This window comes from Nocardia sp. NPDC057227 (assembly GCF_042669725.1).
GTDB classification, from domain to species: domain Bacteria; phylum Actinomycetota; class Actinomycetes; order Mycobacteriales; family Mycobacteriaceae; genus Nocardia; species Nocardia asteroides_A.
Genome location: NZ_JBHUXA010000038.1, coordinates 1 through 57,496, shown reverse-complemented (window position 1 = coordinate 57,496; position 57,496 = coordinate 1). Strand labels below are relative to the sequence as shown.

Annotated in this window: 45 protein-coding genes, 1 tRNA gene and 3 pseudogenes (1 of these 49 cut by a window edge); 15 read left to right on the top strand and 34 right to left on the bottom strand. The window is 69.7% G+C overall.

The window, feature by feature from the left end; all coding sequences use genetic code 11:
* The 16 genes from ACFUJ1_RS32895 to ACFUJ1_RS32820 form a co-directional block, all read right to left on the bottom strand.
* Positions 1-1,802: the 5' portion of a hypothetical protein gene (locus ACFUJ1_RS32895; protein ID WP_378651215.1), read on the bottom strand. 1,375 nt of this gene lie to the left of the window's left edge; 1,802 of the gene's 3,177 nt are visible here — the first part of the coding sequence; its start codon is at positions 1,800-1,802; its stop codon lies beyond the left edge, outside the window.
* Positions 1,799-2,218 (bottom strand): hypothetical protein, encoded by a 420-nt coding sequence (locus ACFUJ1_RS32890; protein ID WP_378651214.1) that lies wholly within the window; start codon positions 2,216-2,218, stop codon positions 1,799-1,801. Before ACFUJ1_RS32890 ends, ACFUJ1_RS32895 begins: the two co-directional genes overlap by 4 nt.
* Before the next feature lie 255 nt (positions 2,219-2,473).
* The gene (gene ssb, locus ACFUJ1_RS32885) at positions 2,474-2,896 is read right to left on the bottom strand and encodes a single-stranded DNA-binding protein (RefSeq protein ID WP_378651213.1); all 423 of its coding nucleotides are present in this window, start codon (positions 2,894-2,896) and stop codon (positions 2,474-2,476) included.
* A gap of 34 nt (positions 2,897-2,930) precedes the next feature.
* The gene (locus ACFUJ1_RS32880) at positions 2,931-5,207 is read right to left on the bottom strand and encodes a tyrosine-type recombinase/integrase (RefSeq protein ID WP_378651212.1); all 2,277 of its coding nucleotides are present in this window, start codon (positions 5,205-5,207) and stop codon (positions 2,931-2,933) included.
* A complete protein-coding gene (locus ACFUJ1_RS32875; protein ID WP_378651211.1) occupies positions 5,204-6,433 on the bottom strand; it encodes a tyrosine-type recombinase/integrase in 1,230 nt (409 codons plus the stop codon). The genes ACFUJ1_RS32880 and ACFUJ1_RS32875 overlap by 4 nt, the downstream gene beginning before the upstream one ends.
* A gap of 229 nt (positions 6,434-6,662) precedes the next feature.
* Positions 6,663-7,295, bottom strand: coding sequence for a hypothetical protein (locus ACFUJ1_RS32870; RefSeq protein WP_378651210.1), 633 nt, complete (start codon positions 7,293-7,295; stop codon positions 6,663-6,665).
* A 4-nt stretch (positions 7,296-7,299) separates the two neighbouring features.
* Entirely contained in the window at positions 7,300-8,460 is a 1,161-nt protein-coding gene (locus tag ACFUJ1_RS32865) for a DUF4192 domain-containing protein (RefSeq protein ID WP_378651209.1), read from the bottom strand.
* Between the two features lie 25 nt (positions 8,461-8,485).
* Positions 8,486-8,743, bottom strand: a complete 258-nt coding sequence (locus tag ACFUJ1_RS32860) for a hypothetical protein (RefSeq protein ID WP_378651208.1) — start codon at positions 8,741-8,743, stop codon at positions 8,486-8,488.
* A 149-nt stretch (positions 8,744-8,892) separates the two neighbouring features.
* The gene (locus ACFUJ1_RS32855; RefSeq protein ID WP_378651207.1) at positions 8,893-10,569 is read right to left on the bottom strand and encodes a ParB/RepB/Spo0J family partition protein; all 1,677 of its coding nucleotides are present in this window, start codon (positions 10,567-10,569) and stop codon (positions 8,893-8,895) included.
* Between the two features lie 113 nt (positions 10,570-10,682).
* Complete coding sequence (locus tag ACFUJ1_RS32850; protein WP_378651206.1) at positions 10,683-10,928, bottom strand: hypothetical protein; 246 nt, start codon at positions 10,926-10,928, stop codon at positions 10,683-10,685.
* 129 nt (positions 10,929-11,057) lie between these two features.
* Entirely contained in the window at positions 11,058-11,696 is a 639-nt protein-coding gene (locus ACFUJ1_RS32845; RefSeq protein WP_378651205.1) for a hypothetical protein, read from the bottom strand.
* A 69-nt stretch (positions 11,697-11,765) separates the two neighbouring features.
* Positions 11,766-12,149, bottom strand: coding sequence for a hypothetical protein (locus ACFUJ1_RS32840; protein WP_378651204.1), 384 nt, complete (start codon positions 12,147-12,149; stop codon positions 11,766-11,768).
* A 49-nt stretch (positions 12,150-12,198) separates the two neighbouring features.
* Positions 12,199-12,966 (bottom strand): hypothetical protein, encoded by a 768-nt coding sequence (locus ACFUJ1_RS32835; RefSeq protein ID WP_378651203.1) that lies wholly within the window; start codon positions 12,964-12,966, stop codon positions 12,199-12,201.
* Positions 12,954-14,189: a hypothetical protein gene (locus ACFUJ1_RS32830; RefSeq protein WP_378651202.1), complete on the bottom strand. Its 1,236-nt coding sequence runs from the start codon at positions 14,187-14,189 to the stop codon at positions 12,954-12,956. Before ACFUJ1_RS32830 ends, ACFUJ1_RS32835 begins: the two co-directional genes overlap by 13 nt.
* A gap of 86 nt (positions 14,190-14,275) precedes the next feature.
* Complete coding sequence (locus tag ACFUJ1_RS32825; protein WP_378651201.1) at positions 14,276-15,064, bottom strand: class II glutamine amidotransferase; 789 nt, start codon at positions 15,062-15,064, stop codon at positions 14,276-14,278.
* Positions 15,052-16,224 (bottom strand): hypothetical protein, encoded by a 1,173-nt coding sequence (locus tag ACFUJ1_RS32820; RefSeq protein ID WP_378651200.1) that lies wholly within the window; start codon positions 16,222-16,224, stop codon positions 15,052-15,054. Before ACFUJ1_RS32820 ends, ACFUJ1_RS32825 begins: the two co-directional genes overlap by 13 nt.
* Positions 16,225-16,837: 613 nt before the next feature.
* On the opposite strand from ACFUJ1_RS32820, the gene ACFUJ1_RS32815 reads away from it, so the two are divergent.
* The 4 genes from ACFUJ1_RS32815 (at position 16,838) to ACFUJ1_RS32800 (ending at position 24,636) form a co-directional block, all read left to right on the top strand.
* On the top strand, positions 16,838-17,071 hold the full coding sequence (locus ACFUJ1_RS32815; RefSeq protein ID WP_378651199.1) for a DUF2188 domain-containing protein: 234 nt from the start codon (positions 16,838-16,840) through the stop codon (positions 17,069-17,071).
* A gap of 103 nt (positions 17,072-17,174) precedes the next feature.
* A complete protein-coding gene (locus ACFUJ1_RS32810) occupies positions 17,175-19,058 on the top strand; it encodes a hypothetical protein (protein ID WP_378651198.1) in 1,884 nt (627 codons plus the stop codon).
* Positions 19,059-19,231: 173 nt separating this feature from the next.
* The gene (locus ACFUJ1_RS32805) at positions 19,232-23,407 is read left to right on the top strand and encodes an NACHT domain-containing protein (RefSeq protein ID WP_378651197.1); all 4,176 of its coding nucleotides are present in this window, start codon (positions 19,232-19,234) and stop codon (positions 23,405-23,407) included.
* A 110-nt stretch (positions 23,408-23,517) separates the two neighbouring features.
* Entirely contained in the window at positions 23,518-24,636 is a 1,119-nt protein-coding gene (locus ACFUJ1_RS32800; RefSeq protein ID WP_378651196.1) for a DUF4238 domain-containing protein, read from the top strand.
* Positions 24,637-24,802: 166 nt separating this feature from the next.
* Here the strand turns inward: ACFUJ1_RS32800 and ACFUJ1_RS32795 are convergent, their stop codons facing one another.
* Entirely contained in the window at positions 24,803-26,920 is a 2,118-nt protein-coding gene (locus tag ACFUJ1_RS32795) for a P-loop NTPase fold protein (protein ID WP_378651195.1), read from the bottom strand.
* 120 nt (positions 26,921-27,040) lie between these two features.
* On the opposite strand from ACFUJ1_RS32795, the pseudogene ACFUJ1_RS32790 reads away from it, so the two are divergent.
* Positions 27,041-27,747: pseudogene (locus ACFUJ1_RS32790) on the top strand (transposase); the annotation flags it as partial.
* A gap of 390 nt (positions 27,748-28,137) precedes the next feature.
* On the opposite strand, the pseudogene ACFUJ1_RS32785 reads toward ACFUJ1_RS32790, so the two are convergent.
* Together ACFUJ1_RS32785 and ACFUJ1_RS32780 are read right to left on the bottom strand one after the other, a co-directional pair.
* A pseudogene (locus ACFUJ1_RS32785) lies at positions 28,138-28,746 on the bottom strand (LLM class flavin-dependent oxidoreductase); the annotation flags it as partial.
* A gap of 76 nt (positions 28,747-28,822) precedes the next feature.
* A complete protein-coding gene (locus tag ACFUJ1_RS32780) occupies positions 28,823-29,164 on the bottom strand; it encodes an Lsr2 family protein (RefSeq protein ID WP_378651194.1) in 342 nt (113 codons plus the stop codon).
* A gap of 943 nt (positions 29,165-30,107) precedes the next feature.
* Here ACFUJ1_RS32780 and ACFUJ1_RS32775 point away from each other — a divergent pair.
* Positions 30,108-31,841, top strand: coding sequence for a recombinase family protein (locus tag ACFUJ1_RS32775; protein WP_378651193.1), 1,734 nt, complete (start codon positions 30,108-30,110; stop codon positions 31,839-31,841).
* Here the strand turns inward: ACFUJ1_RS32775 and ACFUJ1_RS32770 are convergent.
* A tRNA-Leu gene (locus ACFUJ1_RS32770) sits at positions 31,823-31,906 on the bottom strand. The genes ACFUJ1_RS32775 and ACFUJ1_RS32770 overlap by 19 nt on opposite strands.
* A 72-nt stretch (positions 31,907-31,978) precedes the next feature.
* Between ACFUJ1_RS32770 and ACFUJ1_RS32765 the strand changes: the two genes are divergently transcribed.
* The gene (locus ACFUJ1_RS32765; protein WP_378651192.1) at positions 31,979-33,040 is read left to right on the top strand and encodes an ADP-ribosylglycohydrolase family protein; all 1,062 of its coding nucleotides are present in this window, start codon (positions 31,979-31,981) and stop codon (positions 33,038-33,040) included.
* A 115-nt stretch (positions 33,041-33,155) separates the two neighbouring features.
* A complete protein-coding gene (locus tag ACFUJ1_RS32760; RefSeq protein ID WP_233017091.1) occupies positions 33,156-33,731 on the top strand; it encodes a TerD family protein in 576 nt (191 codons plus the stop codon).
* On the opposite strand, the gene ACFUJ1_RS32755 is transcribed toward ACFUJ1_RS32760, so the two are convergent.
* Both ACFUJ1_RS32755 and ACFUJ1_RS32750 read right to left on the bottom strand, forming a co-directional pair.
* Positions 33,721-34,938 (bottom strand): APC family permease, encoded by a 1,218-nt coding sequence (locus ACFUJ1_RS32755; RefSeq protein WP_378651219.1) that lies wholly within the window; start codon positions 34,936-34,938, stop codon positions 33,721-33,723. The genes ACFUJ1_RS32760 and ACFUJ1_RS32755 overlap by 11 nt on opposite strands.
* Position 34,939: 1 nt before the next feature.
* On the bottom strand, positions 34,940-35,746 hold the full coding sequence (locus ACFUJ1_RS32750) for an SAM-dependent methyltransferase (RefSeq protein WP_378651191.1): 807 nt from the start codon (positions 35,744-35,746) through the stop codon (positions 34,940-34,942).
* Positions 35,747-35,910: 164 nt separating this feature from the next.
* Between ACFUJ1_RS32750 and ACFUJ1_RS32745 the strand changes: the two genes are divergently transcribed.
* Complete coding sequence (locus tag ACFUJ1_RS32745) at positions 35,911-36,546, top strand: hemerythrin domain-containing protein (RefSeq protein ID WP_378651190.1); 636 nt, start codon at positions 35,911-35,913, stop codon at positions 36,544-36,546.
* Here ACFUJ1_RS32745 and ACFUJ1_RS32740 read toward each other — a convergent pair.
* Positions 36,485-39,625 carry a BTAD domain-containing putative transcriptional regulator gene (locus ACFUJ1_RS32740; RefSeq protein WP_378651189.1) on the bottom strand — a complete coding sequence of 1,047 codons (3,141 nt, stop codon included), beginning with the start codon at positions 39,623-39,625 and terminating at the stop codon, positions 36,485-36,487. The two genes, ACFUJ1_RS32745 and ACFUJ1_RS32740, sit on opposite strands and share 62 nt — an antisense overlap.
* 138 nt (positions 39,626-39,763) lie before the next feature.
* Here ACFUJ1_RS32740 and ACFUJ1_RS32735 point away from each other — a divergent pair, with 138 nt between their 5' ends.
* Positions 39,764-40,363 carry a TetR/AcrR family transcriptional regulator gene (locus ACFUJ1_RS32735; protein ID WP_378651188.1) on the top strand — a complete coding sequence of 200 codons (600 nt, stop codon included), beginning with the start codon at positions 39,764-39,766 and terminating at the stop codon, positions 40,361-40,363.
* A gap of 38 nt (positions 40,364-40,401) precedes the next feature.
* Here ACFUJ1_RS32735 and ACFUJ1_RS32730 read toward each other — a convergent pair whose 3' ends face one another.
* Entirely contained in the window at positions 40,402-41,643 is a 1,242-nt protein-coding gene (locus tag ACFUJ1_RS32730; RefSeq protein ID WP_378651218.1) for a Glu/Leu/Phe/Val dehydrogenase dimerization domain-containing protein, read from the bottom strand.
* Positions 41,644-41,854: 211 nt separating this feature from the next.
* Here ACFUJ1_RS32730 and ACFUJ1_RS32725 point away from each other — a divergent pair, with 211 nt between their 5' ends.
* On the top strand, positions 41,855-42,826 hold the full coding sequence (locus tag ACFUJ1_RS32725; RefSeq protein WP_378651187.1) for a LysR substrate-binding domain-containing protein: 972 nt from the start codon (positions 41,855-41,857) through the stop codon (positions 42,824-42,826).
* A 30-nt stretch (positions 42,827-42,856) separates the two neighbouring features.
* On the opposite strand, the gene ACFUJ1_RS32720 is transcribed toward ACFUJ1_RS32725, so the two are convergent.
* Positions 42,857-44,302 carry an FAD-dependent monooxygenase gene (locus ACFUJ1_RS32720; protein ID WP_378651186.1) on the bottom strand — a complete coding sequence of 482 codons (1,446 nt, stop codon included), beginning with the start codon at positions 44,300-44,302 and terminating at the stop codon, positions 42,857-42,859.
* A gap of 83 nt (positions 44,303-44,385) precedes the next feature.
* On the opposite strand from ACFUJ1_RS32720, the gene ACFUJ1_RS32715 reads away from it, so the two are divergent.
* Together ACFUJ1_RS32715 and ACFUJ1_RS32710 are read left to right on the top strand one after the other, a co-directional pair.
* Positions 44,386-44,988, top strand: a complete 603-nt coding sequence (locus ACFUJ1_RS32715) for a TetR/AcrR family transcriptional regulator (protein ID WP_378651185.1) — start codon at positions 44,386-44,388, stop codon at positions 44,986-44,988.
* 194 nt (positions 44,989-45,182) lie between these two features.
* Entirely contained in the window at positions 45,183-46,775 is a 1,593-nt protein-coding gene (locus tag ACFUJ1_RS32710) for an ABC-F family ATP-binding cassette domain-containing protein (RefSeq protein WP_378651184.1), read from the top strand.
* Here ACFUJ1_RS32710 and ACFUJ1_RS32705 read toward each other — a convergent pair whose 3' ends face one another.
* The 3 genes from ACFUJ1_RS32705 to ACFUJ1_RS32695 form a co-directional block, all read right to left on the bottom strand.
* A complete protein-coding gene (locus tag ACFUJ1_RS32705; RefSeq protein WP_378651183.1) occupies positions 46,776-49,370 on the bottom strand; it encodes a LuxR C-terminal-related transcriptional regulator in 2,595 nt (864 codons plus the stop codon).
* Between the two features lie 102 nt (positions 49,371-49,472).
* Positions 49,473-50,585, bottom strand: coding sequence for a catalase family protein (locus ACFUJ1_RS32700; protein ID WP_378651182.1), 1,113 nt, complete (start codon positions 50,583-50,585; stop codon positions 49,473-49,475).
* Positions 50,582-52,381: a peroxidase family protein gene (locus ACFUJ1_RS32695; RefSeq protein ID WP_378651181.1), complete on the bottom strand. Its 1,800-nt coding sequence runs from the start codon at positions 52,379-52,381 to the stop codon at positions 50,582-50,584. The genes ACFUJ1_RS32700 and ACFUJ1_RS32695 overlap by 4 nt, the downstream gene beginning before the upstream one ends.
* 255 nt (positions 52,382-52,636) lie before the next feature.
* Between ACFUJ1_RS32695 and ACFUJ1_RS32690 the strand changes: the two genes are divergently transcribed.
* Positions 52,637-53,386 carry a hypothetical protein gene (locus ACFUJ1_RS32690; protein ID WP_378651180.1) on the top strand — a complete coding sequence of 250 codons (750 nt, stop codon included), beginning with the start codon at positions 52,637-52,639 and terminating at the stop codon, positions 53,384-53,386.
* A 41-nt stretch (positions 53,387-53,427) separates the two neighbouring features.
* Here ACFUJ1_RS32690 and ACFUJ1_RS32685 read toward each other — a convergent pair whose 3' ends face one another.
* Positions 53,428-54,552 (bottom strand): epoxide hydrolase family protein, encoded by a 1,125-nt coding sequence (locus ACFUJ1_RS32685; protein WP_378651179.1) that lies wholly within the window; start codon positions 54,550-54,552, stop codon positions 53,428-53,430.
* Positions 54,553-54,728: 176 nt separating this feature from the next.
* Between ACFUJ1_RS32685 and ACFUJ1_RS32680 the strand changes: the two genes are divergently transcribed.
* Positions 54,729-55,268 carry a hypothetical protein gene (locus ACFUJ1_RS32680; RefSeq protein ID WP_378651178.1) on the top strand — a complete coding sequence of 180 codons (540 nt, stop codon included), beginning with the start codon at positions 54,729-54,731 and terminating at the stop codon, positions 55,266-55,268.
* A 7-nt stretch (positions 55,269-55,275) separates the two neighbouring features.
* Here ACFUJ1_RS32680 and ACFUJ1_RS32675 read toward each other — a convergent pair whose 3' ends face one another.
* The 5 genes and pseudogenes from ACFUJ1_RS32675 to ACFUJ1_RS32655 form a co-directional block, all read right to left on the bottom strand.
* On the bottom strand, positions 55,276-55,875 hold the full coding sequence (locus ACFUJ1_RS32675) for a hypothetical protein (RefSeq protein WP_378651177.1): 600 nt from the start codon (positions 55,873-55,875) through the stop codon (positions 55,276-55,278).
* Positions 55,872-56,213 (bottom strand): PEP-utilizing enzyme, encoded by a 342-nt coding sequence (locus ACFUJ1_RS32670; protein ID WP_378651176.1) that lies wholly within the window; start codon positions 56,211-56,213, stop codon positions 55,872-55,874. Before ACFUJ1_RS32670 ends, ACFUJ1_RS32675 begins: the two co-directional genes overlap by 4 nt.
* A gap of 31 nt (positions 56,214-56,244) precedes the next feature.
* Entirely contained in the window at positions 56,245-56,577 is a 333-nt protein-coding gene (locus ACFUJ1_RS32665; RefSeq protein WP_378651175.1) for a hypothetical protein, read from the bottom strand.
* 106 nt (positions 56,578-56,683) lie between these two features.
* On the bottom strand, positions 56,684-57,268 hold the full coding sequence (locus tag ACFUJ1_RS32660) for a TerD family protein (RefSeq protein ID WP_378651174.1): 585 nt from the start codon (positions 57,266-57,268) through the stop codon (positions 56,684-56,686).
* 42 nt (positions 57,269-57,310) lie between these two features.
* A pseudogene (locus ACFUJ1_RS32655) lies at positions 57,311-57,496 on the bottom strand (ferredoxin); the annotation flags it as partial.

The following is a 57,496-nucleotide window of genomic DNA, read 5'->3' as shown; positions in this document are numbered from 1 at the left end:
TGGCGGTAGATATGGACCGATTCGGTGGCGGGCGCGATCGCCTGCTGCTGACGCCCAGCAAGTCCGAGTTGGCGGGCTAGGGTGTCCAGCGCGTCGGCGAGGTCGGAGTGGTGGGTGTGCTCATGGATGGTGAGTTCGCGGTAGCACGTAACAGCGTGTTCGGCTGCCAGATAGGCGTGTTGATGGCGTCCTGCACGGCGCAGGCGTCGGCAGTAGGTGAGGTAGAGCTCGGCTCGCTGGAGCGGGTCGGTGGTGGTGTTGATGCGGATCGGGAGGAGCGCGAGCTCGAGCGCGTCGAGCACGGCTTCGCGATTGGATTCCGCAGACAAGTAGTGGTAGAGAGCCTGCAGGGTGGCATGCGAGATATCCGGAAGCTGGGAGAGGCGCGCGAGGGTGACCAGGTCGGCATGTGTGGTAAGAGCCGGGTCGCGTTCGAGCACCGGGTATAGGACCGCGACGGCGAGATGTGGCCACCGGCTTGCGGCATCGATGAGGGTGGACAGGATCGCTCGCGTCCACGTAGGTGGTGCTTCACCCGGCGGATGGTCGAGCGCACGGAAGGTAGCTTCGATCACCCAGTCGTCGGACCTGGCCGATGGTGTGGCGGCGGCTGGCCCGGGTGTCAAGTGGGCGAGGAAGTCTTCGCCGAGCATGTCCGGGCGCAAGGGGTTCAGGACGGTTTCGGTCGCTGGGTAGAGGCGGGCGTGGTCGTCGATGAGTGTGGTGGCGGTGACGTGGTCGGCGGCCAGGCCGGTGGTGATGAGCAGTTGGCGTGCGTGTGCTCGGGGTAGTCCGCGAGTGAGGGTGGCGAGGTAGACCAGTCGCTGCATGGTTCGGGGCTCGGTGGCGACATCGCTGGCATCGAAGCGTCTGGTCCATTCGGTGTGTTCGTTATCGAGCAGGTAGGTCGAGACGCTGCCGGGGTCGGCCCTTTCGGGCAGGGCGTGGACGATGGCCAGCGCGGTCATGTGCAGCGCGAGCACGGACGCGAAGCGAGGCTGGTCCAGATTCAGCGCGACCCGGTAGTAGGAGGGGTCGGGAGGCCGTAGCTGAGGCGGGGGTGGTGGGCGCAGAGCGGCGCGGAACGCGGTGATCGCTGTATCGAAGACGGAGTTGCGGCCGAGGCTGATGTTCAGCGAGGTCAGCGGCATCACCGATTCGGGGACTCCCCAGTCCCGAAGGGTGGTGGCCAGCACCGGCCACCAGGGTTCGGTCGTGCGAGCCAGCAGCAGCAGCCGGACCCGGACGCCGGGGGTGCGCTCGGTGAAGGCATGGAGATTGACCGCCAGGCTATCCAAGGTCGCGCGGGACCAGCGGTGGGCGTCATCGGCGATCAGGAGCAAACCGCGACCGTTGGGCAGGGTGATGGTGGCCGATCTGTCGACATCGCCGACTGTGGGGACTGCGCGTTGGGCGATCCATTCGGTCGCGTGCACGGTTCGGCGCAGTTGTTCGGCTACCCGGGTCTTGCCGTAGCCGCCTTCGGCGTGGACGAGTCTGACCGACAACGGGGTCGGGGTGTCGAGCCATTGCTGTAGGTCGGTGAGTTCGGTGTCGCGGCCCACCAGTGGCACGACGGCGTAGCGGGGATGCAGTGCCAGCGCCGGCTGGGCGGCGGCGTCCTGGCGCGTGAGCTGTTGCGATGGCGGGAACGGGCGCAGCCAATATGGGTAGTGGCGGTCGTCGAGGCCGATCCGCACGTCACCGGCCACGTCGCTGATCGCCAGCGCGTGTCCACCGATGGTGCTGGAGGTGATGGTCTGGTCGGCCGAGCCAGGGCGGCGCTTGCCGAAGAACTTCACTCGTTGATATCGACGTTGCCGGTGACGCCATCGACGATGCGTGCCGAGCCGCCGATTCCGGAGCCGGTGATCGTTTGCTCGGCCGCGACCGGAGCCGTCGTGGAAGTCGTGCCGGGGACCGGCGCCGCGGCGGTGGACGGTGCGCGGCGCAGCGTGTAGTTGCCGCCGACGTTACGCACGACTTCGGCGTTACCGCTGATGCTGGATCCGGTGATCGCCTGCACTGCTGATGGTTTGCGTGCCAGGACGAGGCCGGCTATCGAGGCTGCCAGCCCCGCGATGCCGACGAACAAGCTGAGTATGCTGGCGAGCTGGTCGCCTTTGCTCAGTCCCAGCCACACAAAAAGCCCCGTGCCCGCACCGACAGTTACTACTCCGAGGGCGAAAAGCGCCCAACCCCACGCCTTGCCTGACATGGCGCCATTATCGCATCGAATCTCGTCCGGCACGTGTCGGTCGAACAGCTGACAGTTGGCGCTGTCGTCGGTTTCGCCTGACCCTGTCAGGCGTTGGCAGGCTGCAGATGCGCCTCCGCTGCGGGAAGCCGTTGCTATCTGCCCTCCCGTGGTGCAACCGGAGCTGGGGCGGCGGCGCGGGTCACATTAGCGCGTGGCGCCAGGAGCTGGAGAGGTTGGTGAGTGCGGCGGGCGGTTGGCTGGTATTCGGTGTACTCAGTCTGCCTGGTGATCGGCGCCGACGCTGGTGGGGCCGCCAGGGCCGGTAGTGCGGCCACTGGTGCGGGTGAGGGTGGCGGTGGCCATCAGCAGGGATGAGCCGATGTCGTCGAGGTCGAGTTCAACGGTGGTGCGGTTGTCGCCGTCACGGGTTTGGTAGTTGCGTTGGGTGAGTCGTCCGGTGACGATGACGCGGGAGCCGCGATCGAGGCTTTCGGCGGCGTTTACGGCGAGGGCGCGCCAGGCGTGGCATCGCAGGAACAGGGCATTGCCGTCTTTCCATTCCCTGGTGGTGCGGTCGTAGTAGCGGGGGGTGGAAGCGACGGTCATGGTCGCGAAAGCGGTGCCTTCAGCAGTGAAGCGCAGTTCGGGCGGGGCGGTGAGGTTTCCGTGGACGGTGATCGAGGGGCCGGTAGCCATGGTCGTCTCCTGTTCGGGGCGAGCAGATGTCGTTTCAGGTGGTCGGTGCGGGCAGGGTGAGGGCCGGCCCGGGATGAGCGAGCAGGGTCAGCAGTTGGTCGCGTTTGGCGTCGAGATGGGTCAGCGTGGTGCTGAGCTGATCGATGTCGCCGAGCCATTGCCGGGTCCGGGCGGTGTCGATACGGACGGTGATGTCGGCGCGGATTTGTTCCAGGCGCGGGAGCTGGTCGGGGTCGATCTGCTGAAACGGGCAGCGTAGGCAGGCATGTTCGTGGACGCAGGGGGTGGAGTAGGGGCGCACGCAGTTGCCGAGCTCGATTCGTCGGGCGCCGAAGTGGGAGGCGAAGCCGGCCAGTTCGGCTGTGGTGGGGGTGCGGTATTCCTCGGTGGGGCGTTCGGCGCGGCGGCGGGTGAGGAATTGCTGGTAGCGGGTGAAGACCTCGTCGGGGTAGATGGCGGTGTAGCCCATGGTGGTGTCGAGGTTGTGGTGGCCGAGTAGCTGGGCGGCGATGTGGACGGGTAGCCCGCCGTTGACGGCGTCGGTGGCGAACAGTCGCCGGAAGTCGTGCGGGGTGAGCCGGGCCCGGAAGCCGGCTCGGGTGAGGGCGGTGGCGAGGTATTCGCGCAGGGTGGTGGAGTTGAATGCCCGCGCCCGCCAGGCCAGGCGGTACTGGAACAGGTACGGCATCGGCTCGCTCCAGCACCGTTCGTGCTCGTCGTGGCGGATCACGATCGGGATCGCGCCATCGGTGGTGGTGATGCGGGCGATGATCTGTGCGAGCACCGAGGCCAGTTCGGGGCCGGCGGGGATGACGCGCTCGGCGTCGGTCTTGGACGGTGCGATCTGCAGCAACGGGACGATCGTGCCGCCGGGTTGGCGGTAGGGCTGGATCGAGTGGTGGGTCAGCTCGAGCAGCTCCTCGATTCGGATCCCTGTGTGGCGCAGTACCTCCACCATCGCCCAGCACCAGAACGCCTGATGCTCGAGGCTGTGCGGGGCCAGCAGCGATTCGTCTTCGGCGCGTAGCGCCGGTCGCCGGGCCGAACCGGGCCGCTCGGTCGGGCGGGAGTAGAGGTGGTCGTCGAGGGTGAAGCTCGCGCCGGGTTCGGTGGCGCGGGCCAGGCGGAGCAGTTCGGTGCAGTGGTCGAGGTGGCGGCGGGTGGAGGCGATCAGCTTCGGGAGCTGGGGTGCGAGCTCGCGGGTGCGGGCGTGGATCCGCGCGGTTTCGCGGCGGCGCTCGCGGGGGTTGACCCGGGCGTCCTGGCGGGTGACCGGGCTCGGTGCCGCCCACTGGGCCCAGCGGTGCGGGGCGTCGTTGGCCCAGTGGTTGAGGTCGAGGTAGAAGCAGCGCACCGCCAGCAGGATTTCGCCGGGGCGCTTGCGTAGTGCTCCGTCGGGCAGAGTCATCAGCCGTTGCTTCCACGCCTCGATCACCGCGCGGTCCAGGCGGTGGTCGGCGATGTCGGGGTGGTGGGCTTCGATGTCGCACCAGAACAGCTGACACAGCCGGTGGGCGAGCTGGCTGAAGGAGACGTAGTCCATGTCCGGGCGCCGCTCGGTCAGATACTCGCGCAGCAGGATCCGCATCGCGGGGTTGGTGATCGGATACTGGTTCACGATCTCGGCGGGGCTGCGCTGGGTGGCGGTCAGCACCGCGGTGAACTCCGCGGGCCCGTCGGTGAAGAGCCCGGCCGCGCGGCCGCAGTGGTAGGCGCTCGCGCACGAGATCGAGTTGTTCGGGCCCTTCACCTCGATCACCGCGGCCCGGTAGTCGAGTAGATCCTCGACGGTCAACGCCGCCAGCGGTTTGCCGGTGCGGATGCAGATCCGGACGAAGTCGAGCAGCGTCGCACCCACCGCCCAGTGTGAACGCGCGAGCTCTTCGGCGTGGCGGGCCAGCTCGGCGAACACTGTGGTCTCGTGTTCCTCGCGCCAGGTGGCCCACAGCCGCTTGCTGCGCAGGGTGAGCAGGAACCGGTAACCGGGCCGGATCGCCCCGCAGACGATCATGGCCTCCAGCGCGCGGGCGAAGCGGTCGCGCTCGTGGTGGTTGGCTGAGCGCGCGTCGAGCCAGGTCGCCGCGTCGGTGTCGGCGCCGCTGGCGATCCAGCGGGCCTGATAGGTCGCGCCCGGGATCGTGTCGATCCAGTCGAACCAATCCTGCAGCGCCCGGGTGTAGCGGGTCACTGGATCCAGCCGGCTCAGGCTCGGCGGCAGCCGCGCCGAGAGCAGCTCCAATGCCTGGTTCCACAGCTCGGCGCGGTGCGCGGAGGTGATCGGGTGCTCGTAGAACGAAAGCGGGCCGGTCACTGCATGCCCGGGAACAGCACCGCCATGGCCGCGGGGTCGTAGCCGGGATCCGGCGACGGTGCGGCGGGAGCGGGGCGGGCGTAGTGCTCGCGCATCTTGGCCACGAGATCATCGATACGAGCGCGAGCGTAGATCTGGGTCGAGGTCAGCGACCGGTGACGCATCAGCCGCTGGACGTCGGTGATCAGCAGGTTCGGATCATCGAGCAGCCGCATCGCGTAGGTATGGCGCAGATCGTGGAAGGTCACGTTCGCGCCCAGGTGCGCATTGGCGCGACCCAGGACCTGGCGCAGCGCCCAGTACGTCAACGGTCGCTGCCGCCCCCGCACCGTCCACCACACCAGCGATTCAGGCGCGAGGTCGATGTCGCCGAGCTCGGCCAGATACGCCGCAAGCCACAAGAACGCATCCGGCGGCGCCGGAATCCATTCTCGCTCGCCGTGACCTTTGCCGACCAGCGCGACCAAGCCCCGCCCGACGTCGAGATCGGCGATCCGCATCCCCAGCAGCTCACTGGCGCGCGGCCCGGCACCAGCTCCCAGCGCGACGATCGCGCGATCCCGGTTGCTCGGCAGGACCGCGAAGAACTCGTTGAACACCGCATCGGGCAATGCCCGCGGGGCCTTGACCTGCGCCCGCTGCCGATACGGTGCCCGCCCACCCGCCGACGGCGGTTCCATCGGGCTGCGATGCGACCCCGGACGGTCGGCACCGACCCGGGCACGCTGCTGGGGGACCGGGTTCACCACCGGACCTGCCCCGGTGAGCAGGTGGTAGTCGTAGAACATCCGCACAGCCGACAGCGAATGGTTGATCGTCGCGCTGGCATACCCCAGCGACAGACTTGCCTTCCCGGTCACCGGATTCACCGACCCCGCGATACTGCCATCGACACGCTGTGTCCGCCGCTGCGGATTCGGCGCCGAGCGGAGCCACAACACGAAATCGCGCACATCGTGGCGAGCGGCCTGATCCCAGCCGACCTCGACCGCGGACAGGAACCGCAGCCATCGCAGCAGGCTCAGCAGATAGGACCGCACCGTCGCCGGGCTGTAGTCACACGCCACCAGATGCCGCACGAACTGCGCCACGTGCTCATCGGTGGCACCGGCGGCATCCACTAGGCGCGCTGGCTCGCCACGATCACCGTTCGCCAACACCGAACCAATCTGCGGCACAACCAGACCCGACACATCACGACCCTCGGGCAGAGTCCAACGCTCCATAGACACGAGCGAAGAACCTGCCACAGCCGCTTGGCGCCCGAAACAGCAGGTACTGCAACAATATTCGATCAGATCGATGAGTTAGTGCAGTCAACATGACCTATCGCCGTCAGGGAGGTGTCACCGGGCATATCGGGCTCCTTTCACAGGTGTGGAGAAGGCTGGGGATAAACCTCTGGTTGAGGGTTGGGTGGTCCGGCGCGCGATCGAGTCCTTGCGGTCCGTGGCGTCAGCCGGCGGTGGCGAGGGAGAAGAGGGCAGGCTGGTGCTCGATCTCGGCGAGCCAGCTCAGCAGCCGGTGCAGGTTGACGTCGGGGGCGTAGGTGAGGCAGGTGCCGTCCACGGAGTCGACACCGAGGGCGTGGGCGTAGCGCAGCCGCCGACGGGTGTTCACCCGGCCCATGTGCACCCAGCGGTCACGGCGCTGGGCTTCGGCGATGAGGTCGGCGGCCGCCGGGCCGAGTTTCCAGCTGGTGGTGCCGCCGATGAACAGCACGTCGAAGTCGCGCCATGGGATGTCGAGGTGTTCGAGCCCGTCCTGGGCGACGAGGGCGGTGAGGTAGCCGAGGTCGCGAATGCGCGCGAGCCAGTGCGACGACCGGGTGATGGTCGCGGCCGCGTCGGCGAGGATGTCGGGTGCGGTAGCGAACAGACAGCGTGGTGCATGCGCTGCGCGGCGTTCCAGCCACCCGAACCAGCGGTCGATGTCGAATTCGGTCCCGGCGGCGAAGCATCCGTTGTCTGCCGCCCACGTGACCGTGTCGGGTAGCTGGCTCTGGCGCGGGGTGTCCAGACATCCGAGCGACCCGGCCGTCATCGCCGCGCGTGCTGCCTCGCTGTTGGGATTGGCGAGGTACAGCACCCGGCTAGTGAGGGTCTGCCGGGCCGGGTCCTGTTGCTGGGTGTTCCTGGTCGTCGAGGTCCAGGCCGAGGTCGGTGGCGGATTCGTGACCGGTTCGGATCAGGCGGCGCAGCTGGGTGGGACGCGTGCCGGAGCGCAGCGCGGTCTCGAGCAGGACCGCCATTGGGTGCCCGGGCAGGGCGTCGATCGCGGCATCGAAAGCGATCCCGGCGAATGGGCCATCTCCGCGCAGGTAGGCGGTGAACCCGAGCAGAGTCGCCGCGTCCGCGCGCTCGGCGCCGGTGGTGGCGCGGGTGAGCAGGGTCCAGAGCCGTTCGGCGGTGTGCGCGCGGATTGCGGCGGGGAGGGCGAACATGACATCGCGCACCGCACGGTCGCGCAGCGCCACTGCGACACGGGCCAGCTGGTCAGGTGAAGGCTCGCTACCGGATCGCATCGTGTCGATCAGCGCGAGCACGAACTCGGCTTCGCCGCGGGCGGCGTCGATCGCGGTGCCATGCAAGGCGGCGTCGATGTATCGCTGGTGGGTTTCGCCGCTCGCTCGCGTCAGTTCGTGCTCGACCGCCGCCTCTAGTTCCGGGTCGAGGGCGATGAGAGCGGTGAGCTCGTCGCGGGACCCGCGCAAGGGGACTCCGGCTAGGACGTGCCCGAACGCCACCGGGGAGTCAGCGGGATCGGCCAGTGCCCCGGCACGGTCGGGATCGAGCAGATCGGTCCACGGGGTGCCGGCTGCGAGGCCTGGCAGGAGGTAGGCGGCGCCCAGCACGGTGCCCGCGGTCTCGAAGTGGCCGGCCAGCGCAGTCACCAGAGGCCGCCATCGATTCCGTCCGGATACCGGGTCGGTGTGGTCGTCGACGACAACGGCGATGATCTGCGTGATCCGGCCCGGGCCGTCGATGCCGGTGATGCACTCGGCGACGAGGTCGGCAGGCACCGGGTGGCCGTCGGGGGTGTTCAGCTCGAAGCGGACCACCGCATCGACGCGCGCCACCCCGTTCGTCGCTGGCGGTGAGGTGCTGGTGGTGGGTTCGCGCAGGACCGCGATCACCAGGGAGCGTTCCGGGGTGAAGCCGATCATGGCCGGGACCGAGGCCAGCAGCGCGCCGGGATCGGCGAGGTAGGCGGTCTGCCTGTCGTTCCAGCGCGGTTGATCAGTGGTGTTCATCGACGGACTCCTTCCGGCAGGGTGGTCAGGTGCGGCGGGCGCGGCGTGCGGCGCGCCGGCGGGCCAGCCCGCGGGTACAGCGGGGGTGGTGACGGGTGGCCAGCGCGGCGGCGAGAACGTCGGCGTCGTCGGGTTCGAAGTCGAGCCACCACTCGGGAGTGCCGGCGGGCATGGACTTGTGGACCCGGATGCGGATACGGGCGCCGTCGGTGCTGAGGCTGACCCGCCGTCCGTCCCGGGTTTGGACGCGGAGCAGGACGCTGCCCAGATCGGGGTAGGTCATCGATGGACTCCTTCGGGTGCGTGGTGACGAGCAGAACCGCCGCGGCCCCGGGGCGGTGGGGGGGGGGTGGGGGGGGTGCGGCCACAGGGGGCGGGCGCGCGCCCATCGGGGTATGGGGGCCGCGCGCCCGGCCTTGCTGGTGCTGTTGTTCAGGCCGCGAGGGTGTCGATGTCGATCTCGCGGTAGTCGACGTCGCCGGCGGCGGCCCGGTCGACGTCGGTGAGCGCGAACTCGATCGAGCTGTCGGCGGGCAGACCGTCGGCGAGCTCGGCGAGCAGGTGCAGATAGCGGGTCATCGCGGCGGAGCGAACCCGCCAGAAGCTCTTGTCGATCGGGGCCTCGCGGGTGGCGAGCACCATCGCCAGCACGATCACCCAGGTCCGGTTCACCGGCGCGGCCTCGATCGTGTCGAGCAACGCCTGCCGCGACCCGTCCACGCCGAGCGCCGTGGTCACCTCCCGCAGCGCCGCCGCGTCGAGCTCCTCGGCGAGGTAGGTGGCCACGAACCCGGCCGCCTGGGCGGGCGGGGTGCGCCGCTGCAGGTACTCGCGCAGGAACTCCTGACGTCGCTCCTTGGCCGCGACCCCGCGCAGGTTGAGCTGGCGCACCCGCCGGTTGTCCTGACGAGCCTGCTCCCGCGCAGCAGCCGCCGCCGCGGCCTCGGCGCGGACCTGATCGTCCGCCGCCTCCGATGCCGCGGCGAGGGAGAGCCCGCTGTCGCCGAGTTGCTCGACGAGCAGGAAGAACTCCGGTGTCCACCGATCCCGCCACGCGACCGTGCTCGCGTGGCGCAAACCCTCGGCCGGGGTGGTATCGGGGTCGTGCTCGGTGTCCCAGTCCACGGTCGCGGGCTCGATGTCGGCCCCGGTGTCGGTGTCGACGAGCAGCGCGGCCTCCTCCCGCTGGAGGAAGACCACCCAGCGGGCCGGGTCGGCATAGATCTGTTCCTCGCCGACCGGGTCCTCGCTGGTGGTGAGCTCGGAGGCCGGGATGAACGCTGCCTTGGTGCTGCGGGTGTCGGGTTCGCTGGTCAGGATCCCGAATCCGTAGGCGGCGTAGGGCAGGGCGGCGTGCAGGCGCGCGCGGGTCTCGGCGCGCTCGGCGGCGAGGCGGCGGGCCTGGTACCCGAATTGGTAGTGCGCGGCGGTGGTGAGCGCGTGCACGGCGTCGGTGTCGCCGGCGGCTTCGTAGTCGGCGATGACGGCGAGCTGTTCGAGGGTGTGCTGCCCGGAGTTCAGCAGCCCGCGTGCGGTGGCCGAGCGCCCGACCGCGGCGGCTGCTCGGATCTCGGAACGTTTGCGCTGCAGACCTTCCGCGACGCGAGTGGGGGTCGCGCCGAGGTCGAGCATGAGCGCGACGCCTGCGGCGCGGTCGGCGTCGGTGAGCGGGGTCCGGCGGTCGTTCAGGTTGATCTGGACCAGGGTGCGCTCGATGCGGCGCTCGGTGTCATCGATACCGGTGTCGGCGTTGGTCACCCAGACCGGCACGCTCGTGAGTCCGACCGCGCGGGCGATGAGGGTGCGCATCTGCCCGTTGATGACGTGGATGCTGCCGTCGGGCTGGCGCTCGGCCAGGATCGGATCGCGCACGCCGAAGGTGCGGATCGAGTCGGCATCGGTGGTGTGATCGTCGAGGTCGAAGCTGACGCGGACGTTCTCCGCGATCACCAGATCATTCGGATCCAGCCGCTCGGCCGCCTCCCGCACCGGCGTGGCGGTGACAGGGGTGCTGTCGGAGTCGGGCGCGGCGGCGGTGACCGCGGAGTCGTTGGAATCGGTGTCGGTGTCGGGGGTGTCGGTGACGATGGTGAGCGCGGTGGTGGACACAGAGCCTCCTGGTCAGGGAATGGGGACGGCCGCACCGCCAGGTCGGTGATGCGGCCGTGTCGAGAAGTGGCAGTGCCGGGTCGGCCGGGAACCTCTCCGGGCGGAGATGGTTCTCAGGCGGCGGTGGCGGCCTGCGAGCGGTTGACGCGGGTGACGTTGATCGGGTGCAGGCGCTGTACGCCGTGCTCGTCGGCGAGGAAGGCCCAGTGCCGGCCGCGCCAGCCGGTGTGCGCGGCGCGCCACCGCTCGGCCACGGTGTCCTCACCGAGCGCGGCGGTGGCGCCAGCGGCACCCTGGTTTTTAAGCTGGGTGAACTCGGTGCGAGACAGGGGCGTGAGGTTCTGTACGGGTGCGGACATGACGAACTCCCTGGAGTTGACTTCGGGTGGGCGCGGGGATGCAGCGTGCGGGGTTGCCGGGCACGTCGCCGCGCGGTGAGCGAGTGGTGTTCTCGGGCCGCCACCGAGCGGTGAGCAAGGGCTCGGGGATCAGGCCGAGTTTGCAGCGCTCATGCCCGGTTGGCGGGGCTGGGAAGAGTAGGTGCAGTCGACCGATTCACCGTGATGCTGACCGGCGCAGACGATTTCGCCGAGTTGCCGGTCCAGGACAGCGAGCTTGCGGCGGGCGAAGTGTTCGTGGTCGTCGATGCGGTCCTTCTCCAGGGCCTCGTGATTGCTGCTGGCCGCGGTGATCTCCGGGATCTCGGGGAATCCGGCGGCTTGCCACATACGGAAGTAAAGGCTGGCGGCGGAGGATCGCAGTGGGCTGAACAGACTGATCTGCAGCATGGCGCAGCAGATCTCGGCGGCGGTCGCGGGACGGGTGTCCTGGTCGGTGGCGACTCGGTCGAGCAGTTCTCGGCAGTGTGATCGGTAGACGAACTCGGTGGCCATGCGGTCGTGGTGGGAGTTGAGCAGGCAGAAGCTGTGATGGATCCGATCGGCACGCCGGGGATTGCGGGCGCGGGCCGCTACGATCTCCTCCTCGGCCCACTCCATCCGCTCGAAGATCCCGCCGAGCGCTCCTGCGAACAGCTCGTCCAGGACGGCAACGCGGCGGAGGATTCCCGCTGACGACGAGGCGCGGAGAGTGGCCGTGTGGTGAGCGGCTCGGTCGGTCGTGGACATCGCGATTCCTTCCGGACGCGGGGTGACGGTGGGCGTGCTTGCTGCCCGAGGTAGGACGCAGCGGATTCGTCAGTCACCGCGGCCACCGGCCGCACCGCCAGCCGAGGGCTCAACGGTGTGCATGAACGCCCGCGGCATCAGCAGTTGGTGCCCACCGGCATCGGCAAGGCGCGCGTAGCGGCGGTGCACGGCTTCGACCCGCATCTGCGGGTGCGGATTTCCGCTATGGGTGTGAATCGTGGCCGGGCTGCCCGCGTGGCTCAGCCGGTGCAGCTCGGCACCGAGCACCGATACCGCCATCGGCGCGCCGGGGGCGGTGGTCCCGGCCGCGGCCGGTGCCGTCACCGGCGAGCCGGTGCTCCGATCGGGAAGCAGGCGGCGAACGAACCGCAGCGCTGGGTTGCCGGTGGCTGCGGGCGGCGCCGCCGGAGAACGGAACAGCTGATCGGGCATGAAGGTTCTCCTCGAAGAAGTAGGAATGACCGCGGTCGAGTGCCGCGGGTCAGGTGCGTTCCAGCTCGTTGTGAGCGAAGTCGTGGTCGGGGCTGCCGAGCAGCCGGTGCCCGCATTCGGGGTAGAACAGGCCCCAGTCGTGGCAGAACCCGCACATCGCGCAGTGCGGGCCGAGCAGCGCGTTGTCCTCGTCGACCCATGCACCGCAGTTGTCGCAGCCACCAAGATCGAAGGCAGCGAAACCGCGGTAGGTCTCGGGCAGGTAGCCGGAGTTGGAGTACCAGGCCCCGCCGTCCCAGATCCCGTGCTGTTCGTTGAACAGGTAGGCGGAGTGTTTGTAGGCGGGGTCGACGGTGAGCAGCACCAGTTTGTCGCTGCCCAGCCACCGCTCTAGCCGCTCGCGCCCAGCCCAGGAATCCAGCGACCCGAACGGCTGGGTGGGGAGGTAGTCCTCGGCCGCGATGCGGGTGTCGGAGCGGTCGTCGCCGATCGCGGGGTGCACGGTGGCGGGCAGGATCCCGTTGTGGGCGAGCACCGTACGGGGATCGCCGCCGAGGAGGAAAGGGTGGCAGTTGTCGGTGACGCGGAGGCCGTGGGTGGCGTAGCGGGAGTGGAACAGCGCCGGGCCGCCGGGGTGGCGGGTGCGGACGGTGGCGAACTCGGCGATCATCGCGATGGCGTCCATTCCGTGCCCGACGGTGATCGTGGTGCCGGTGACGATCGCGTAGCCGTGCCCGTGGGGGTTGGCGGCGGCGCCGTTGGCGAGGGCGTCGACGTCGGGGAGGGCGCCGGGTTTGAGGAAGGTCAGGATGCACACTGCAGGGCCTCCATTTCGCTGTAGAGGGCGGAGTAGTCGGGGCGGCGGTTGGCGACCCAGGCGGTGAACGCAGCCCATTCCCAGCCGCGGCGGCGCGCGATCTGCGCCGCGGACAGTTCGCGCGTGTACTCGACCGAGGCCGCGGCGAACCCGAGCGCGGCCTTGACCTGCTGGGGCTTGACCGAGCTGGCGAAGATCCGCAGCTCGAAGGTCTCGGCCGGTTGGACGTTGACCGCCTGGTATCGGGGGATGTAGTGGTCAGGGTCGCGGAGACCTTTGGCGTCGGTGACCGCGCGGGCACGGGCGGCTGGAGTGAACTCGGCCCACTGGCTGTGCCGGCGCCGGGCCAGGGTGGTCACCGGGGCCTCGTTGCGATAAACGAACTTCAGCCACCGGTAGGCGTGCGCCGGGGAGGAGAACCCGGCCCGGGAGAGGTGGACGTGGATGCCGACGGTGTCGTCGGTGTAGGCGCCAAGCAGTCGTAGCCGGGTCAGCAACCCCCACGGGAACTCCTCGCGCGCGAACTCCGGGGACATGGGGTGGGTGACGAGCTCGAACCCCCAGGGGCTGATCGAGCCGTCCTCCTTGAGGTAGCCGAGCCCGCCGAGGTGCTTGATCGCGGTATCGGCCGCCTCGCTCAGCACCCCGCGAGGCAGCTTCAGTTCCAGTTCCAGGCCCAGGAACAGCGGGCCCCGGCCGTGGAAGACCGGGGTCGGCTTGTAGTCCCAGGTGTGGATGCCGGCGTGGCCGGTCGAGGTGTCGGCGCAGTCGTCGCAGTAGGTATAGCTGTCGCGGATCAGCGTCGAGCAGTCCGCGCAGGGGTGGTAGTCCTCGCGCTCGCACGGCTCGCAGACCCCGCGGTCCCCCTCGACGGTGACGGTGACGGCGGCGCGGTCACCGCAGTCGTCGCAGCGGGTGTAGTTCTCGGCGCAGCTCTCGCACACGTCGCTACCGCCGATGATCGCGGTGGTCTCGCGGCTGTAGCGGTCGCAGTCACCGCACTGCGTCCAGCCGATGCGGCATTCGGTGCACCGCGAGGTGTCGTGCACGGTCAGGGCCCGGTCGCGGGCACGAACCGCGCACTCGTCGCAGCGCGGCACCTCGGCGGCGCACCGCGGGCACAGCCGCTCGCCCTCGATCGTGACGACCGGACCGGCAAGCAACGGGATCGGGTCCTCGCACTGCTCACACGACTCGGCCAATGTGGTGGTGGGCATGGTCATGGCACCTGCCTTTCGGACAGGACAGGAAGAGCCCGCGCTCCGCCGGAAGGGGCGGAGTGCGAGGCTCTTCGGGGGACGGAGGTGGGTCAGGAAGTCGGCGCGGGCAGCGCGGCACGGCGGTGCCGACCCGGACCGGTTCTGCGGTTACCGGCCACGGTCCCGCGCAGGGGCAGGCAGGTGCAGTCCGGGATGGTGGGGCGGCAGTCGAAGCACCAGCCGCAGTCGGCGCAGTGCGGGCCGATGCGGTGCAGGTCGGTGTGCCAGCAGTGCTCGCAGGTGTAGCGCGAAGACCGAGGGGGCCAACGCTGGTGCGGGGGCATGTAGCTGGTGTTGGAGTGCCAGGCCCCGGCTTCCCAGTGCCCGGCCTGCTCACCGAACAGATAGGCCTGCTGGCGGTAGGCCGGGTCTATGGTGAGGATCACCAGCTTGCTGCGGCCCAGCCATTGAGTCAGCCCCCGGTAGCCGCGGTGGGTGTCGATCGACCCGAACGGCAACCTGGGTAGGTAGTCCTCGGCGGCAATGCGGGTGTCCGAGCGGGGATCGTAGGCGGACGGGTGCACTCGCCGGGGCAGGGTTCCGTTGTGTGCGAGCACTGTTCGGCGGTCGCTGCCGAGGTAGAACGGGTGGCAGTTGCCGAGGCCGCGCTCGCCTTTGGTGGCGTAGCGGGAATGGAACAACGCCGGCCCCTCGGGATGCTGGTTGCGGATGGTGAGGAACTGCGCGATCGCGGTCTCGGCTGTCATCGAGTGCCCGGTCAGGATCGCGGTGTCGGTGAGCACGGCGTGGCCGTGCCCGTGCGGATTGGCGACCGCCCCGTAGGCCAGCGTGAGTGCATCCGGCGCGACACCGGCGGGGTAGTAGGTCAGCAGGCACATGCGAGTTCCTCCATCTCCGCGACCAGCGGGGCATAGTCCGGGCGCGCAGTGGCCCAGGCGGCGAACCGCTGCCATTCCCACGCCCCGGCCCGGATGTCGGTCACACGCAGGGAGCGGGTGTAGTCGATCGAGGCCGCGGTGAACGCGAGCGCGGCCTGCACGCTCTGGCGATCGAGCGAGCTGGCGAACACGCGCAGTTCCAGGGTGTGGCGCGGGTAGACGTTGATGGCCTGGTGGCGGTCCAGCCCGAGTGCGTGCTGATGCGACTTCGCCGTATCCCGAGCCTTGGCCCGCGCCAAGTGGTCGAACGGGGCGTAGTGCGAGCGCCGGCGCGCCAGCCGGGTGACGGCGGATTCGTTGCGGTACAGCAGCTTCAGCCACCGGTAGATGTGGGCGGGGGAGTCGAACCCGGCGCGGCTGGCGTGCACGTGCAGCCCGACACTGGAATCGGTCTCACACCCGCGAGCGTCGAGCTCGTCGAGCAATAGCCACGGGAACCGTTCGATCGCGTACCGGTAGGACATGGGGTGGGTGACTAGCTCGAACCCGCTCGGCCGGATCGAGGAGTCGCGCTTGAGGTAACCGAGCGTGCCCAGCTGCCGGGTGGCCTCGGCGACGCAGTCTCTGTGATCGTCTTCTGGGACGATGATTTCGAGTTCGAGCCCGAGGAACAGCGGGCCCTCGCCGTGGAAGACGGGATCGGGTTTGTAGGTGTAGTTCCACACCCACGGCCCACGCCGGCACCGATCACACCCGTGACCCGGCCGCAGCAGCGTGCCGCATCCAGTGCAGGATGCGTAGCTCGCGGCGCAGCGCGAGCAAGCGCGCTCGTTGCCCGAGACGTAGCGGCTCGCGGCAGTGTAGTGGCCGCACTCGGAGCAGGCGTCGAAGAACGCGGCGGCGCACCGTGAGCAGACGGTCACCCCGGTGTCGGTCCGCAGCGCGGGATCGGTCAGACGGCGGCACGAGGCGCACCCGACCATGGTCCTGGTGCAGGGGCGGCAGAGACGGTATTGCTCGGCTGTCACGAGCAGGGCTCGCCCCAGCGAGTGACAGCGGTCGCAGCGCGGCATCGTCCGTTCGCAGCCGCGGCGCAGCCACTGATCCGGCTGGTCGTCGAGGCGGTGGAAGTCGCCGTCGGCGCAGTGGCGACAGACCACGCGGGGAGGGTCAGGCGCGAGATAAGAATGAGGCACGGCACAGCCGCCTTTCGGGGGAGAAGGAAGTCGCCGGTCGGAAGGGGAGGCTCCGAACTGGCGTTGATGGACTTCAGAGGCAGCAGCGCCTACCAGCGCGTACGGCGACGACGAAAGCGCGGCGATCGGTGTATCCGCAGCTCCGCTGTGCCTTCGGACCCCACAACCGCGACAGCTCCATCTCGGCCCGCCCTCGTGGCCGAGGAGCTGCCCGGATGCGGCTGCGTCCCCCGAGGGACACGTCCACGCCCATTGGGGCGTTGGGTCGCGGCGGGATTACGCCATCGGCTCGGACAACGAGCAGCAATTCACGCTCGACTCGGTGTGGGACACGCCGAACCACTATCCCTGGTATTGCTACCTTGTATCGGCTACTACATCTATGCTTGTAGCTACCGTCCCGCGAGGGCGGGCGAGCCGGAAAAGGGTTCGTAGTAAACGCCGAGGCGTGACCGGAGCGTGAACGTGTGCAGCGAAGCGCGACCGGTGCTCGCCGGGCTCTGCCCGGCAGAGGCCCGCGAGTGGCACGCATCCACAGGATCCGGCGCGGGTGAGGCCGGGAAGACCGGAGAGGGCCATGACCAACAAGCGGGTCGTTCAGAAGCGGGACGACGGCGACTGGGAGGTGCGGGCGCCCGGCGCCGACCGGGCCAGCGCGGTCGTTCCCACCCAGTCCGCGGGCATCGATCGCGCCCGGGAGATCTTGGGCAACGCCGGAGGTGGTGAACTGCAGGTCCGGCGCCTCGACGGCACCATCGGCCGCCAGGACACCATCGCGCCCGGCAACGATCCACGCTCCTCGAAGGGGTGAGGCCCCGAGCGGCTTCGCCCGTCACGCCCGGCTTCGCGCAGCCACCGCGCGGGACACGGTGAGCGTGACAGCTGCCGAAGAGCCACAGCTGTGGTGCGGTGAGATGGTCGCGGTGCTGGAACGGCGCTTCACCACTTACGTGGAAGCGATGACTCTGCCGGTCGCCGCTACGGAACTGCTCGCCTGGCTCGATGACCAACGCCAGTTCCTCACCATCCAGCACAACGACTGGCAGTCGATGCTCAGCGACTTCCAGCTCGCCTACACCGCCACCGGGAATGTCCTGCGCACCGCGATCGAGGCCGAGCATCGGGTCGTGGCGAACCTGGCGGGCACGCTGTTCATCGAGACGGCACGAAACGATGGCGGCACGAAAATCGAAATCGGCGAACAGGTCCGCGCCGAGATGCGTACCGCCACCGCCGCGTTTGCCCACCGTCTGACCTGCGATGACGTGATCACAGCCGCGTGGCAGGACCTCCTGCGCGCCTGCCAGAAGCCGGGGACCACGGTCGAACGGATCGAGTACCTACGCCAGACGCTATGGGCCATCACTGAAGCCCGGCGCCAGAACATCGACGGCACCTTCGGGCTGGCGCGCGAGCTCGCGCGGGTCCTGCGCGGAGACCCCGGCTCGACCGAGCACCATCACGACTCCGCCGCAGTCACCGGCCTCGACACCGAGGCAGGACCGCTACCAGAGTGGCAGCGCGCGCAAGTGTGCGAGAAGATGCTGCTCGACCGGGCCCCGAAGACCGATTGCGTGGTGTGGTTGCGCCTCGGTCCGGCTGTTCCGCACACCTTCGAGACCACCCACGACCAGGTCACCTTCTACAGCGCTCAGCTGCTCGGCGCGTGCGTCGGGCACCCCGAGTACGCACGCAACTTCACCGTCGTGCCCCAGGAGGTCCTCGATCTTCCCACCTCGGTCACGACCGGCCCACGCCGCTGGAGCGATGAACCCGACCTGGTCTATGCGCGTGTGCAGTTGCCGCAGATCGAGCTCCATCTCGCATCCCGCGTCGCGGCGACCTTGGTCGCAGCGCTGGTGCAGGTCGGCGAACCCCACCCCGGTACCTGGGAGCTGCTGGCGGGCCGCATGGTCTTTGTCGACGGACGGCTTCTCTCCTGGCCGGGATGGCCACCCCGCACGCCACGCCCTCAGCCGGTTTCGGCTCCTGCCGGTGACGGTGTCGCAAGGCGGATCGAGCTGCTCGACAGCACCTCTCAGCCGCTGGACCGGGCCAAGGCCGAGCAACTGAGCGCGGCCCTGACATTGAGCACCGCGCTGGACCGTGCTCACGACGAGGGGCCCGAAGCCATGGTCATGGCTGCGGTGCGCGCCATCGAACATGTCAACGCTTGGGCCGTCGGCGGGCGCAGCGACTGGTCGAACTTCGTGCGCTGCTACTTCAAGAAAGCGACCAGCCGTGCCCAGCTCGTCGCCTACCTGGACGAATTCGCGATGTTGGCGACCAACGAGATACCCGACCCCGCTCCGGAAGCCGAGCCGCCTCCGGCCGATCTGGCAGATATCCGCGACGAGCTGTGGACCTACGCCGGCGGTGTCGACTACCTCGACGTCGGCGCGGCGATTCCGCACCTCACTCGGCTGCAGCAGATCCACCACCGCGATTGGCTGTCCCGGGGACTGGCCGAACTGGCTGCGCTGTTCGGGTCCGGGACCGCGGTCACCGCCCGGCTCGACGTCTACGGTGCCCGGTTCGACATCCACCTGCGGCGCCTCAAACGCATCCGCAACGCCGCGATCCACGGTGGCCCAGTCACCGCCGAATCGTGCGCCTCCATCGCCGAATTCGCCTACCACCTCGGGCACCTCTGCCTCAACCAGACCATCACCGCACACCTGACCGGCACCGGCATCGGCACGCACATGAAGGAAATGCGCGCCAGAGAGCGCCAACGATACGAGCGGATATGGACCGATGACCGCTACGACGAACTGTTCGTCGCCACGCCGATCTGACCCGCGCGACGCCCGCGAGTGCGCCCCGACCTCGCGCTACTGCTGCGGGGAGCTGTACTCGGCTCCGTCATCGGCGGGTCCGGCGCGCTATTGCGATAGTGTAGTGGGAAGCGACGGCTTCGCCGAGATCGTCACGGTCATCTACCGAATTTCGAGGAAGGTGGACGGGTCCAATGGCCACTAGTGGTCGATTTGCGTTGCCGGACGTCAATTTTCACACGATTCGGCCGGCGGGTTCGCCGCCGTCTCGCGCGGGTGGCTTCGAGGAATTGGCCTCTATTGTTCTCCGGGACAGTTTTGTCAGCTGGCCCGACGGGACCATTTTTCGCAAGTTCGGCAATCCTGATGGTGGGCGGGAAGGTAAGGGCACGCTCCCCGATGGCGATGTATGGGCCTGGCAGGCCAAGTATCTTTTCGCTTTCGGCACCGATGAGATTTCGCAGGTCGACAAGTCTGTCAAGCGCGTCCTTGACACTGAACCGCAGTTGAGAAAGTACTACGTTGTGCTGCCGTACGATTTGCCGGCAGGGGATTCGCCGGACCCGAAACCGAGAAAGTCCGCTGCCACGAGGTGGACTGAGAAGGTAAGTGTTTGGAAGGCTCTCGCTGCGGAGCGCGGTAGCGACGTCCAGTTCATCTACGTGGGCGCTCACGAGTTGCTCGTCGAGCTCACGAAGTCCGAGCATGCGGGCCGGGTGCGGTACTGGTTCGACGCAGCAGTCTTGTCCGAAGCTAGCCTAGGTCGGCGCATCGACGAGGTGATAGAGAAGGTCGGCCGTCGCTACAGTCCGAAGTTGCACGTCGACGTCGAGCCGGTTCGGGCACTGGACGGTCTCGGGCGTAGCGAAAACTATGTGAACAAGGTGCAGATAGCGCTAGCCGGGGTACGAAAGGCCGGAGCCGAAAGATGGCTTGCTCCAAAGGAAGATCAGGCGGTCTTCGAAGCGCCGCTTGCCGATTGCATCGCTGCCTTGTCGGCCACCGCCGTCGCACTCACAGAGTTCCTGGAGGCAGCCAGAACCACGGGTAGACTGCCCGAAGCTGCGGGCACGCTAGAGCTTGCCGCGGATGAAGTTTCAGAGGTTTACAGCCTGCTGCGTGATCGCCATCTCATCGACCACAGGTACTACACCGATATCGCTGCCAGCCTATTTACCACCGTCACCAGGACGCAGGAGGCGCTGTGGGCCGCGATCTCGTTGATGCGGTCAACTGAGACTGAAGCGGCGCGAACCGGCCAGCTGCTTGTTATTGGGCGGTCCGGCGTCGGTAAGACTCACCTGTTCTGCGACGTCGCACAACGCCGGAACGCCGCGGGACTGCCAACGCTGGTCGTGCTCGGCCAGGACTTCGATACCAGACCTCTGCTAGCGCAGATCGGAGAGTTAGTGCAACTCGATGGCAGCCTCGATGACGTGCTGGCTGTCTTCGACGCAGCAGGTCAAGCGTCGAGCAACTTCGCAATGCTGATGATCGACGCAATCAACGAGGGAGCGAACGCTCAGCGATGGGCCGATGAACTCCGAGTTCTCGACAGTGCAGTGCGCCGACACCACCACGTCGTCCTCGCGGTCTCATGCCGCACCGAGTTCTTGCGCCCGGTCATCGGAGATTTCCACCGGTTTCCATTGATCGAGCATACCGGGTTCGATGAGGCCACGAGCGAAGCGATCATCCGGTACACCCGCGAGTATGCTCTCGAAGCGCTCACCTTTCCTGTGCTGAATCCCGAGTACGGCAATCCGTTGTTCCTCAAGCTCGCGTGTGAGGCTCTGGCCACACTCGGACAGACGCGATTCACGCTCGGTGCGGCAGGGCTAGCAACGGTCTGCAGTGCCTTTCTTGAGGCCGTCGATCGCCGATTGGCTGCGGAAACGCGCTGCGACTACGACGAAGAGACCGCCCTCGCCCAGCGGGTTGTCAGAGAACTTGCCACTTTGGGACCGGGTCCGTACGAGCGTGAGGCGGTAAAAGAGCTCACCGACGCACTTCTTCCCTTCCGTGCGTGGTCCAAGAGCCTCCTTCAGGGACTGCTGCGAGAGGGAGTGCTTGTCAAGCGTCACGATGAACGACTGATGTTCGGATACCAGCGCCTTGGTGACGTCGCTCGGGCGCTACTGCTGGTTGAGCGCCCGCGCGCCGATCTGTCCGCGTGGTATGCCTCACTCGGAGAAGAAGGCTGGAAAGAACGTGGAACCCTGGGAGCGCTTGCCGTCATCGTGCCGGAGCGTCTGAACGAAGAGCTCATCGACTTGCTCAAAGACGAGGAAGGTCGCACCGACTGGGACGTCATTGATGCCTTTGTCGAGGGACTAGCTCTGCGGGACCCGGTGCACACCACTGCTCGGACCGCCCGCATCGCCGAGCAGATCATCGGCAGTGACGGGTCAGCGGACAGAGTATGGGAGACTATCATTCGAGTTGCCTGCGTACCGGGTCACACTCTCAACGCGGAATGGGCTCACAACTTTCTGTCCGTATGCCCACTGCCGGACCGCGACGCGACTTGGTCGGAGTGGCTCGTCAACGCAGACGGCAACTCTGGTGATCACGCGGTCAGCACGCTCCTCGACTGGGCGTGGAACCCCCGCACACTTGAACTGGACACCACGCCGTTGCCCGCCGAGATCGCCCACCTGGCGACATTGATCTTCGCCTGGTTCTTGACCACTCCGGATAGGCGAATCCGTGATCGGGCAACCAAAGCACTTGTAAGCATTGGCGAAAGGGGACCAACCGGATTCACCGACGCCGTCAAACGATTTCGCGGATGCAACGACCCTTATGTCGTCGAGCGCCTATCTGCAGCGCTCTGCGCGCTCGCGCTTCGTTCACGCGAGCCGGCAGTGATACTGGAAACTGCCGAAGCAGCGACAGAATTGATAGCGGACAGGTGGCCTGCACATTTGCTGACCCGTGACTACCTTCGGCGTGTGGCCGCAGCGGCACGCAATCATGGCTGGTCCGGCCCGAGCTGGGAATCCCTTCACAAGGCCGAATGGCCGACCGAGGCGCGATCACATCACGAGATCGAAGCGATGACCAAGCCGCCCAGCGGATATTATCCAACGTGGAAGTCTATCGAGGGGGCCTTCGGTGACTTCGGTAGATACGTCCTCGAACCCGCAGTCGAAAGTTTCGACACTCCAGATCACGAAGAACTCTGCCGACTGGTTGAACGCGTCATATTCACTCGTATTCTCGAACTCGGTTGGACTCCTGAGCAGTTCAAAGAGCTCGAAGCTGGCCGCAGTGGCGACCGTGATGATCATGTCGAGCGGTACGGCAAGAAATATCAATGGATCGCACTTTACGAGTCGCTCGGACGGCTGACCGATAACTACAAGATAAAAGAGAAATGGGAAAGGGAGAGTCAACCGTTCGACTACGAATATCCGGAACAGATCGTGTATCGAGATATCGATCCGACAGTTCTGCGGCCCGGCGGTTTCGAAGATCAAAAGAGCGAGGCTCCGTCCTGGTTCCTCCCGGTGTATGCCTCGTTTCCCGATGAGGCGCCTCTTGCTTATCCTGCTGACCTCGACGGCGTACCTGACCCACTCGACCTTATTTCGCTGACCGCGCTAGACGGTAAAAGATGGTTGTCGCTGATCCGGCATTGCAGTTGGACACAGGTTCTGCCGCCCGAGGTCGCGGCGTTGGGCGCACACAACCTCGACGTGTGGATGCAAATCCGCGGATACCTGGTGCGGGTCGGTGAAGCAGAGTCGATTGGCAAGTGGGCAGTAGGCAAAGACTGGTACGGACGCTGGATGCCCGACAACGCCGAGATCCACAACAGACTGCTTGCCGCTCACCCCGGTTCGCCGGACTGGGACCTTGCGGACGGGAGTATCGAGCCCCTGCGCGGGAATGTTGTATTGCCCGCGTCCCTGTATCAACCGGTAGCCTTCTACGGAGGCACGGGTACTTCACGCGAGAGCGCCAGCACCGCAGAACCCACTGGCTATGTCCCGAGTCGCATGCTTTGCGACTTGCTCGATCTCCAGCACGGCAAGGACTTTGCGTGGGCCGACACTGAGGGAATGGCGATCCAGGACCCGACTGCGGGTATGAGCGATTTCGGAACTCTCGTCGTGCGGCGAGACCTAATGTCTCGATTGGTAGAGAAGGGCTATACAGTATTCTGGACTGTTCTGTTGAACAAGCAGCGAATTGAGCGCGGCAATGCTGACCTCGGGCCCGACTATCAGTGGATCAATGCATCCGCTGCTTACCTGCTCAGCAACCATATGGTCGAACTTCTGTCGGCGGACGCGAGCATCCAGCACCGCGGAGGGGCTCGCGAGCCGAACCCGGTCGAGTGGCAACTCCGTCGAACTGGTTGATGTTGGTCGTTCTCGCTTGAAGCTCCGCGTTCGGCGCGATGATGTCGAGTCGGTGCCGGTGGCGCAGGAAATCGGGCGCTTTTGTCGGTCGTGGATGGTGAGATGACATCATGAGAGTACTCGACGAGGAGTGGTTCCGGACTGTAGACCGCTTCGGGAAGGTCGGATCCAGGCACCACGTGATCCCGCGGTTCCTACTGCAGAAGTGGGCAGACTCCAACGGGCAGGTTTGGGTGAAATCCAAGCACGACCGTGCTGAGGGCCGCCGCAACACCCGGGATCTGGGGATCAAAGACTTCTACACGTTCCTCGCAACCGACGGACAGCTCGACTCGACTGTCGAGGAGATGTTGAGTGTCATCGAGAAGCGTGGCGCAGACGTGCTGAAAAGGCTCAACAACCCCTATTTCGCCGACGTGATCCTTTCCCACGAGGAATTCATCCACCTGTGCGAGTTCGTTGCCATCCAGGTGACGCGCAGTCCTCGACGCCGCCGCGAGCATGAGCTGCTGGCCGACTGGTACGGCAAGACAGTTGCCGCTGGCACAACCCCGGACAGAATCACCGAAGACGATCTGCGCGGTATCGAGTTTAGTCCTCACCAGAACGAGCACATCGGCCTGATGATTCCGATGGCTGACGAGCTCGCCCGCCAGCTGCTTGGCAGGCCCGTCTATCTAGTGTCGATCGACCGTCCGATCTTCTTGCTCGGAGACGAAGCGGTCGTCCTGAACACCAGTGGCGACGCGATTCACCATCAGCCGGAATGTGCAGTGACAGAGGAGGAGTTCAAGCACAAGCTTGAGCGAGCGGTCAGGAAAAAGCGGCGTCGGCGGCCTGAGATTCGCCGGATTACTCACCTGTACACGACCCAACCTCGAGACATCAGGAGCGCGGTGGAAATCGCGATGCCGATCAGTCCACGTACGGTGCTGTTATTCGGATCGGAAGCCGAAGATTGGGAGGGCAGGGTAGTGCGGGAGCGGATCCATGGACCCGACGCCGGTGAACTGGCTGCGGCAATCAACGAGCGGATTGTCGAATACTCGCTCGATGTGATCGTTGGCCGAGTCGAAGACGAGTCGTTCCGAGAACTGCCGATCCCGGAGCGTGCTCCGCTGATGGCGGTCTGTGGCTCTGGCGGCGCTGCTCAGGACGCAGTGATGTCCGTTCCGAGACGGCTGAGGCCGAATCGCTTGAATCGGGAGGCTCGCCCAGTCGAGTCGTAGATCTGCTCCGCGTATGTTCTACTGGGTCTGCTGGCTGGGCTTCGCCGACAGGCCTGCGATGCGACCACGAAGCCGCCGAGCACTTTCCAGGCTTCCTCACCCACCTGGCGGCATTAACCAGGTGAAATGACTGGCGAAGGGCATCGTGCCCACTTGAGGTACGGAGTTAGCTGCGGACCGCGTGGGCAGCGAATGCCTGTCGGCCAGAAATTGTCAGGTCAGCCTGATTGATGACAGCCGAATTGTCGAACTGACCCAAGTCCAGTTCGTCGTCTGGGACGATATTCGAGAAGTGCTCGGCGTAGAAGTGATCCAGAACTGGCGTCTCCGAGGGGTTCAATTGCGAGGTGCCGACGAACCGAGCGGCGATGTCCTGTTGGGAGATTCCGCTGCCTTGAAGACTTGCACGGATCCGCGCCCACATCGAGTCGTCGAGCACGCGTGCGAAGGACAGCAGTCCTTCCCCGATCGGGACCGACGGTGTGCGGAGGTCGCGAAGGCACGCCTGCACGACCTGCTCGCAGATGTCGCGCGAGGCCGCCGCGAGCCGTTCAGTCCAGATCTCTTCTCGATGGCGGTAGTGGATCAAGATTCCAGTGACTTGGTGAAGTCCGAACTCGTTACCGAAGGTGTTGAGAACGTGGCGGCCCTCCTCGTCCGTGGGGGCGGTTGCTACCGAGTGCCTCAGGAGTGCAAAGATCAGGGTGCCCCAGTCGGAGTAGAGGGTTCCCGGGCGGGGTGCCAAGCGGCGTGTAAGGGAGGTTGCAGCCGCAGCGCTGGCTTCGGATGTTGACGATTCGACGAGATCGAGGGCGCGAATCATTTTCTGCAGGAGAAGGCGCTTTTGTGGATACCCGTCCAGGGACTCGCTGATGAGTGAGGTGTCGTCGAGTTCACCGCGGGCGAGGAGTTCCTGGAAAGCCGTTCGGACCATCAAATCGCTCACATCGCCTTCGGGCAGCGCGAACTGGAAGTAGCGGGCGAAGTAGTCTCGGTCGGAAATTCGACAATATGCCGATCGTCGCGGCCACGTCGCACCCATGCGGTGTGGCAAATTGGGGAAAAGTGCAAGCAGCATCCGGTAGATCGCGGTGCCAAACTCGTCGGCCTTAGCAGATGGAACGGCAATGCAGATACGGTTCATCCAGCTTTCGAGAGTGTTCCCGTTGCTGTCGATCGGGCCGAACAATGTGCGCTGCCAGCTCGGGATCTGGTCGTACAGGTCCGGGTAGCTCAGGCGGATGTAGGTGATGACGGCGGCATCGAACAGGTCTACCTCTTCGGGGCCGACCAGGGAGCACAACACGTCGGTTTGGAGGCAGAGTTGCTTGATGCTACGCAACGTCATTGAGGCGGGGTCTGGAATAACGTCGACCAGCGAGTCGAGCGCGTACTGGACGCTAGGAGCGCCGACGGCAAGCCCGAGATTATTCGCGACCATCTCAAGTTCGCGACGCAGCTCCGCTTCGATGTGGATGCGCTGTATCGGAGGAAGCACGAACGGGTACTGGACTATCTTCTCGAGGTACCGGTGCGCGCGGGTTCGGTTGTCTCGGGCGAGGTCAGAAGAGATAAGTAGGTCGATCACCGTGGTCTTGTCGTAAGCGAGCAGGTAGTGCACATTGGGGAATCGCCCCAGCAGCCGCACCGCTTTCATAACCGCGAGGAGTTCATCGGTGTGCAGCCGATCAAGGTCATCTACCACGACGAGAACAGTGGTCTTGCCCTGCTGAATCGCAGCGGAGATTCTGTCGAATCTCACCTGGAAGGGATCCTCGGCAGTCTCTACCGTGCCGCGCTGATCTGCTAGGACCGCGGAGGCCGCCTCCATGGCGTCGCCGACTCCTGGCATATACTTTTCAGCGATGGCGGTTGTCAGCTTCTTGGTGAACGTCATCGCTGCCGGGGTTGCCGCCTTAAGCAGGTCGCGTGCCCTAGTTGCCTCCTTTGGCAGCGCGGATGCGATTGCGGTGTAGAACTCGGTGACGAGAGAGTCGAGATCGGAGGCTGCCCACGGAGTGAAGCGCGCGACGGACCACTGCTCTGCTGAGGTCACGGTCGAAGGTGTGATGTCCTCCAGCACTTCGATGATCATGTTGAGCATCGAGGTCTTGCCGCTACCCCAGGGGCCGGCAAGGCCGAACACAACGCTCGGGCCGGTGCCTGTCCGCGCGATGCGTTGCGCAATTCGGGTCGCGAAGACCTCCCGGGACAGATGGTCCTCGCTCTTGGTGGTGATCGGTGCGTCGCTGCCACTACGAGAATCTGTGCGCTCGGGGCTCATAGGCTGGAAATAGTACGCGGTGAGACGCGGGGCCCGGCTACCCCCTAATGGCTGTCCCGTAACTCGTTGTGGCAACGGTAGTCTGCCGTCGTGGCGGTGATCTCGGCCTCTGATCCGGTGATGGTGGAGCTGTTCAGCGGGCTGCGACCGCGCAAGTTCGCCCGGCCGATCACCGCCTTGCGGCGTGAAGGCGCCGGCCGCCCGCTGCGGGGCCGGCCCTGGACACTCGGGTTCGAGGACCGGGTCCTGCTGGTGGTCTGCTACTGGCGTACGAACCTGATCAAGCGCCAGCTCACCGCAGTATTCGGAATCTCGAAGTCGGCGGCGGCCCGGGTGACCGGCGACCTCGGCCCGCCCTGGCGCATCGGCCCCGGGCCCGTTTCCCGCGCGGGGCGGTGCTGATCGTGGACGGCACCCTGATCCCGACCCGCGAACGGGGCACCACCGCGCAGTCGAAGAACTATCGGTACTCGACCAATCACCAGGTCGTCATCGATGCCGACACCGCACTCGTCGTCGCGCTCGGGTGGCCGTTGCCGGGCAACCGCAGCGACTGCCGCGCTTACGCCGAGTCCGGCGCCGCTCACGCCTGCCGCAACGCGACAATAATCGCCGACGATGGCTACCAGGGCACGACCGCGATTATCCCGCATCGTTAGCCACCGAAATGCGAACTGCCGGCCTGGAAACAGGAGAACAACGCCTCCCGCCGACAGGTCCGGGCACGGGTCGAGCACGCCTTGGCGCGGATGAAGAGCTGGAGAATCCTGCGTGACTTCCGCCAGCGCGGCAACGGAGTGGCAGTCGCGATGGCCGGAGTCGCCCGGCGGCAACCTCGCCCACGCTGCCTGATCCTCGAATCCGATGCGGGCCTTGACAGCCCTACGGGACTTACGGGACAACCTTTAGCGGAGCCATTTCGAGAGTATGCCTGGGTGGATGCCGAACTCGACAGGGTCTGCTTGGCGGGTCGGCCCGTCCGGACCAGAGCGATCGCTCGGGTTGGAGAACTCGGTGAGGTAGGCGCTTGGCACGTGAGTCAGCCTTTCGGTTGGCATCCAGAGTTAGAACTCGGGGGTGGGGCAGACCACCTTTCTGTGCAGCAGTCCCGCAGGTTCAATTACCGGCAGGCAATCGGCTCTGTAGTCGCTGACGGGCAGAATCGTGGCGGGTTCGCCTACTCAGCGCAGTTGCGGGGCCACCTTGGTGCCGAGCAGGTCGATGTCGGCGATGTAGCCGTGCGCGTGCACCGCGACAGGCTGCTTCTCGTGCCCGCTCTCGGCGAGGGCGCGGTGGTAGAGGTCGACCAGCGGCTTGAAGCGGGCAGGTTCGCCGCCGATGATGGCGATGGCCAGAGGAAGCCCGAGAAGTCCGGCGCGGGCGACGGATTCGGGGCTGCCGCCGACGGCGATCCAGACCGGGAGGGGGCGGTTGTCGGTGCGCGGGTAGACGATCGCCTTGTCCAGCGGGGCGCGGAACTTGCCCTGCCAGGTGACCGGCTCCTCGTCGCGGAGCTTCAGCAGGAGGGCGAGTTTCTCGTCGAAGAGCTGGTCGTAGTCGGCCAGGTCGTAGCCGAAGAGCGGGAACGACTCGGTGAAGGAGCCGCGCCCGGCCATGAGCTCGGCGCGGCCGCCCGAGAGCCCGTCGAGGGCGGCGAGGACGACGGCGGGGGCGGAGGCGGCGAAGTCGACCCGGTGGTGTTCGCCGACGCCGTAGACGTCGAGCCCGGCGGCCTCGGTGGCGACGGCCTCGTCGACGACCTGGCGCAGCCGTTCGGCAGCGCTCGGCGCCGGGCGCCCGTCGGCCGGATAGCGTTCGGCGAAGGTGCGGTCGAGGCCGCTCGTTTCGAAGGGCCTCGTGGGTGACGCTTAACTGGACGGTCTTTGCCGCTGGTGGTTGCCGTCAGGCCTCGGTGGCCGCGCGGTACGCCTCGACCACTTCGGTGGGGATCCGGCCTCGGGTCGAGATATCGCGCCCGTTGTCCTTGGCCCAGGCTCGGATCGCAGCGACATCGAGGCGACGGCTGCCGGTGATGCGAGGCTGAGTGTTTCTGCTGTGGGGCGCTTTGCCGACTCGCCGTGCGTGAGGTATCCACTGGCCGAGGAAGGTGCGCAGTGAGCTTGCGTTCTTCTCGGACAGGTCGATCTCGTAGGCTGCGCCGTCGAGGGCGAACGCGACAGATTCGGTGGCGGCTGAGGTGCCGTCGTAGTCGTCCACCAGGGTTACAACGACTCTGCGGGCCAACGGAACTCCTCCACGATCGCCGGTATCAAGATCAGAATGCAGTGTACGACGAGCCAACCGCAGGCAGCGATCACACTGGCCGGTCAGATGTCGCAGGCTGGCTCCGGGGCGTCGGCTGCAGCCGCTTGGGGTACTTCGATGGAGCCCGAGTCTCCGTCGCACCCCCGCATGCAGATTGATATTGCCATGTGCGCATTTATCCGGAGCTGACTGCAGCGGCAGCGGCGAGCACGTCTCAGAAGAGGCGTGCGCACGTGGCCTGTAGTCGGTGGTAACGGCGTGTGCACAAGGAAGCTTGTTCAGGGGGTCTTCGAAGGAAGGTCGTGGTCCGGAGGGAATCGTGAGACCGGATTCGGCCTGAACCGAGGGTTTGACCCCGAGCGTGCGGGGACGGCCAGAGCTACTTGGATTTGCGACTGGATCCGTTGCGCTGCCGAACCATGGTGGCGTCGGGGAGTGCCATGAGATTCAATTGGTAGGGGAGAGTCCGCGGCGGTCAGAATCGAGGCCCTGATGCCGCTCGTCTCTCTGCACCTGCGTCGTCGGGGCACGCTTCGAACGAGTGCCGAACTCCTGAATCGGCCGCTGCGGGATGGCGTACTGCGGTGAACGCGGCGTCTCGCTCAGGCTCCGGACGCGAGGATTCCACCCGGCGCCATCGTGACCCTCTTGAGGTTGTCACGCCGAAAATTCCCCCGCAGCTCACCGTTTCCGCAGCTAGAGTGCTATTGCGAATGCTTTTGCGTCGAGCACGCGCAGCAGGCTCAACGCAGAGCCCAGTTCCAGACAGCGCACACCTCCCAGCGATACGCGCCATCAGCGGTTACCGCGAACGAGGTCCGGGCTGCCCGCCGAAGCGGATCTCGGACACCAGGAAACGGGGCACCACTACAGCGGCACGTGGGCGAACAGGCCGCGATACAGAGGACAGGACAGACAGGCAGTGACAGCACCCGAGATCGACGAATGGGCGGTACTCGATGAACTCCTCGGGATCGAGACCGAGGACGAATCTCCGGACCCGGGCGTACGTTTCGCCTTCTATGGTCGGTGCTCGACGGAGGACAATCAGGATCCTGAGACGTCGTATCAGTGGCAGCGCGGCAACGCCGAGAAGTTCGTCCCGGGCTCCGATATCGTCGGCTCGTATTTCGACGTCGGGCAGTCGCGGTCCGTGCCCTGGCATCGCCGTCGTGAGGCTGCCCGCCTGCTCGAGGAGATGAAGAAGCCGAACCGTGCTTGGAACGCGATCGTGGTGGGCGAGGGCACCCGCTGCTGGTTCGGCAACCAGTTCAGTCTGGTGGCACCGCGATTGAACGCCCACGGGGTCGAGGTCTGGGTTCCCGAACTCGGTGGCCGCTACGATGCCCGCAACGTCACCCACGGCCTGATGATGAGCATGCTGGGCGGGCTCTCGGAATCCGAACGCCAGCACGTCCAGCAGCGCACTCGCGCCAGCATGGACGCCCAGGTCCTCAACGAAGGCCGCCACCAAGGCGGCCGGGCGCCCTACGGCTACGTCGTCGTCGACGGGCCACCACACCCCAACCCCAACCGCGCCTCCGACGGGCTTCGACTACGCGTCCTTGTCGTCGACGCACAGGCAGCCGCGGTCGTGCGGCGTATCTTCCGCGCCTACGTCGACGGGGCGAGTGTGCGCACCATCGCCGACGTGCTCAACCGCGACGGGATCCCGTGTCCTTCGGCGCACCGGCCGGACCAGAATCGCCATCGCGCGCAGGACGGGTGGCAGGCCACGACCGTCCTCGCGATTCTCAACAATCCCCGCTACACCGGCTACGCGGTGTTCGGGCGATGGCGCAAACACGAGGAATTGCTCGATCCCGACGACGTCGCCGCCGGCACCACGGTCCGTTTCCGGCGCTCCGAACCCGACCGCATCGTGCGATCACGCACACCGGCGCACCCCGCGATCATCTCGGTCGCCGAGTTCACCGAAGCCCAGCTCGCCCGCCGACGTCGCGTGAACCAGTCTGATGCGCAAGCAGCTCCGCGCGTCGCCCGCAGCAAGCGCGCCTACCAGCTCCGCAGTCGCATCCGCTGCTCGGGATGCCAGCGCCGGATGCAACCCCAGGCGGTGCGCGAGGTCATCTACTACCGATGCCGTGCCAGAGACCTCGCCCCCGGCAGCCCAGCAGCGGCCGAGCATCCGCCTACCGTGAATCTGCGAGAGGACCGCCTGGTACCCGCGATCGATGGCTGGCTGGCCACCCTGTTCGACCGCGAGAACCTCGACGCCACCGTCGCGACCATCGTGGCCTCCCAGCACGATGCCCACGACGTCCACCGCGAACACCTGCAGCGACGCCTTCGCGCGGCCGAGACCAGCGTCCAACGCCATCTCGCCGCGATCGAAGCAGGCGTCAACCCGCACAGCCTGGTCACGGCAATGAATCAAGCCCATGCCGAGAAAGCCACCCTCGAGGCCGAACTTCAGCAGATACCGAAACCGGTGACGCTGACCGCGACGGAGATTCGCAAGCTGATCGAGGCGCTCGGCGACATCCGCACCGTGCTACGAGAAGGAGAGCCGGAAGACAAAGAAGCCCTGTACCGGGCATTCGAGTTGGAAGTCATCTACCAGCATGAACACCACAGGGCGACGGTCTCGATCTCGCCCTGTGTGGTTACTGAACGTGTCCGGAGGGGGACTTGAACCCCCACGCCCTATACGGGCACTAGCACCTCAAGCTAGCGCGTCTGCCATTCCGCCACCCGGACCGGTGTGCCCAGCAAGATTATCGGATGTGTCGGCGGGGACCAAATCGCCCTTCGACCTGGAATGATCGGCTTGTGACCGAGGTGACGATCAGGGATCGGGTGCGGGGATCTCTGCTGGGTGGAGCGGTGGGTGACGCGCTCGGCGCACCGATCGAGTTCTGGGATCTGGCCGAGATTCGCTACCGGTGCGGGCCGGCCGGGCTGACCGATTTCCTTTCGTCCCGCGAGGCACCGCAGGAAGTCACCGACGATACGCAGATGACGCTGTTCACGGCCGAGGCTCTGCTGCGTTGGCGACCGGGAACGGATCCGGCCCCCGCGCTCCGCGACGCGTATCTGCGCTGGCTGCGGACCCAGCGGCACCGCGAACCCGCCGCAGGGAACGACAGCTGGCTGGCGGGGCATGAGTTCCTGTACGCGGTCCGGGCACCGGGAAATGCCTGCCTGAGCGGCCTGGAGCGGCAGCGGGCGGCGCTGCGCCCACCGCATCGGGTCGGCAAGCCGGGGCCGGTGAATCCGGACTCGAAGGGCTGCGGAACGGTCATGCGCTCGGCTCCGTTCGGCCTCGCCGGATTCGGCTCCGATATGGCTTTCGCCTTCGCCGCGCGCGGCGCTCAGCTGACCCACGGGCATCCGACGGGCTACTTCGCCGCTGGCGCGCTGGCGGCGGTGCTTGACCGGGTGCTCGCGGGCGTCGGCCTTCCGGCGGCGGTGGACGGCACGATCGAGCAGCTGTCCGGGCAGGTCGGTGCGCAGGAGACCGTGGAGGCGCTGGAACGGGCCGTCGACAGCGCGGGGGTGGCGAGCCCGGAGCGGGTCGAGGAGGTGGGTGCGGGGTGGGTGGCCGAGGAATGTCTCGCCATCGCTGTCTACTGCGCGCTGTACGCCGCGCGGACCGGTGATGTGCGCGGTGCGCTGCTGCTGTCGGTGAACCACTCCGGTGACTCCGACTCCACCGGCGCGGTCGCGGGGAATCTGCTGGGTGCCGCGCACGGGCTGTCCGCGCTGCCGTCGGAGTGGGTCACCGCGGTGGAGGGGTACGACACGATCGTGCGGGTCGCGGACGATCTCGTGGCGAATTTCTTCCTGCGTGATCGGGCCGCGCTCGGTGCGAGGTACCCGTTCGGGGACTGAGCGGTGTGGTCACACCGGCTTCGTGAGGACGGTGCGGGCCAACTGCGAGACTGCTCGCCGCGACCCCCGCTAAGGTCGGAAGGGAGAAGTTTCCCGCGACGCGAGAGGTTTGCGAATGAGTGTCAGTCTGGCCAAGGGCGGCAATGTGTCGTTGTCGAAGCAGGCGCCGAATCTGACCGCGGTCGCGGTCGGGCTCGGCTGGGACGTCCGGTCCACCACCGGCGTCGACTTCGACCTCGACGCGAGCGCCCTCGCGACCGGCGCCGACCACAAGGTGCTCTCCGACCAGCACTTCATCTTCTACAACAACCTGCGGTCGCCGGACGGCAGCATCGAGCACACCGGCGACAACCTCACCGGTGAGGGCGAGGGCGACGACGAGACCATCAACGTCGACCTGGCGGGCGCCCCGCCCACCATCACCAACATCTTCTTCCCGGTCTCCATTCACGACGCCGACGCCAGGCAGCAGTCCTTCGGCCAGGTGCGCAACGCCTTCATTCGGGTGGTCGACCGGGCCACCGGCGCCGAGCTGACCCGCTACGACCTCTCCGAGGACGCCTCCACCGAGACCGCGATGGTCTTCGGCGAGCTCTACCGCAACGGCGCCGAGTGGAAGTTCCGCGCCATCGGCCAGGGGTACGCCTCCGGGCTGGCCGGGATCGCGCGCGACTACGGGGTCAGTATCTGACCCGGATCGCGTAGACCAGCGCCCCGAGCGCGAGGACGCCCGCGCCCGCCGCGATCGAGGCGGGCGGCAGGGCGAAGGCCAGGGTGCCGCAGCCGATCAGGCCGAGCGCGGGGACGAGCCGGGCGGCGGGGCGCAGGGTCAGCGCGGCGGCGTTGGCGACGGCGTAGTAGGCCAGCACCGCGAAGGACGAGAAGCCGATGGCGCCGCGCAGGTCGGTGCAGGCGGCGAGCACCGCGACAACGGCCGCGACGGCCAGTTCGGCGCGGTGCGGGACCTCGTAGCGCGGGTGGACCGCGGCCAGCGCGGGCGGCAGGTGCCGGTCGCGGGCCATCGCGTAGGTGGTGCGGGAGACGCCGAGCAGCAGCGCGAGCAGCGCGCCGAGCGCGGCAAGCGCGGCGGTCAGCCGGATCACCGATGCCGACCAGGGAAGTCCGGTGGCGCTCGCCAGCTCGGCGAGTGGCGCCGTCGCCTCCGCCAGCCGCGCGGGGCCGAGCACGGTGAGCGCGGCCACCGCGACGGCGACGTAGACGAGCAGCGCGACGCCGAGCGCGATCGGGACGGCGCGCGGGATGGTGCGCTCCGGATCGCGGACCTCCGCGCCGAGCGTCGCGATCCTGGCGTACCCGGCGAAGGCGAAGAACAGCAGCCCGGCGGCCTGCAGCACGCCGTAGGGGGTGGTGTCGAAAGGTGTTGCGAACCGGTCGAATTCGGCCGCCGGGGCGGAGCAGGCGACGAGCGCGGTCAGCACGGCGAGCACGGTGCCGACGATCACCCGGGTCAGCAGCGCGGACTTCTGGATCCCGCGATAGTTCACGGCGGCGACCGCGAGCACCGCGACGACCGCGACGGCGTGCGCCCGCTCCGGCCAGAGGTAGCTGCCCGCGGTGAGCGCCATGGCCGCGCAGGAGGCGGTCTTCCCGACCACGAAGCCCCAGCCGGCCAGGTACCCCCAGAACGGGCCGAGCCGCTCCCTGCCGTAGACGTAGGTGCCGCCGGACTCCGGGTAGCGCGCGGCCAGCCGCGCCGACGAGGTCGCGTTGCAGTAGGCCACCGCGGCCGCCAGCGCCAGCCCGAGCAGCAGCCAGGAACCCGCGGCTGCCGCGGCGGGGGCGAGCGCGGCGAAGATGCCCGCCCCGATCATCGCGCCGAGGCCGATCACGACCGCGTCGAACACCCCGAGGCTGCGCCGTAACTCCACGGCGCGAATGCTAGGGCTTGCGGCCGACCGCCCCGTACAGCGAGACCGCCTTGTCGTGGCTCTTCGGGTGCGCGATGCCCTCGTTGCGCCAGCGGTGGATCACCTCGACGCCGGGCTCGACCAGCTCCAGGTCGTCGAAGAACCGCGCCACCTCGGCCCGGCTCCGCGGCCGCACCGGGATGCCGCGGTCCTGGTAGACCTGCAGCAGCCTGGCCATGCCATCGGGATCGTCGGGGCCGTCGTCGAACTCGGTGGTGACGTGGGACATGGCGAGGTAGGAGCCGGAGGCGAGCGGGGCAAGGAAGGCGCGCACGTGCTCGTAGACGTCACCGGGGACGAAGTGCAGCGTCGCCATCAGCGAGACCGCCACCGGCTGGGTGAGATCGAGGGTGTCCGCCAGCTTTCCCAGGATGGACGGCGGGTCGGCGGCGTCGGCCTGGATGTAGGCGGTGCGGCCCTCGGGCGTGCCGACCAGCAGTGCCCTGGCGTGCGCGAGCACGATCGGGTCGTTGTCCACGTACACCACCCGCGACTCCGGGGCCAGCTCCTGCGCGACCTGGTGCAGGTTGGGCTCGGTGGGGATGCCCGTCCCGATGTCGAGGTACTGCCTGATGCCCTGCCCGGCGAGGTATCGCGTTGCGTGCCGCATGAATTCGCGGTTGGTCCTGGCGGTCAGCCGCACCGCGGGGAACTCCCGCAGCGCCTTCTCGGCGGCGTCGCGGTCCGCGTCGTAGGAATCCTTGCCACCGAGGAAGTAGTCGTACATGCGGGCCGGATGTGCCACGTTGATCCCCAGGTCGGGCGGGCCGTCGGACACCTGAATTCTCCCTGCGCGTCGAAGAAAGGTGGGCCATCGAGGTATACCGCATACCGGCAAGCGGCCCAACGGGATCCAGCATATGGGTACTGCACACCCGCTTTCCGGGCGGGCGTTAAGTGCGGATTAGGTGTGCCGCAGGTGGCCGGGCGCACGGTGTCGTCATGCACAACGAACCGAACGGCCTCCTGCTCGCCCACCGCGCCATGCTGCGCGATCTCGACCGCTGCGCCGCCCTGGCCGCGCAGCTCGCCGACGCCCCGCTGGAGCGCAGACGCGCCACCGCGGTCGCCGCCTACCTCACCGACTTCTGCGGCAGCATCCACCACCACCACAGCGCCGAGGACCAGGTGCTCTGGCCGGTGCTGGAGCGCTCGGCCGGGGCGCACGTCGACCTCACCGAGCTCAGCGACGACCACGCCGAACTCGACCCCAAGCTGGACCGGATCCGGGCGGGCGCCGCGGCGCTGCGGGAGACCCGAACGGTCGCTCCCGAGCTCGCCGCCGACCTCGCCGACCTGCGCGACACCGTGCGCGAGCACGTCACCGACGAGGAGCGCACCATCGTCCCGCTGATCAAGCGCTACATCTCGGACGAGGAGTGGAATCGGGTCGAGGCCACCATCCGCAGGCACGGCGGCAAGATGAGCTTCGAGGTGCCGCGGATTCTCGCGGTCAGCACGGGGGCGGAGCTGGACGAGGCGCGCCGGGAGGGCGGGATCCCGGTCGCGCTCATGATCAAGTTCCTTCCGGTGCCGTTCCGCCGCCGGGAGGCGCTGGTGTTCGGAGCCGCGCGGTGAGCCCGGCGGCCGAGCGGGCGTAGGCCGGGTCGCCGGAGAGCGCGTGCAGCGCCGCGTCCACCGGACCGGCGTAGAGCGTGCCGGAGTCGAGCCCGGCGATCCGGCCCGCGAAGGGGAGCAGCTCGGCGAAGACCAGTGCGCCGGTCTCGGTGTCGCCGAGCCGGGCCGCGGCGTGGCCGCGCAGCGTGGTGAAGCCGAGCCAGTAGTAGTTGCGGTCGATCGGCGTGCGGCGCGCCCAGACCCGGCGGGCCTCGGCCTCGTCCCCGGCGTCCAGCAGCGCGAGGACCAGCGCGTCGGTGATCAGCCCGGGCAGCGCGGCGTCGACGGCGGTGAGTTCGTCGCGCAGGTGCGCCAGGTCGCCGCGGGCGACGGCGGCGCCGACCCGGCCGACGGTGGCCATGGCGGCGCCGTTCAGCGCGCCGTGCTCGGCCAGCTGCCTGCTGACCTCCGCGTACCTGGCCAGCGCCGCCTCCACCTGCCCGGCGAGCAGCTCGAGCAGCGCGGAGAAGATGGCGACCACCGCGAGCAGGATGCCGAGCTGCCCGGTGGTCGACCTGGCCACCGCGAGCTCCATCTCGGCGCGCGCCCCGGCCAGGTCGGTGTGCGCGGCGGAGTCGAGGAAGAGGAGCCAGTGCGCGACCGCCTCGTGGTCGATCTGCCCGGCCTCGACCGCGACCGCCAGGTACTCCTCGGCCACCGCGCGGCGCTCGGCGCGCAGGTCGGGGCCGAGCGCGGCGTACGCCCTGACGTTGAGCGCCGCGCACAGCAGCCCGGCGTCCGGCACGGTGCGGGCCAGCGCGAGCGCCTCGGCGCTCACCCGCTGGCTCTCGGCTTCGTCGTACCCCTCCAGCTCGCGGAAGAGCGCGAGCAGCAGCCGGACCCTGGTCTCGTCCGGCAGCGCGCCCGCGAGGTGGGCGCGGAGCGCGGCGACGGCGGCGTGCGAGGGGTCGCGGCCGTGCCGCGTCGTCCAGATGAGCGGCGCGTCCCAGGCGGCGAGGACGGCGATCTCCGGCTGCGCGGCCAGCGCGTCCAGGTAGATGACGCGGGCGCGCATGGCGTCGCCCGCGCGGGCGTGTGCGGTCACGGCGGGGGCGAGCAGCTCGGCGGCGGAGCCGGTGGCCCTGCTGCCCGCGAGTTCGCGCAGCCGCAGCGCGTCCCGCCACTGGGCGGCGGCCTCGCGCCAGGACCCGGCGCGCTCGGCGGCGCGGGCGGCCGCGACCGGGTAGCGGATGGCAGCGGCCGCGGTGGCCGGGCCCGCCGCGGCCGAGGCGTGCCTGGCGAGCACCGCGGCATCGGCCTCCGCGCCGAGCACCTCCAGCGCCCTGGTGTGCAGCCGGGCCCGGCGCAGCAGCGGAGTGTCGTCGTAGAGGGTGTCGCGGACCAGGGCGTGCGTGAACCGGATCCGGCCGGGGGCAGGCTCGTCCAGCAGCCCGGCGAGCACCGCCGCCTCCAGCGCGTCCAGCAGGTCGTCCGGGTCGCGCCCGGCGACCTCGGCGAGCACGTCCAGGTCGGCCTCCCGGCCGAGTACCGCGACCTGGCGCAGCGTGGTCGCGACGGGGTCCGGCAGCCGGGCGACCCGGCGGCGCAGCACCTCCCTGACCCCCGCGGGCACCGCGGTGCCCGCGGCCCGATCGCCCTCGGCGGCGATCAGCCTGGCCAGCTCGCGGACGAAGAGCGGGTTGCCGCCGGTGCGCTCGGCGACCATGGCGAGCAGCTCCGGCCCGGCCTCGGCCAGGCCGTTCCGCCCGGCGAGGACCGCGACGGCCGCCGGGTCGAGGCCGCGCAGCACCAGGTGCGCGGCGGTGCGGCCGAGCAGCGCGCCGACGGTGGCGTCGAGTTCGTCGCCGCGCTCGCCGGTGCGGTAGGTGACCAGCACCAGCACCGGCTGCTCGGCGAGCAGGGCGACCACCTGGCGCAGCAGTTGCAGCGTCAGGTCGTCGGCGCGGTGCACGTCGTCCAGCAGGACGACGGTGCGGCCGGTGCCGAGCGCGGCCGCGATGGTGCGGCCGAGCTCGAACGGGTTCGGCGACGTACCGGCGGCGAGCGAGTCGGTGCCGAGTGCCTCGGCCCAGGCCCAGCCGGGCGGGGCGCCCGCCACCTCGGGGCAGCGGCCGCGCCTGCCCTGCCAGCCAGCGGCGGTGAGCGCGCGCACCGCGGCCTCGGCCAGCGTGGTCTTGCCCGCCCCGGCGTCGCCGCCGACCAGCACGATCCGGGCGCCGTGCGCGGCGGCGTCGGCGGCCGCGGCGGCGATGGTGTTCAGCTCCGCCGCGCGGCCGAGCGGCGCGGGGGTCGCGCGCTCGGTCTTCGACCGGACCGCGGCAGGCGGGTCGAGCGCGGGGGCCTGCGCGAGGATGTCGGCCTCCATGGCGCGCAGCACCGGACCGGGGTCGACGCCGAGCTCGTCGGCGAGGTGGTCGCGGGTGCGGCGCAGCGCGGCGAGCGCGTCGCCCTGGCGGCCGCAGCGGTAGAGCGCGAGGGCGAGCAGCCGCACCGCGCCCTCCCGGCCGGGGTTGTCGTGCAGGTGCCGCTCCAGCTCGGCGACGACGACGGCCGGGCGGCCGAGCGCCAGCTGCGCTTCGGCGCGCAGCTCGACGGCCTGCAGCCGCAGCTCGGTCAGCCTGGCCACCTCGGGCACCGCCCACGGCTCGTCGGCCACCTCGGCGTAGGCGCCGCCCCGCCAGCGGGCCAGTGCCTCGTCCAGCAGCCGCAGCTGCCCGGCCGGGTCGGCCCCGGCGGCGCGGTGCACGAGGTCGTCGAAGTGCCAGGCGTCGACGGCCTCGCGCGGCAGCCGCAGCGCGTACCCGGGTGCGGCGCTCACCAGGATCGCGGCCGGGGTGCGGCGCGGCCGGTCCGGCTCCAGCGCGCGGCGCAGGTGCGAGATGTGCACCTGCAGCGTGGCGAGCGCCCGCGCGGGCACGTCGGCGCCGCCCCAGACGTCGTCGATGATCCGGTCGGTGGAGACCACCTCGCCGCCCGCGATCGCGAGCCGGGCCAGGACCGCCCGCTGGCGCGGTCCGCCGAGGTCGGCGCCGGTGCCGGCCAGGGTGGCGCGCAGGGGGCCGAGAACCGAGAGCAACACGATCGCCATTGTGCCGCCGCCGCTGGATCTCGGCCCGTGGAATACCGAGCCGATCGGTCGTTCAGGAGTCCGAGGCCGCGGGCGCGGAGCGACTACGCTGATCCGGTCACGACCAGGTCGAACGGAGGCGCGATGCGCGTGGCCGAGAGCGCAGTGGCGCCACGGGGCTCGAACGGGCGGGACGGCATCCTGGATTCCGCGATCCGGCTGTTCAACGAGCGCGGCTATCACGGGACGTCGATGCGGGACATCGCCGCGGGCGCCGAGATCACCGTCGCCTCCATCTACCACCACTTCAGGTCCAAGCAGGAGATCCTGCAGAGCATCATGGTGCGCGCGCTGCAGGCGGCGCTCGCGCTGACCCGGACGGCGGTGCTGCGGTCGAACGGCTCGCCCGCGGACCAGCTGCGGGCGGTGATGCGGGCCTGGGTGGTCTTCCACACGACGCACCGGCTGGACGCCGTCGTCGCCGCCACCGAGCTGCGCAGCCTGGAGCCGCCCGGCCGGGACCTGGTGATCGCGCTGCGCGACGAGCAGGAGGCGCTCTTCCGCGACGTGGTGGCGCGCGGCGTCGAGGAGGGCGTCTTCGCGACCGACTACCCGCTGGACGCCACCCGCGGCATCATCAGCATGGGCCAGTCGATCTGCATGTGGTGGCGCGGTGACGGGCCGATGACGGCCGGGCAGCTCGCCGCTCGCTACGAGACCCTCGCGCTTGCCATCGTCGAAGCCGCCTGACTCCGTGGTGCGGCACCGCCGCACCACGGAGCCTGCGGTCAGGGGATGACGACCGCGCCTGCCCCGGTGCCCGGCTCGTCGGCCCAGCGGTGCCCGGTGTCGCGCGGCGTGACGCCGTGGTCCGTCCAGGCGGCGAGGAGCAGCGCGACCTTGCTGTGCATGATCGTGCGCAGCCGGTCGAAGGAGTTCTCCGGGTTGTCGTCGACCAGGCCGAGCAGCAGCCACCAGGCCCAGGCGACCGCGCCCGCGTTGGCGACGAAGTCGGGGAGCACCGGGATGCCGCGGGCGGCGAGCATGGCCTCGGCCTCGGGGGTGGTGGCGGCGTTGGCGGCCTCGACAACGACCTTCGCGCGCACGTCGAAGGAGTTGTCCGGGGTGATGGCGTAGGAGATGGCGGCGGGGACCAGGATGTCGACCTCGGTGGCGAGCACCGCGGCGCGCGGGAGCTGCTCGACGCCCGCGGGCAGCCGGGAGCGGTCGATCTCGCCGTAGCCGTCGCGCAGGGCGAGCAGCGCGGGCACGTCGAGGCCGTCGGCGCAGTGCAGGGTGCCCGCGGCGTCGGCGATGGTGGTGACCCGCATGCCCGCCTCGTGCAGGTAGTGCGCGGCGGCGCCGCCCATGGTGCCGATGCCCTGGATGGCGACGGTGGTGTCGGCGGGGGAGCGGCCCCAGGAGACGGCCGCGGCGAGACAGGCGTGCGCGACGCCGTAGCCGCCGATCACGTCACCGAGCAGGAAGCCGCCGTCGACCGCGGCGTTCAGCCCGGCGCGGACCCGGGCCAGGGTGGCGGCCGGGTCGGCGGCGCGGCGGATGGCGGCGTGGTAGCTCTGGCCCATGCCGAGCTTCTCGAAGACCTCGTCGATCAGGTGCTGCGGCACGCCGAGATCCTCGGCGGTCACCCAGTGCGCGTCGATCCACGGCCGCATGGCCTCGCAGAACCGCTCCAGCACGCCGAGCGCGCGCGGGTCCTTGGGATCGAAGTCGATGCCGCCCTTGGCGCCGCCGATCGGCAGGTCGAAGGTGGCGGTCTTGTTCGCCATGCCGCGGGCCAGATCCTCGACCTCGGGCAGGGTGCAGCCCGCGCGCATGCGGGTGCCGCCGGTGGCGAGCCCCGCGCGCAGCGTGTGCACGACCAGGTAGCCGACCGCGCCGGTGACCGAATCGGTCCAGTGCAGCCGCATGTACGGCTGCGGCCGCAGCGCCGCGGGGGCGACCGGCAGCGTGGGCGCCGCCACGGCCGTGCTCATCGTCTCCGGGGTGCCCCCGGCGGGATTCTGCATCGTGGTCACGAGGACCACCTCCTCATCGCGCGTTTAACTCGGTCGCCACGGGGAAATCCCAGCCTGCCGTTGTACCCCGCCCGGACGTCGTCGTCGCTGTCGATGGCGCCTGCCCGGTCCCCCCAGCGTGCGTCCGATGCGGCCGCACGTCTATCAACGATTCGTTCACGGCCGTGTTCACGGTTCCTGCACAAGAATTAGGCTCGGTGTCATGGACCTGTCGCTGGCGCGGCTGCGCATGCTGCGCGAACTGCATCGGCACGGCACGATCACCGCGGCCGCGAGCGCGCTGCACTACACCGCGTCGGCGGTGTCGCAGCAGCTCGCCCAGCTGGAGCGGGACGTCGGGGCGCGGCTGCTGGAGCGCCGCGGCCGGCGGGTGCAGCTCACCGACCTGGGGCTGCTGCTCGCCGAGCACGCGGAGGAGATCCTCGCCTCGGTGGAGCGGGCCACGCAGGCGCTGGAGGACGCGGGCGAATCGGTGACCGCGAAGCTCACCGCGGGGGTGTGGGCCTCGGTGGCGTCGGGGTTGCTCCCCGAGGCGCTGGAGACGCTGGCGCGCACGCACCCCGGCATCCTGGTGCGCACCAGGGAGCTGCCGCCGGAGGCGACCGCCGCCGCCGTCCGGGACGGCGCGCTCGACCTCTCCTTCGTGCTCGACTACTCGAACTCGCCGGTGACCTGGGACCGCGGGCTGGAGCGCGCGGTGATCGCGGTCGAGCGGCTCTACGGGTGCGTGCCCGCCGGGATGCTCGGCGCCGCGACCGTGACCCTGGCCGAACTCGCCGAGCATCCGTGGATTCTGGCGCCCGCCCGGTCGCACTTCGGGCACGCGGTGCGGCTGGCCTTCCAGTCGGTCGGGGTGCAGCCGCGGATCGATCACGAGGTGGAGGAGCAGGCGACCGCCATGGCGATGGTGGCCGCCGGGCTCGGCGTCACGCTGGTCTCTGATCTCGGGCTGGCGCTGCGTCCGCCCGGGGTCGACATCGTCGCGCTGGCCGATGTCTTCACCCGGACGGTCTCGCTGGCCTACCGGACCAATACCGCCCGCCGGGCCGCGCTGCTCATCGTGGTGGACGCGATTCGGGTGGCGGCGGTGGAGAAGGGGCTCGGGGCGGACATGTCCAAGCAGGACCCGGTGCCCGCGCAGAACGGGGCCGAGGTGCGGCGCTCCTGGCGCTGAGCGGCGCCCGGTTACCGCTGCCCGAGCGGGTCAGGGCTGTGGCGCGGCTCCCGCCGTGCGGTGGACGCCGCCGACGTAGCCGTCCGGTCTGATCAGGATCCGCTCGCCGTCGACGGCGCCGTATCCGGCGTAGGCGTGACCGTCGGCATCGCGCACGTGCGCCTCGGCCGCGGGCACACCCGGGCGCAGGACGGCGTACGCCCGCGCGCCGGGGACTCGCGGCAGCGGTCCGGACTCGCCGAAGCAGAGCAGCGTCGCGTGCGGGCCGCGGAACAGGTCGAACAGCCTCGAGGCGCGGCCGTCGGCGGTCCGAACCGGCGCGTCGGGGGCGCGGTCGCCGACGGCGAGGAAGGCGGGATCGTCCGGGGTGCGGTAGCTGATATCCAGCTGCCTGGTGTTCTCGCCGCGTTCCAGCGCCCCCTCCCGGCCGTCGCGGAGGTTCGCCATCAGTTCAGTGCTGAGCCCGAGTACCCGGGCGGCCACCGCGCGGCGTTCGGGTTCGTAGGTGCCGAGCGGGGCTTCGTCCCCGTCGAGCGCCGCGGCGAGCTTCCAGCCCAGGTTGTAGGCGTCCTGGATGCCGGTGTTCATGCCCTGCCCGCCGGTCGGCGGATGGGTGTGCGCGGCATCGCCCGCCAGGAACACCCGGCCCGCCCGGAAGTGCCGGGCCAGCCGGATATTGGGCCGCCAGGCGGTGACCCAGTCGAGCTCGGTCAGCTCGACCTCGATTCCGCCGCGGTGCCGGTCGAGGACGGCTTGCAGCGCGGCCAGGCCGGGTTCGACGTCGGTGCCGAGCGGCGCGACGATCTGGAAGTGCCCGCCGCCGGGCAGCGGGGTGAGCGCGATGCCGTCCATCGGGTGCTCCGGATCGGCGGCGAACCAGTGGCCGCAGGCGTGGTCGAGCGCGTCCGCCCTGGCGTCGCCGAGCAGCATCCGGAAGGTCTCGTCGGTGCTGCCGTCGAACGGGATGCCGAGCGCCTTGCGCACCGTGCTGCGCCCGCCGTCCGCGCCGACCAGGTAGTCGGCCCGCACGGTTCCGCGCTCGAGCACGGCGGTGACGCCCGCCGCGTCCTGGGTGCAGCCGGTGAGCGCCGTTCCGGTCTCGACCTCGACCCCGAACTCGGCCAGCCGCGCCCGCAGGATCGCCTCGGTGCGGTCCTGGCCGAGGAACCAGGCGTTGGGGTGCGGGATCGCCGGGGTCGGCGCCACCGGCTCGGCCATCCGGTGCTCGCCGGCGAACCGGCCGCCGATGTAGGCGCGGAGCACCGGGCCGGGCGCGCCCGCGGCGAGAACCGCGTCGAGCACCCCGAGATCGTCGAACGCCTCCAGCGTGCGGGGCTGGATGCCGTCGCCGCGCGATCCGGCCGGGAACGCGGGGTTGCGGTCGATGACCCGCACCGGGATGTTCCGGCGGGCCAGGTCGATGGCGAGGGTGAGGCCGGTGGGTCCGGCTCCGGCGATCAGAACGGCAGTGCGCACGGGTGCTCCTCGGCTGAATCAATATTCAGTGAATGTTAGTTCAGTATGGTGATTGGTAGCTTGTGCCGTCAAGGAGGTGTGCGATGACGGGCAGCCGCAGGGAGCGCGCGGCCGAGACCGAGCAGGCGCTGAAGACCGCCGCGCGCGGCCTCTTCGCCGAACGCGGCTACCTGAACACCAAGATCACCGACATCACCGCGGCCGCCGGTCGGGCGGCCGGCTCCTTCTACAACCACTTCGCGAGCAAGGAGGAGCTGCTCTCCGCGCTGCTCGCCGACCTCGCCGCGGCGGGCGACGCGGCGGCCGGGCGCGCCGACCACAACCCGGACTTCGCCGACCCCGACGGGGTGCGCTACCACGTCGAGAGCTTCTGGCGCTTCGCCCGCGCGCACACCCCGGTACTGCGCGCGGTGAATCAGGCGGCGCTGGTGGACGCGGGCTTCGCGCGCCGGGTCGCGGAGTTCTCCCGGGCGCAGCGCGCGGACATCGCCGACCACGTCGAGGGGTTCGAGGCCGCCGGACTCCGGCTGCCGAGTACCCCCGACGCCAGCCTGGCCATGATGTTCCTGCTGGTCCAGGGGCTGCTGGATGCGGTCGACGACGGCATGGTCGAGCTCGGTGACGAGCAGGCCGTGGACGGCCTCACCCGCTTCGTCTACCGGGGACTCACCGGCCGCGACTACTGAGCCGGTGGTAGCGTTCGAGCGTGCTCATCGAGGTCGACAGACTCGGGCCGCCCGCTCGCAGCGGGCGGCGGATCCGGCCGGTACGGCATCTCGCCGGCCACCCCTGAGGGTGGCCTGGTCCTCCGTCGCTGTCGAGCTCTCGCGAATCTTCCGATCGTCGACCGCCCGGGTCCGGGCGCGAGGAGAGCACACCCATGTCCACTTCCGGAATCACCCTCCGTGACCTGGCCTTCGACTGGCCCGACGGCACCGTCGCGCTGCGGCCGCTGACCGCCGTCCTCCCGGCCGGGCGCACCGGCCTGGTCGGGCGCAACGGCGCCGGCAAATCCACCCTGCTGCGGCTGATCGCCGGGCTGCTGACCCCCACCGCGGGGCGGGTCGAGGCCGCGGGGCCGGTCGGCTACCTGCCGCAGACCCTGACGCTCGGCACCGGCGCGACCGTCGCCGAGCTGCTCGGCATCGCGGAGACGCTGGCCGCACTGCGCGCCATCGAGTCCGGCGACGCCGCCGAGCGGCACTTCGACGCCGTCGGCGACGACTGGGATCTGGAGGCCCGCGCCGCGCAGGCGCTGCACGAGATCGGGCTCGGCGCGACCGGGCTCGACCGCACGGTCGGCACGCTCTCCGGCGGCGAGGCGGTGCTGGTCGCGGTCACCGGGCTGCGGCTGCGCCGCACGCCGGTCACGCTGCTCGACGAGCCGACCAACAACCTGGACCGCGACACCCGCGCCGAGCTGGCCCGCCTGGTCGCGGGCTGGCCGGGCACGCTGGTGGTGGTGAGCCACGACCGCGCCCTGCTGGAGCGGATGGAGTACACCGCCGAGCTGCACGACGGCAGCCTCGACGTCTTCGGCGGGCCCTACAGCGCGTGGCAGTACCACGTCGAGCAGCGGCAGGCCGCGGCCGCACAGGCCGCCCGCAGCGCCGCGCAGACGCTGGAGGTGGAGAAGCGGCAGCGGATCGAGGCCGAGACCAAGCTGGCCCGCAGGGAGCGCACCGGAAGGGCCACCCAGCAGCGCGGCGGCATTCCGCGCATCCTCGCCGGGAACCGCGCGAGCAAGGCGCAGAACGCGGCGGGCGCGCTGCGCGGCACCGCGGACGCCAAGGTGCGCGCCGCCGAGCAGGCGCTGGACGCCGCCTCCGCCCTGGTCCGCCGCGACGAGCACATCCACCTCGAGCTGCCCGACCCGGACGTCCCCGCCGGACGCCGGATCGCCGAGCTGAGCGACGGCGCCAGCACCGTCGTGCTGCAGGGCCCGGAGCGGGTCGCGCTGGTCGGCCGGAACGGCTCGGGCAAGACCACCCTGCTCGAGCAGCTGCTCGGAACCCCTTCCGCCGCCGCCGGTTCCGTCCGGGGGACGCTGCACACCGACCGGGTCGGCTACCTCCCGCAGCGGCTGGACGGCCTGGACGACGCCGTCAGCGCGCTCGCCACCGTGCAGGCCGTCGCCACCGGGGCGGGCACCGGCGCGGTCCGCAACCGGCTGGCCCGGCTGCTGCTGCGCGGCGACAGCGTCGACCGCCCGGTCGGCACGCTCTCCGGCGGCGAGCGCTTCCGGGTCGCGCTGGCCCGGCTGCTGCTCGCCGACCCGCCCGCCCAGCTGCTGATCCTGGACGAGCCGACCAACAACCTCGACATCGCCAGCGTCGAACAGCTGGTGGCGGCGCTGGCCGATTACCGCGGCGCGGTGCTCGTGGTCAGCCACGACGACGAGTTCCTCGCCGCGCTCGGCGTGCACACGGTGGTCGAGCTGACCCCGGACGGGTTGCGCGTGCAGCGCGGCTGATCAGCGCCGCACGCCGGGCCAGACCACGTCCGCGAGCCGCTCCCGGTCGGCCACGTCGAGCTTGATCGAGGCCCGGTAGATGTGGCCCTCCACCGTGCGCACCGAGACCACAAGCCGCTCGGCGATCTCCCTGTTGGAGAGCCCCTGCGCGATGTGCGCGGCGATCTCGCGCTCGCGCGGGGTGATCGGCAGCGGGCGGCTGGCCGCGGTGATCGCGGGGGTGGTGGCGCCGTCGCAGCGGGAGGAGAGCTCGGCGGCGCGGGCGGTGCAGCGGGCGCTCGGGCCGCGCCGCCCGGCCCGGTCGTGGATGGGGACCGCCTGGGCGGCGGCGTCGGCGGCCGAGAGCAGCAGCCCGGCGGTTTCGAAATCGGCGCTGACGGCGTCGAGGTCGGCGGCCTTTCCGGTGGCTAGGGCGTCGGCGTGGCGGGCGTAGAGCGCGACGACGTCGCCCTGCACCCTCGGCGCCAGCTCGGCGAGCCGGGCGGCGCCGGTGCCGTCGCCGAAGCGGGCGGCGTGGTGCAGCGCCTCGGCCTCCAGCGCGAACTGCCCGGCGCCGCGGGCGATCCGGGCGGCCCGGCGGGCGAGCTCGGCGGCGGTGGCGCTGTTCTGCGGCGCGGCGGCCCAGGCGCGGGCGAGCATGCGCTGCGGTTCGTGCAGGGCCAGGTGCGGCCCGGCGTGCTCGGCGGCGTCGTTCAGGGTCTTCTCGACCTTCTCGGTGTCGCCGAGCGCCGCGTAGGCGCGGACCAGCAGCAGCCGGGCGGGGAGCTGCCAGGGCAGCGAGGTCTCGGCATTGAGCGCGGCCAGCGCCTGCTCGAAGGCGGTGATGGCCTCGCGAAAACGGCCCCGCGCCGTGGCGACGACGCCGACCGCGATCTTGGCGATGGCCCAGCCGAGGAACTGGCCGGCGGAGAAGAACTCGCTGTACTCCGCGGCGCGGCGCTCGGCGCGGTCCAGCTCGCCGACGGTGGTCAGCGCGAGGACGTCGCAGTACCGGATCATGACCCGGATCATGCCGTCGGTGGGTTTCTGCTCGGCCCTGCTGCGCGCCGCGATCGGCCCGAAGTCGAGGCCGCGCCCGGCGACCGGCATGGCAAGCCCGGCGGCGAAGGCGGCGAAATCGACCGCCTGGCGCGGGGCGTCGGGGGCGTCGAGCACCGCTTCGGCGGCGGCGATGCCGTCGGCGATCCGGTTCTCGTGCACCGCCATCGCCGCGCCGGCGGCATCCACGATGAGCCGCAGTGCGGGGTGCTCGGCCCTGGTGCCCATGAGATCGATCAACCGGCGGCTGCTCGCCACGTCGCCGAGCGACCAGAAGCGCAGGCTGGCCCGCGGCACCCCCCACTGCACGATCTGCAGCTGGTCCAGCTGCTCGGGGTCGTAGCCGGCCAGGATCTCGTCGGCGGCCTGCGGGCGGCCCTGCCAGAGTAGGGCGCGGGAGAGTAGTTCGGCGGCGCGCAGCCCGCCGCCGCGCTCGTGCGCGGCGCGGGCCAGCCGCTCGCCGAGCGGCAGATTCGCCAGCGCCACAGCGTCTTTGGCTGCGGTGATCAGGAGGTCGGGGTCGATCGGGCGGTCGCTGTCCACGCAGAGCCGGGCCAGCCGGATGCGGCTGGCCGCGGTGTCGAGCGGGCGGTCGCGCAGGGCGTCGACGATCCGGCCGCATCCGGCCCGCGCGGCGGCGGTGCCGATCTGCTGCCTGACCACCTCACCGAGCAGTGGGTGGCTGAACCGCGCGGTGGGCGGGCTGTCGGTGCTGATCCGGATGAGCCCGGCCAGCTCGGCGGCGTCCACCGCGGCCGGGTCGGCGAGCGCGGTGAGGATGTCGAGGTCGAGCGGTTCGTAGAGCGCGAGCGTGCGCAACGCGTCCAGCACGGCGTCGCCGGTGCGCTGGAGTCGTTCGTGCAGCAGCTCGACCAGCCCGGATGGCACCGCGGTCGGGCCGCGCAGCTGCCATACCCCCTCGACCTCGGTGAGGTTGCCCGCCTCCATCGCGCCCTCGACCATGTTACGCAGGAACAGCGGATTCCCGCCCGAGGACTCCCAGATGACGTCCGCGCTGAGCCCCTCGAGCGTGCCCGCCAGCACCGACTCCACCAGCTGCACGCACTGGCCCTTGCGCATCGGCGCCAGCTCCAGCCGGTCCAGGTAGTCGTCCTTCCACAGCGAGAGCACCGCGCCGGGCACCGGCTCGCCGCTGCGCACGGTGGCGACGATGCGGGCGCTGCGCTCCACCGCGATCTGGTGCAGCAGCGTGGCGGAGAGCTGGTCGAGCAGGTGCGCGTCGTCCACCCCGATCACCGGGGCGTCCCCGGCGATCAGGTTCTTGCGGGCCTCGGTGAGCAGCGCGAGCGGGTCACGGGTGGCTGAGCCGTCGATCCACGGCGCGAAGGCCCCGAGCGGAATCGCCTGCGACGACTCGGTACACACCGCCCAGCGAACCGGAGCCTCCAGTTCCGCGGTGACCATGCGGGCCAGGGTCGTCTTGCCGACCCCGGCATTGCCGACGAGGACGATGCCACCGGCATCGTCGCCCGTCAGCGCCTCGCGCACGGTCAGGGATTCGTCGGGGCGATCGAGCAGTTGCCAGCGCTCCACCATGGTGCTGGAGTGTAGATCCTGTTCTACTGCACCGCGATGCGCTCGTTGCTGTGAAACCCCGGTGTGCACGCTTCGCCCCTGCGGCTATCCGCGGGCTACCGGTCAGTCCGGCAGCTCGGCGACATCACCCGGCTCGACCCGCGGCGCGTTGTTGACCTGGTGCCGGAAGTTGCTCGACGCCTCGTAGACCCGCTGCTTGAGCCGGTTGATCGAGCCGAGCGGGCGGTGCGCGTCGAGCCCGCGCCAGGAGTTGAAGGAGAGCACGTCGTCGCCGTAGGCGCGCCGCTCCGGGGTGTACGGGTCCTGCGGCTCGAAGCGGACGGTGGCGACGGTCCGGTGCGGGGAGTCCTCCTCGGGCCACGGGATGGTGGCGTCTTCGATCGGCATCGTGCCCACGTCGGTGCAGAGCTGGGCGCGGAGTTCGTAGGTGGCGCCGTGCTGGGCGAAGAAGTCGACGACCGAGTCCTGGTGCGCGTTCACCCCCGCCCTCGGGTCGATCGTCGTGCCGCGCAGCGCGGCGGCCGCCGGTGAGACCGGGACGTACTCCAGCTTCGCCACGTAGTCGCCCCAGCGCAGCGGGGCCGAGGAGTAGAAGGGCTCGCCGAGCAGGTGCGTGTTGGGCGCGACGAACACGGCCAGGTTCTCCGGCAGGCTCTTCCCGAACCGGCCGAGCACCCGCTGGTTCAGCGCGGCGAGCAGGATGCTGCCGCGGCGCAGCAGCGGGTCCGGGATCCGGGCCAGCGCCACCGCGGTCGGCATGCCGATCTTCAGGTAGGCGTGCGCGTCGGCGAAGAGGAACTCCCGGTGCGTCACCATGATGAAGTCCTGCGTGGTTGCGGTGTCGTCGGGCAGCGCGCGCGGGCCGTGCACGCCGAGCACCTTGATGCCGAGGCCGCGCACGCCGCGCAGCTGATCGCTGCGGATCACCCCGGAGGTGCTGGAGAGCCGGGCGATCACCGGGTAGCTGCCCGGTTCGGCGAACATGCCCTGGGCCAGCTCCGGCGCCAGACCGGCGGGCACGGTCAGCTCGCCGCGCAGGATGCCGTGGCTCTTGGCGTGCGCGTCGCGCAGCCCGCGCTTGTAGGTGCGGTACGCGCGCTCGTTGTTGCCGCGCAGCGCCGTGATGATCCGGTCGATGATCTGCTCCTCGTCCGCGCGGGGAGTCTCCAGATCCGGGGTGTAGCGGACGTAGGTGCGCTCGGCCAGGTCGGTCATCGGTCGGTGTTCCTCTCCTCGGCGGTGCTGCGCCACGGCGCGAACGGGTTGCCGACGCCGTCCAGTGCCGTTGCCAGCGTGGGGAAGTGGCGCAGCAGCACGCTGCGCATGTCGTTGTCGCGCACCCAGGCCATCCCCGCCTCGGTGTAGACCTCGGGGCGGAAGTCGGTGGTGAAGAAGCGGTCGGCGGCGAGCCGCCTGGACGCCATGAGCACGAAGATCCGGAAGGCGGTGTCGCTGAACCCGAACCCCTCCGGCTTCGGCTCCGCGTACAGCCCGACCATGAGGTCGACGTTCTCCACGTCGCCGTAGACCTCGCGCAGCTCGTGCGTCCAGGCCGGGTCGTCGGTGAGCTCCTCGAAGGAGCCGGCCGGGGCGAGCCGCAGCTGCCTGCGGAACTCGTTGTAGCGCGGGACGCCGCGCTCCCGCACCCGCAGGATGTCGACGGTCGCCAGGTCGAGCGCGGGGTAGCCGGGGCGCTCCAGGTTCTGCAGGTGCTTCGGGTAGTTGTGCAGGGTGAGCGCGCCGGGGTTGGCGCGGCCGAAGGAGTAGAGCAGGTCCGCCATCGGGGTCTCCGCCAGGCGCTGCCGCACGTGCGCGACGCCGAGGTCGGGGAAGTCCAGCTCCCGCTCCTTCGCCTTCGTGTCGTCGGCGAGATCGCGGAGGGTGAGGGTGTCCGGGATGAGCGGGTGCATCCGGTAGACCGCGACGAACTCCTCGGTGAGCGAGTACGGCACCCCGCTGTCGTCGATCGGCGCGCCGGGGATGCCGCTGAGGATCTCGCTGTCGCCGAGCCGGCCGAAACGGTTGCGCAGGTCCTCGCCGAGGACGCCGAACCAGTTGGCGCGCATGGCCGCGACGGTGGTCGGGTGCGCGATCAGCGCGGTCGTCCAGTCGACGGTGTGGATCTTGGCGATCAGCGCGGCGTTCACCAGCCGCGCGGTGTCGTAGAGCTGCTGGTCGGTGAGCTCCGGGTAGCGCCGGGAGAGCCGCAGGCAGATGGCGTTGTGCTCGCGGGTGAAGAGCGAGTGCAGCAGCGCGAGCCCGACCCAGAAGTTGGCCGCGGTGTCGTCGCGCAGCGCCAGCTGCTCGATGTCGACCGGGGGCAGCCCGTGCTCGTCCACGGCGATCATGCCGCGGTCCTTGCTGCGGATGGAGTCGGCGAACTCCGGTGTGCTGCCGTAGATCTGCGAGGCGTCCCACCAGTGCGACTGCTCGGTGGTGTAGGTGGGCGGCTCGCCGGGGAGTGCGGTGGTGCGCGGCACCGTCATGGGGTGCTCCGGCCACGGATCGCCCTGCTCGAGCGGCACCTCAAGCGGGCGGTCGCCGTCGGCGGCGTGGCTGAGCCAGTCGTGCACCTCGAACTGGATCCAGGCGGCGGCCAGCAGGTTCAGCGAGGTCGCCGGGGTGAAGGTGTCCCTGGTCAGCAGGGTGCGGCTGACGGTGCGCGGGTTGGGGTCGAGCAGCCGCTCCGCGCTCTCCGGGAAGGTGTGCGCGGGCGGGAAGTTGCGGCCGAAGCGGCAGCCGACGGCGCCGGCGCCCGGATCGGCGAGGTCGTTCCAGGAGCCGTCGATCGTGCGGACGTGCGGGTTCTCCGGCTCGGGCGGTAGGTCGCCCGGGTGCGGTCCGGAGCCGTACAGGTTCTCGGCGCGGAGCCGCTCGCGCGAGCCGGCCAGCACGGCGAGGCCGAGCAGCGTGGGGAGCCGGGACCAGCCGACCCAGTGGTCGATCTGCTCCGCGAGGCGGCTCAGGGTGCGCGATACCGATCGCGCTCTCGTCGGCTGTGCTTCGACCATCAACGAACCTCCACACGCGGGCGCGAGCCACGCGCCGATCTCGGATTGGAAGCCCAGTTTCCGAGGGAAGAGCATCCCCGGTCATGAGTAGTGGACTACCTCAAAGCCTAACGGCCGGTTTCGCGATCGTCGCGGGAATTACCCCGGTCGAGTAGTGCGGTACTCGTGCCCGCACCGTGTCCGCCGGGTGACGCTTGGCCGCAATGGCGCCGTCTTCGGGGCGGCGCCCGGAGTGTGGTGGTGAGAGGCGGCGCGGTGATCCCCCCGATCGAGATCAAGATCAACCTCGGTACGGATGTCGACGGTGTGCTCGGCGCGCTCGGGTGCGCGGACAGCCCCGCGGTGCGCCGTGACGTCTGGTTCGCCGAGTCCCGCACCCGCGGCCAGGACGGCGCGCTCGCGCTGCTCGGCAGCGGCATCGTGATCCGGTTGCGCAGCGGCGATCTGGACGACCTGACGGTCAAGCTGCGGCCCTGCCGCCGCTCCCAGCTCATGGGGCGCTGGGCGAAGCCGTTCACCGACACCGAGGTCGAGTACCGGGTCGAGGACGACTGGTGCGGGCAGCGCCGCGCGCTCACCGCCTCGGTGCTCGGCGTCCGCCCGCCCGGATCGCTGGCCGAGGTGGCGCGCTCCGGCGTCGACGTGACCGCCGCGCTGAACTCCGCCCAGCGCCAGTTCCTGGTGACCTGTACCCGCCCCGGCGTCGCGCTCGACCACCTCGGGCCCGTCGGCCCGATCGCCGCCACCCGCTGGACCGGCGTCCGCCTCGGCCACCTCGACCTCGACGTCGAGCGCTGGACCGCGGGCGGCATCGACCTGCTCGAACTCGCCCTCCGGATCACCCCGATCGAGGGCGAGACGCCGCTGGAGCTGATCACCCACGCCGCGCACGAGCAGCGCGGGTTCGAGGCGGAGGTGCGGCGCGCGGGGTTCCCGGTGCTGCGCGGGCGGACCAAGACTCAGCGCGTGCTCACCGCCCTGGTGCGGCGGCCGATCGAGCGCTGAGACGCCGCCGGCGAGCTTCGGAGGGGGTCGCTCGCCGGCGGTCAGCGCACGGTGCCGAAGAAGGCGCGCAGGTCGCCGACGAAGAGCTCCGGCTGTTCGAAGGCGGCGAAGTGGCCGCCGCGCGGCATCTCCGTCCAGTGCGTGATGTGGTAATTCGGCTCGCACCAGGCGCGCGGGGCACGACCGATCTCCTTCGGGAAGGAGGCGACGCCGGTCGGCAGCTCCACCCGGGGGCCGGGGCGGAAGGCGCCGCGCGCCTCCCAGTACAGCCGCGCCGACGAGGCGGCGGTGCCGGTGACCCAATACAGCGTGACGTTGCCGAGGAGCTCGTCGCGGGTCAGGGCGTTCTCCGGGTGGCCGTCGCAGTCGGTCCAGGACCAGAACTTCTCGACGATCCAGGCCAGCAGCGCGACCGGGGAGTCGAGCAGGCCGTAGCCGAGCGTCTGCGGGCGGGTGGACTGCTGCTTGGCGTAGCCGGAGTCCCAGCGGCGGTAGTACTCCAGCGCCGCGAGGGCGTCGCCGTCGGCGTCGGGGTCGAGCTGCTGTGGCGGGGTCGCGATCGGCATGTTGGTGTGGATGGCGGCGCAGTGCCCCGCGGTGCGGCCGATCTCGGTGGTCACCGCGGCGCCCCAGTCGCCGCCCTGCGCGCCGTAGCGGTCGTAGCCGAGCCGGGTCATCAGGGTCTCCCAGGCGGCGGCGATCCGCGCGACGTTCCAGCCGGTCTCGGCGGGCTTGCCGGAGAAGCCGTAGCCGGGCAGCGAGGGGCACACCACGTGGAGGGCGTCCTCGGCGCGGCCGCCGTGCGCGGTGGGGTCGGTGAGCGGCTCGATCACCTTCGCGAACTCCAGTACCGAGCCGGGCCAGCCGTGCGTGATGACGATCGGGAAGGCGTCCGGGTGCGGGGAGCGCCGGTGCAGGAAGTGGATCGGCAGGCCGTCGATCTCGGTGGTGAACTGGTCGAACCGGTTCAGCTCCGCCTCGGTGGCCCGCCAGTCGTAGCCGTCGGCCCAGTAGGCGGCGAGTTCACGGGTGTAGTCGAGCGGGACGCCCTGGCTCCAGTCGGGCACCGTCTCGGGTTCCGGCCAGCGGGTGTCGGCGATCCGGCGGCGCAGGTCGGTGAGCACGGTGTCGGGGACGTCGATCCGGAACGGGCGGAGTTCGGTCATGCCGCCATTGTCCCGTCGCGTGCCGGTGAGCGGGCCGATCGCGGTGCCCGACGAATCCCCGTCGCACGAATAGCTGACTGTTCGCACGGTGTTCGGCGGCCTAGTGTTTCCAGCGGAATCAGCTCCGCGGAAGGCGAATGGTGATGGTAGAGCGGGTCTTGCGGACGCTTGTCGTTGTGCTCGTGGTGTTGCTCGGCGGCAGCGGGATCACCGCCTGCGGCTCGTCCTCGTCCGCGACGTCGAGCAACGCGGCCTCCGACTTCGCCTGCGAGCTCACCGGGCCGCTGATCAAGGTGATCGCGATGGCGCTGAAGGTCGCGCCGAAGAAGGCCATCGGGGATCTGCTGCTCGATCTGGCCACGATCCCGATCGAGGCCGGGTGCGAGAAGTGGATCGAGGCGCAGGACGAGCCGACCACGGCGGAGGAGTTCCTGACCGTCAGCGCGCAGGTTCCGGTCGGCTCCCGGATTCCCTCGGGCGCGACGGTGTGCCGCCCGGGGCACGAGGAGTTCGATTCGGCGGCGGTCGATTCCACCACCACGAGCTGCCCGTTCGGGCTCACCGTGCACAACGCGTTCCTCGCGTCCGGGGCGTCGGCACCGGTGACCGTGCGGGCGTGGAGCCCGGTCACCGGCGGGTACTACGAGATGTACTGCGCCGGAAACTATCCCGTGGTGTGCCGGGGTGGCCGCGAAGCGGTGGTCTACGTCTACTGAGCGCCGGTCAGCGCTCGATGCCGAGGGTGGCGATGAGGTCCTCGTGCAGCTCGAACCAGACCCGGTGCGCGGAGTCGCGGTCGGTGCCGGTGATCCAGGCCGGGTTGGTGGCCGCGGCGGCGAGGGCGGTGCTGAACCGGCGGTGGTAGCCGGAGAAGCGGGTCAGGTGGGCGGTGAGGCGCTGTTCGAGGTCGGCCAGCAGGCGGGCCGGTTCGTGCAGCGCGGCGACGATGGCGTCGGCGTCGGCGGGCACCTCGCCGACACCCAGCTCGGTGAGCTGCCACGCGGTGCAGGTGGCGCCGACGATCGCGTTGGCGGGCAGGAACTCCCGGTAGATCTGTTCGAAGTCGGCGCGCGCACCGGCGGCGTCGATTTCGCCGGCGAGCCGCTGCTCGCCGTGCGCCTTGCCCGCCTCGGTGAGCGTCCAGCCGCGATCGTCCGCGAAGGCGGCCTCGGTGAGCCAGCCGCGGGCGCGGGCGTCCTCCAGGTGCTCCTCGACCACGGCCGCGGGCAGGCCGAGCAGGTCGGCCAGGCGCAGCGTGCTCGCGTAGCCGGTGGTCCGCACGGCGTGCAGGACCAGCAGGTCGGGTGGGGTGTCGTGGGTCAAGTGGCGTCCTGAGCGTTGCTGACGGTTCCGGTTCCGCCGTCCACTACTACCCGATGCCCGTCGGTGAGGCGCACGGTGGCCTCCCGCGCGGCGGTGATCGCCGGGATGCCGAACTCGCGCGCCACGATCGCGGCGTGCGCCAGGATGCCGCCGGTCTCGGTGATCACGGCGGCGGCGCGGGCGAGCAGCGGGGTCCAGGCGGGCGAGGTGGCGCGGCAGACCAGGACGTCGCCCGGGTGGAAGCGGGTGAAGTCGTCGAGGCCGTGGATCACCCGCACCGGTCCGGTGGCGATGCCCGGCCCGGCCGCGGTGCCGGTGAGCAGGATCGCGTCGGTCACGCTGCGATCCCAGCGCGTCGGCGGTGGGTTGTCAACCTGAAGTTGACGTATAGGACGTGTGCGGGTCGTCGTTGCCGGGCGGGGGGAGGATCACGGTCAGCACGGTCGCCGCCACCACGACGGCCGGGATCGGCGCCACCCACCACGACCAGCGCCGATCCCGGCCCACCACGTACAGGGCCCGGATCGCCCACTGGGTGAGCACCCCCGCCAGCAGCACCAGTGCTGCGGCCGCGCAGAGCAGCGGGTCCGGGCGGGGGAGCGTGCCGTACGGGGACGGCCACCAGTCGTAGCGCACGCACAGCAGCACGGTGACCGCGGTGACGGCGGCGGTGAGCAGTCGCGGGCCGGGCGGGGGGCTCATGGGTTCACGGTAGTGGCCGGAGTAGGCGCCGGTGGTTCAGGACCGCGTGCGCGACCAGGGCGAAACCGAGCAGCGCGAACACAATTCGCAGCGTGACCGCGCGGGATCAGCCCTGCATGGCGAAGCGGAGCAGCGCCTGCCGATCGCCCTGCTTGATCTTCCCCTTGCGGTCGAGCACCTCGAGCTGCCAGATCGGGCCGTTGCGGAAGGCGCGGGCGATGGCGTTGGCATTGTCGGCGCCGAGCAGGGAGGGCCAGATCTCGGCGACCTGCTGGCTGCTGCCGCCGGTGGCGTCGTAGATCTTGAAGGCAACGTTGTTCGCCTTCTCGAACGAGCTGCCCTTCTTGAAGGCGGCGGCGACGAAGATGATGGCGTCGATGGCCGGGGGCACCTGCCCGAGCCCGACATTCACCGTCTCGTCGTCGCCGGCGGCGGCGCCGGACTGCTCGTCGCCGGTGTGCACGACCGAGCCGTTGCCGAGCGGGTCGAGCGAGTCCAGCCCGGCGAAGCGGACCGGCTCCGGGCCCTGCATGAGGATCGCGATGAGGTCGAGGTCGACACCCTTCTTGCGGCGCGCGATCCCGAGCAGCCCGCCGGTGGCGCCCGCGCTCGGGTCCCACGACACCGCGACCCGGAGATCGGTGATTCCTGCCAGATCGGCTGCGCCGTCCTCTTTGCGAAGGGTGATCATGGGACCCACCTTAGAGGGGTTCGGCGTGGAGCGTATGTCCGATTACCGGACGGCGAGGTCGGTTACCTTTGCGGCGTCGAGGAGCGTTTCCTTGGTCGTGAGCTTGACCCGGGGGCGGCCTGTGGTCTTGCCCGCGGTCTTCTCCGCGGTATCGATCGCTTTCCACCCCGCCCGGTCCACCAGATCCGGCTGACGCGACTCCACCAACTCCCGCAACGCCGCCCGGTC

Coding starts and splice junctions, on each gene's coding strand:
- ACFUJ1_RS32890 (WP_378651214.1), bottom strand. CDS start 2,218: ATGTCAGGCAAGGCGTGGGGTTGGGCGCTTTTCGCCCTCGGAGTAGTA.
- ssb (WP_378651213.1), bottom strand. CDS start 2,896: ATGGCTACCGGCCCCTCGATCACCGTCCACGGAAACCTCACCGCCCCG.
- ACFUJ1_RS32875 (WP_378651211.1), bottom strand. CDS start 6,433: ATGGAGCGTTGGACTCTGCCCGAGGGTCGTGATGTGTCGGGTCTGGTT.
- ACFUJ1_RS32865 (WP_378651209.1), bottom strand. CDS start 8,460: ATGAACACCACTGATCAACCGCGCTGGAACGACAGGCAGACCGCCTAC.
- ACFUJ1_RS32860 (WP_378651208.1), bottom strand. CDS start 8,743: ATGACCTACCCCGATCTGGGCAGCGTCCTGCTCCGCGTCCAAACCCGG.
- ACFUJ1_RS32850 (WP_378651206.1), bottom strand. CDS start 10,928: ATGTCCGCACCCGTACAGAACCTCACGCCCCTGTCTCGCACCGAGTTC.
- ACFUJ1_RS32845 (WP_378651205.1), bottom strand. CDS start 11,696: ATGTCCACGACCGACCGAGCCGCTCACCACACGGCCACTCTCCGCGCC.
- ACFUJ1_RS32840 (WP_378651204.1), bottom strand. CDS start 12,149: ATGCCCGATCAGCTGTTCCGTTCTCCGGCGGCGCCGCCCGCAGCCACC.
- ACFUJ1_RS32830 (WP_378651202.1), bottom strand. CDS start 14,189: ATGACCATGCCCACCACCACATTGGCCGAGTCGTGTGAGCAGTGCGAG.
- ACFUJ1_RS32825 (WP_378651201.1), bottom strand. CDS start 15,064: ATGTGCCTGCTGACCTACTACCCCGCCGGTGTCGCGCCGGATGCACTC.
- ACFUJ1_RS32815 (WP_378651199.1), top strand. CDS start 16,838: ATGACCAACAAGCGGGTCGTTCAGAAGCGGGACGACGGCGACTGGGAG.
- ACFUJ1_RS32810 (WP_378651198.1), top strand. CDS start 17,175: ATGGTCGCGGTGCTGGAACGGCGCTTCACCACTTACGTGGAAGCGATG.
- ACFUJ1_RS32805 (WP_378651197.1), top strand. CDS start 19,232: ATGGCCACTAGTGGTCGATTTGCGTTGCCGGACGTCAATTTTCACACG.
- ACFUJ1_RS32800 (WP_378651196.1), top strand. CDS start 23,518: ATGAGAGTACTCGACGAGGAGTGGTTCCGGACTGTAGACCGCTTCGGG.
- ACFUJ1_RS32795 (WP_378651195.1), bottom strand. CDS start 26,920: ATGAGCCCCGAGCGCACAGATTCTCGTAGTGGCAGCGACGCACCGATC.
- ACFUJ1_RS32760 (WP_233017091.1), top strand. CDS start 33,156: ATGAGTGTCAGTCTGGCCAAGGGCGGCAATGTGTCGTTGTCGAAGCAG.
- ACFUJ1_RS32745 (WP_378651190.1), top strand. CDS start 35,911: ATGCACAACGAACCGAACGGCCTCCTGCTCGCCCACCGCGCCATGCTG.
- ACFUJ1_RS32730 (WP_378651218.1), bottom strand. CDS start 41,643: ATGCAGAATCCCGCCGGGGGCACCCCGGAGACGATGAGCACGGCCGTG.
- ACFUJ1_RS32725 (WP_378651187.1), top strand. CDS start 41,855: ATGGACCTGTCGCTGGCGCGGCTGCGCATGCTGCGCGAACTGCATCGG.
- ACFUJ1_RS32715 (WP_378651185.1), top strand. CDS start 44,386: ATGACGGGCAGCCGCAGGGAGCGCGCGGCCGAGACCGAGCAGGCGCTG.
- ACFUJ1_RS32710 (WP_378651184.1), top strand. CDS start 45,183: ATGTCCACTTCCGGAATCACCCTCCGTGACCTGGCCTTCGACTGGCCC.
- ACFUJ1_RS32705 (WP_378651183.1), bottom strand. CDS start 49,370: ATGGTGGAGCGCTGGCAACTGCTCGATCGCCCCGACGAATCCCTGACC.
- ACFUJ1_RS32700 (WP_378651182.1), bottom strand. CDS start 50,585: ATGACCGACCTGGCCGAGCGCACCTACGTCCGCTACACCCCGGATCTG.
- ACFUJ1_RS32695 (WP_378651181.1), bottom strand. CDS start 52,381: ATGGTCGAAGCACAGCCGACGAGAGCGCGATCGGTATCGCGCACCCTG.
- ACFUJ1_RS32685 (WP_378651179.1), bottom strand. CDS start 54,552: ATGACCGAACTCCGCCCGTTCCGGATCGACGTCCCCGACACCGTGCTC.
- ACFUJ1_RS32665 (WP_378651175.1), bottom strand. CDS start 56,577: ATGAGCCCCCCGCCCGGCCCGCGACTGCTCACCGCCGCCGTCACCGCG.
- ACFUJ1_RS32660 (WP_378651174.1), bottom strand. CDS start 57,268: ATGATCACCCTTCGCAAAGAGGACGGCGCAGCCGATCTGGCAGGAATC.